The organism is Pseudomonas sp. VA159-2, assembly GCF_024126635.1.
Lineage (GTDB): Bacteria > Pseudomonadota > Gammaproteobacteria > Pseudomonadales > Pseudomonadaceae > Aquipseudomonas > Aquipseudomonas muyukensis.
Genome location: NZ_JAMYBV010000019.1, coordinates 1 through 56,615, shown reverse-complemented (window position 1 = coordinate 56,615; position 56,615 = coordinate 1). Strand labels below are relative to the sequence as shown.

Genomic DNA, 56,615 nt, shown 5'->3' with positions numbered 1-56,615 from the left:
ACACGACCTCACCAACGGTCTGACCGTCGGCTCCAATGGCTTCACCGCGAAAAATGCTGCCATCGGCAAGGGCGAGTATGGCTGGCTTAGTCAAGAAGACCTCCCGTAAATCAAGCCTGAAAGGGCGATCGCAGGTTGCAAAAAAGCGGAATGACGTATGGACACGTCACCCCGCTTTTATGCTGAATTAGTCTGCGCGCTTTTAGTGGACACACTAAAGCTGTAGCTTACAGAAAAACGCGCTTTCGGTCTACCGTGATTGTGTCTCTAAAACGCAGGATTGCGACAGTAGCGACACGAGCCCGCCCTGTAGGAGCGGCCTTGTGTCGCGAAAGGGGCGCGCAGCGGCCCCTGGATCTCTGAACCACTCAGAATTGCCGGGGCTGCTGCGCAGCCCTTTCGCGACACAAGGCCGCTCCTACAGGGACCGCATCAGCGCAGCGCGAGCACGTCCTGCATGTCATACAGCCCAGGCTCGCGCCCGTCCAGCCACAGCGCCGCGCGCACCGCACCCTTGGCAAAGGTCATGCGGCTCGAGGCCTTGTGGGTTATTTCCAGGCGCTCGCCATCGGCGGCGAACAGCACGGTGTGATCACCGACCACATCACCGGCACGCACAGTGGCGAAGCCAATGGTCTTGCGGTCGCGGGCACCCGTCTGGCCCTCACGGCCATATACCGCCACTTCCTGCAGGTCACGCCCCAGCGCACTGGCGACCACTTCACCCATGCGCAGCGCGGTACCCGACGGCGCATCGACCTTGTGCCGATGGTGGGCCTCGATGATCTCGATATCGACATCGTCACCCAGCACGCGCGCCGCCATGTCCAGCAGCTTGAGGCTGAGGTTGACGCCGACGCTGAAATTGGCGGCAAAGACGATCGGAATCTCCTTGCCAGCCTCGGCCAACTGCGCTTTCTCTTCCGGGGTGAAGCCCGTGGTACCGATTACCATGGCCTTGCCCATCTTGCGGCAGAAGGCCAGGTTCTTCAGGGTCACCGACGGATGGGTGAAGTCGATCAGCACGTCGAACTCGTCGACGACCTTGGCCAGGTCGTCGCAAATCGTCACGCCAATGCGCCCCAGGCCCGCCAGTTCACCGGCATCGGCACCGACCAGGGAGCTGTCCGGACGATGGATCGCCGCGGTCAAGCCAGCCTTGGGCGCCTGCTGCTGTACCGCCTCGATCAGCACCTTGCCCATGCGCCCGGCGGCGCCCATCACTGCAATACGTCGCATAGCCTGTTCCTTCTCAGAGATCGCCGAAGAAGCGCTTCACGCCTTCGAACCAACCACTGGCCTTGGGCGAGTGAGAGCTGTCGCCCTCGAGGGAATCGCGCAGCTCTTCGAGCAGCTCACGCTGGCGACGGCTGAGGTTGACCGGGGTTTCCACCGCCACGCGGCACAGCAAGTCGCCCGCCGCACCACCGCGCACCGGCGCCACGCCCTTGCCGCGCAGGCGGAACTGCTTGCCGGTCTGGGTGCCTTCGGGGATTTTCAGCTTCACCCGACCATCGAGGGTCGGCACTTCCAGTTCGCCGCCCAGGGCCGCGTCGGTGTAGCTGATCGGCACTTCGCAGTACAGGTGCTTGCCGTCCCGCTGGAAGATCGGGTGCTCGCGCACGTTGACCACCACGTACAGGTCGCCGGTCGGACCACCGTGGGTACCCGCCTCGCCTTCGCCGGACAGACGGATGCGATCGCCAGTGTCGACGCCGGCCGGAACCTTGACCGACAGGGTCTTGTACTCTTCGACACGACCCTCGCCGTGGCACGAGGTGCACGGATCGGTGATGATCTTGCCCTGGCCATGGCAGCGCGGGCAGGTCTGCTGCACGGCGAAGAAGCCCTGCTGCATGCGCACCTGGCCGATGCCGCCACAGGTCGGGCAGGTCGAGGGGGTCGAGCCCTTCTTGGCGCCGGAGCCATCGCACGGCTTGCAGTTGACCAGCGTGGGCACCCGGATGTTGACCGTGGTGCCGCGTACCGCCTCTTCGAGGTTGAGCTCGAGGGTGTAGCGCAGGTCGCTGCCGCGCTGGGCGCCGCCACGACCACCACCACGGCCGCCGCCGAAGAAGTCACTGAAGACATCGCCGAAGATGTCGGAGAAGTTGGCGCCGCCGAAGCCGGCACCGCCGCCACCCATGCTCGGGTCGACGCCGGCGTGGCCGTACTGGTCGTAGGCCGCGCGCTTGCTGGCATCCGACAGCACTTCGTAGGCCTCGTTGGCCTCCTTGAACAGGTCCTCGGACTCTTTGTCGCCCGGATTGCGGTCCGGGTGGTACTTCATCGCCAGACGGCGGTAGGCCTTCTTGAGATCGCCTTCGCTGGCGCCACGCTCGACACCCAGGACCTCATAAAAATCACGCTTTGCCATAGGTCATTTGCACTCTTTGGGGGCGTTCGGCATACCTTCGCGCATCAGTGCGCCATGCCGTCAGCACCTGCCGCCATACGCGAATGCGCCCAGACAGATGCTGTAAATAATTCTCGTGTTCCAGACACGCCAACGCGGGAGCAAGCCCCCGCGCGGCGACATCCTACCAGTTCACCGGCAAACGGCGATGAACTGGCCGACAACATGCAGGGATTACTGCTTGTTGCTGTCTTTCACTTCCTCGAACTCGGCATCAACCACGTCATCGTGCTTGGCTTCCGGCTCGGCCTGCTGCTGGGCGCCGCCCTGTGGCTGCTCGGCCTGCTGCTCGGCGTACATCTTCTGGGCAACAGGGGCCGATACCTTGGACAGCTCTTCGACCTTGGCGTCGATGGCAGCCTTGTCGTCGCCTTTGACGGCGGCCTCCAGGGCAACCACGGCAGCCTCGATCGCGGTCTTCTCTTCAGCGGTGACCTTGTCACCGGCTTCAGTGACCATCTTGCGGGTCGAGTGGACCAGCGCGTCACCCTGGTTGCGGGCAGCGGCCAGCTCTTCGAACTTGCGGTCTTCCTCGGCGTTGGCCTCGGCGTCGCGGACCATTTTCTCGATTTCGTCGTCGGACAGGCCGGAGTTGGCCTTGATCACGATCGACTGCGCCTTGCCGGTGGCCTTGTCTTTCGCGCCGACGTGCAGGATGCCGTTGGCGTCGATGTCGAAGGTCACTTCGATCTGCGGCACGCCGCGTGGTGCTGGCGGAATATCGGCCAGGTCGAACTTGCCCAGCGACTTGTTCTGCGAAGCTTGCTTGCGCTCGCCCTGCAGCACATGGATGGTCACGGCGCCCTGGTTGTCGTCGGCGGTCGAGAACACCTGCGACTTCTTGGTCGGGATGGTGGTGTTCTTCTCGATCAGCGCGGTCATCACGCCGCCCATGGTTTCGATACCCAGGGTCAGCGGACTGACGTCCAGCAGCAGGACGTCCTTGACGTCACCGGCCAGAACGGCACCCTGGATGGCAGCACCCATGGCGACGGCTTCGTCCGGGTTGACGTCCTTGCGCGCTTCCTTGCCGAAGAAGTCGGCAACGGCCTTCTGCACCATCGGCATACGGGTCTGGCCACCGACCAGGATCACGTCGTCGATCTTGCTGGCATCGATGCCGGCGTCCTTCAGGGCGATGCGGCAAGGCTCGATGGTACGGTTGACCAGGTCTTCGACCAGCGACTCCAGCTTGGCGCGGGAGATTTTCACGTTCAGGTGCTTGGGACCTGTGGCATCTGCAGTGATGTACGGCAGGTTGACGTCGGTCGACTGGGCCGAGGACAGCTCGATCTTGGCCTTTTCAGCAGCTTCCTTCAGGCGCTGCAGGGCCAGCGGATCGTTCTTCAGGTCCATGCCGGACTCTTTCTTGAACTCGTCGACGAGGTAGTCGATCAGGCGCATGTCGAAGTCTTCGCCACCCAGGAAGGTGTCGCCGTTGGTCGCCAGTACTTCGAACTGGTGCTCACCGTCGACTTCGGCGATTTCGATGACCGAAACGTCGAAGGTACCACCACCGAGGTCATAAACGATCACGGTGTGGTCGCCCTTGGCCTTGTCCATGCCATACGCCAGCGCGGCGGCGGTCGGTTCGTTGATGATGCGTTTTACGTCCAGGCCGGCGATGCGGCCGGCGTCCTTGGTCGCCTGGCGCTGGCTGTCGTTGAAGTAGGCCGGCACGGTGATGACCGCTTCGGTGACTGGCTCGCCGAGGTAGTCTTCGGCGGTCTTCTTCATTTTCTTCAGGACTTCGGCGCTGATCTGCGGCGGGGCCATTTCCTTGCCGGAAGCCTCGACCCAGGCGTCACCGTTGCTGGCCTTGACGATCTTGTAAGGCACCAGCTTGATGTCTTTCTGCACGACGTCTTCTTCGAAGCGGCGACCGATCAGGCGCTTTACCGCGAACAGGGTGTTGTGCGGGTTGGTGACCGCCTGGCGCTTGGCCGACTGGCCGACCAGGATTTCGCCGTCGTTGGCGTAGGCAATGATCGAAGGCGTGGTACGCGCGCCTTCGGCGTTCTCGATGACCTTGGCGGTGCCGTTTTCCAGCACGCTGACGCAGGAGTTGGTGGTCCCCAGGTCGATACCGATGATTTTACCCATGTTGATTCTCCCGAAACTTGAATTTGGTGGCAGCGACTACATTGGCCAACTGCGGTAATACTTGAAGGCTTGACACCTAGATGGGGGTGCCCCGACGGATTTCAAGCCTGTTCGTTGATCGACGGCTGCGGCGCGCTCGGGGCCTTGCTGACCACCACCATGGCGGGGCGCAGCAGGCGGCCATTGAGCAGGTAGCCTTTCTGGAACACGTTGAGCACGCTGTTCGGCTCGGCGGTGTCGCTTTCCTGCATGGCCATTGCCTGGTGGTGCTCGGCGTTGAACGGCTGGCCGAGGGGATCGACGGCTTCGAGGTTGTAGCGCTTGAGGGTGTCCTGGAACATTTTCAGGGTCAGCTCGACGCCCTCGCGGATCTTCTTGACGTTCTCGTCTTCGGCGCTGGAGTGCGCCAGGGCCAGTTCCAGGCTGTCGATCACCGGCAGCAGGTCGGTGGAGAACTTCTCCAGGGCGAACTTGTGCGCCTTCTCGACATCCTGTTCGGCACGGCGGCGGATGTTCTGCAGGTCGGCGGCGGCGCGCAGGGATTGGTCCTTGGCGGCGGCCAGCTGCTCCTCGAGCTCCAGAACGCGCGCGTCAGTGGTTGCTGCACCGGCTTCTTCGGAATTCAGGTTCTTCTCATCCAGCTGTTCGTCAGCCATCGGGTTTCTCCTTCGCAATTTCTGTTGTGCGAGCCAGGCTCGCCTTGTCTTGCCAGCTATATGGGGTCGGAAAAACCGGCTTCAAGGGGCAATGTGCTTTTCCACATTCGTCAGGCTGCTATTGGCAGACCAGCAATAAGCACTGTATAAATATCCAGACACGACCCTTCGGGAGCCGCCCCATGCTGGTGCACCTGTCCATTCACAACTACGCCATTGTCGAACACCTCGACCTCGAAATCGCCCGCGGCATGTCCGTCATCACCGGTGAGACCGGGGCTGGCAAGTCGATCATGCTCGACGCCCTGGGCCTGGCCCTGGGCGATCGCGCCGACAGCGGCGTGGTGCGCCCAGGCACCGACAAGGCCGATATCCTCGCCACCTTCGACCTGGTCGACATCCCCGAGGCCCATGCCTGGCTCGCCGAGCGCGACCTGGAAAGCGACGGCCCGTGCATCCTGCGCCGGGTGATCACCGCCGAAGGCCGCAGCCGCGGCTACATCAACGGCACGCCCTGCCCACTTGGCGATCTCAAGGCGCTGGGCGAGCTGCTGATCGACATTCACAGCCAGCATGAACACCAGTCGCTGCTGAAAACCGACACCCACCGCCGCCTGGTGGACGAATACGCCGGCGCCATCGACCTGGCCCGCCAGGTGCAACTGGCCGCCAAGCGCTGGAACCAGACACGCCAGGAGCTGGAGCACCTGCGCAACTCCGGAGACGAGCAGCGCGCACGCCATCAGTTGCTCAGCTACCAGCTGGAAGAGCTGGACAACCTCGGCCTGGGCGAGCATGAACTGGAGCAACTGGAGCAAGAGCACAAGAACCTGACCAATGCCGAAGCCCTTTTCGGCATCTGCCGCCAGGTGATCGACCAATGCAGCGAAAGCGACTCGGGCAATGTACTCAGCGCCCTGACCGTCAGCCTCAACCGCCTGACCGCCGTAACCAATGCACCCAAGGCCCTCGGCGAAGCGGTCAACCTGATCGCCAGCGCGCAGATCCAGGTCGAAGAGGCCGTGGGCGAGCTCAACCGCTTCCTTGACCACTTCGATGCCGACCCCATGCGCCTGCAGGCTCTCGAGGAGCGCCTCGACACCCTCTACACCCTCGCCCGCAAGCACCGCGTGCACCCCACCGAACTGCCGCATCTGCAGCAACGCCTGATGGAGGAGCTGGAAAGCCTGAACGCCAGCGACGAGTCGCTCGAGCGACTGGGCGAAGAGCTGGCGGCCTTCGCCCAGCACTATAAAGAGAAGGCCAGCGAACTCAGCGCCCTGCGCCAGCAGGCAGCCAAGCAGCTAGCCACCGCAGTGGAACAGGAGATCCAGCGCCTGGGCATGCCCGGCGGGCGCTTCTGCATCGAACTGACGCCCTTCGACACTGGCGATCTTTCCCCCCACGGCCTGGAGCAGGTCGAACTGCTGGTCAGCGCCAACCCCGGCCAGCCGCTCAAGGGTTTGGCCAAGGTCGCATCTGGGGGCGAGTTGTCACGTATCAGCCTGGCGATCCAGGTGATCACCGCCCAGACCTCGCGTATTCCGACACTGGTATTCGATGAAGTGGACGTCGGTATCGGCGGCCCCACGGCTGAGATCGTCGGGCAACTGCTGCGCCGCCTTGGCGAGCGCGGCCAGGTACTGACCGTGACCCACCTGCCGCAAGTGGCGGCGCAGGGGCATCATCACCTGTTCGTGCACAAGGTGCGCAACAGCGATACCACCCACACCGCTGTCGCCACCCTGGGCAAGCGCGAGCGCGTGGAGGAAGTCGCGCGGATGCTCGGCGGAATCGACCTGACCAAGGAGTCCCTGGCCCATGCGCGCAAGATGGTGGTCAGCAGCAAGGCGTGAAGCTTGTGCAGGCCGGTGGATTACCAGTAGTTCTCCACCGCCACTTGCCCCGGCCGCTTGCTCAGGCTCAACTGCAGGTCGCGTGCCTTGAGCACCTTGCGTGTCTGGTCGATCATCTCGGGGTTACCACAGAGCATGATTCGCGAATGCTCCGGCGACAGCGCCAACCCCGCCGCCTGTTCCAGTTCGCCGTTCTCGATCAGCGTGGTGATGCGCGCATTCAACGCCCCCGGATGCCCCTCGCGAGTGACCACTGGAATGAACTGCAGCTTGCCCGCGAATTCGGCCAGGTAGTCGCGCTGCTCCAACCCGGCGATTTCGTCGATATACGCCAGCTCCTGGGCCTCGCGCACCGAATACACCAGCTTGATATTGTCGAACCGTTCCCAGGCTTCGAAATCCTGGAGGATCGACATGAAGGGCGCGATGCCGGTGCCGGTGGCCAATAACCATAGGTCGCGGCCGCCGACGAAGCGGTCCAAGGTCAGGTAACCGAAGGCCTGTCGGTCGATCAGTAGGGTGTCACCCGCGCCTAGCCGGCTCAACTCACTGGTGAACTCGCCGCCCGGCACGACGATAGAGAAGAAGTCGAGGAACTCGTCATGGGGGGCGCTAACCATGGAGTACGCCCGCCACACCACGCTGCCATCGGCCTTGGTCACGCCCAACCGGGCGAACTGCCCTGCACGAAAGCGAAAGCCCGGGTCGCGCGTTACGCGCAGGGAAAACAGGTTGGGGGTCAACGGCTGCACGTCGAGCAGGGTCTGGCGGGTAAACTTGTCGGCGCTGGCGGTCATGACGGGCTCCAGAAATCAGATGCGCCCAGTGTCGCGCAAAGCGTCCAGGATAAACACCGTCGGATTGTAGGGCATCGGTAAAAGCCGACATGAAAACACGATGAAAACGCGACACCTATAACAAAAAAAACCAACACAGGGCGGGAAGTTTTCCTACACTCGTCCGGTGTTGCGGAACAATGGATCCAATTGGAGCGTTACCCATGTCGATGCCAGAATGGACACCTGAGCAGTTCGATCTAGCGCTGAAGCAGGGCGGCCCTCGCGCGCTGATCAAACACGCCCAATCACTGATAGCACCGGCAGGTCTGGATTGCCTGAGTGTCACGCTGCGCGTGCGCGCGGCGGGCCACAAAGTATACTTTTATCACCACAGCAGTTTTGCACCTGCCTGGGACCAACGTTACATCGCTGACAAGCTCTTTGATATCGACCCCCTAGTATCAAAAAGCCATCATCATGATAGTCATTGTCATGGAGAGCTTCCACTTGTATGGCACAGCCGTCTGTTCGATGAGGCCATGCCGCTGTGTGAAACAGCGGCCGAGTTTGGTATCTCTTTCTCACATGGTTGGAGCCAATCGATATTTGATGCTCGACAGAACTCGACCGTTGTGAACGTATTCCGCAGCCATGGCCCTATCAGCGCCGAAGAGCTCTATGAGCACGAGGCTCGGGTGCTATTGCTTGGCAACAGGCTCCATGCCGCGCTTTACAACCACCACCTGCCCGATATCTGCTCTCCCGCGCCAGCACCGAGCCTGAGCCCACGTGAGCTTGAGGTGATCAGGACCTATGACGAGCTTTCCAGCGCCAAGCGAGTGGCCAAGGCGCTGTCGATGTCGGTCAGCACGGTGAACTTCCACATGGGCAATGTGCGCAAGAAGACCGGCGCCAAGACCAGCATGGCCGCGGCCAATCGCCTGCGCGACCACGATCTGCTGGAGCATTCCCCTCCCCCCGACAAAGGCCTGTAGAATCCTCCCCCTCGAACCCGTCGCGCACCGTGCCGGGGAGATTCGCAACAGAGCCCCACGTCATGCCCTTGTTCAACAGCCCCTTCGCCGACCTCGACCTGATCCGCCAACCGGAGCAGGCCCACGACCCCCTGCTGGCGTTCGATGCCGCCGACCAGTACCTGCTGGAACACCTCGCGGCCCAGCAGCCTGACGCCAACTGCCGGGTGCTGGTGCTCAACGACAGTTTCGGCGCCCTGGCCGCCAGCCTGGCCGGGCGGATGAAGGTGACCAGCAGCGGTGATTCGCACTTGGCGCGCATGGCCCTGGAAAAGAACCTGGCAGGCAACGGCCAAGCCTACGATGCAGTGCCGTTCGTGCCGGCCAGCGATGCCTGGCACGGCCCGTTCGACCGCGTGCTGGTGCGCGTGCCCAAGACCCTGGCCTTGCTCGAGGAGCAACTGATCCGCCTGCAAGGCCACCTGGCGCCCGGCGCCCAGGTGATCGCCGGGGCCATGATCAAGCATCTGCCCCGCGCCGCGGGCGACCTGATGGAAAAGTACATCGGCCCGGTGCAGGCCTCGCTGGCCCAGAAGAAAGCCCGGCTGCTCACCGCCACTCTCGACGCTCGACCACTCGCCCGCTCCCCGTACCCAACGCGCTACCGCCTGGACACCCCGGCCCTGGAGCTGGTCAACCACGCCAACGTGTTCTGCCGCGAAGGCCTGGACATCGGCACCCGCGCCTTCCTCCCGCACCTGCCGCGCGACCTCGGTCAGGCCCGGGTGGCTGACCTGGGTTGCGGCAACGGCGTGCTGGCGATCGCCAGCGCCCTGGCCAACCCGGATGCCCACTACACCCTGGTGGACGAGTCGTACATGGCGGCGCAATCGGCGCGGGAGAACTGGCAGGCGGCGCTGGACGGGCGGGCAGTCGAGATCCACGCGGCAGACGGCCTGGCCGGGCAAGCCAGGCAATCGCTGGACGTGGTGCTGTGCAATCCGCCGTTCCACCAGCAGCAAGTGGTCGGCGACTTCCTTGCCTGGCGCATGTTCCAGCAAGCCAGGGAGGCGCTGGAAGTGGGTGGCGCGCTGTATATCGTCGGCAACCGGCACCTGGGCTACCACAGCAAGCTGGCGCGGCTGTTCCGGGGCGTCGAGCAGGTAGCGGCGACGCCGAAGTTCGTGGTGTTGAAAGCGCGCAAATGAATGGGGCCGCTTTGCGGCCCCTGACAACTTAGTGGGTGCTCAACCCGGCAGCATTCATGAACATGCGCATGCCGTAGGCGACGATGCCCAGCGCCACCACACTCAACCCCCAGATCAGCACCAACCAGCCCAGGCGTTGCCACAACGGTTTCTTCTGTTCCACAGTCATCGCTCGGCGCTCCTAGTGATAGCCGTCTTCGTGGGTCACCTTGCCGCGGAACACGTAGTAGCTCCAGAAGGTGTAGCCGAGGATGAACGGCAGGATGAACAGCGTGCCCACCAGCATGAAGCCTTGGCTCTGCGCTGGGGCCGCAGCATCCCAGATGCTGATCGACGGCGGGATGATGTTCGGCCACAGGCTAATGCCCAGCCCGCTGTAGCCAAGGAAGATCAGCACCAGGGTCAGCAGGAACGGCGTGTAGTGGGCATTGCGCTGTACCGCCCGGAGCAGGCCGTAGAAGGTCACCAGCACCAGGATCGGCACTGGCATGAACCACACCAGGTTGGGCATGCTGAACCAGCGCTCGGCGATCTGCGGGTAGGCGATAGGCGTCCACAGGCTGACGATGCCAATCACCGCCAGCAACACCAGCGCCAAGGGTCGTGCCACGTCATGCATCTTCTGCTGCAGCGGCCCCTCGGTCTTCATGATCAGCCAGGTACAGCCCAGCAAGGTGTAGGCGACGATCAGCCCCAGGCCGGAGAACAGGGTAAATGGCGTTAGCCAGTCCAGGGTGCCGCCGGCGTACTTGCGGTCGACCACCTTGAAGCCCTCGATGAACGCCCCCAGCGCCACACCCTGGAAGAAGGTCGCCACCAGCGAGCCCCAGATGAATGCCTTGTCCCAGATATGGCGTTTATGCGGCCGCGCCTTGAAGCGGAACTCGAAGGCCACGCCACGGAAGATCAGCCCCACCAGCATCAGGATCAACGGCAGGTACAGCGCTTCGAGCACCACCGAGTAGGCCAGCGGGAAGGCGCCGAACAATGCCGCGCCACCCAGTACCAGCCAGGTTTCGTTGCCGTCCCAAACCGGGGCGACGGTGTTCATCATCACATCGCGGTCACGCTCGTCCTTGACGAAGGGGAAGAGCATGCCGATACCCAGGTCGAAGCCGTCCATCACCACGTACATCATCACGCCGAAGATGATGATCACGGCCCAGATCAGCGGAAGATCGATACCCATCTCAGTTCCCCTTGTTCAGGCTGGCGGAGTCGGCCTCGTGGCCGTCATCGGCGGCGGACAATGGCCGCGCCGGCGTGCGTTGCTGGCCTGGCCCCCCTGGCGGCTGAGCATCGCCCTCGCCGCTATGCGGCCCCTTGCGCACCAGGCGCATCATGTAGCCCAGGCCAGTGCCGAACAGGGCGAAATAAACCACCACGAACATCACCAGGGTGAAGCCGAGCTGGGTGTAGCTATGGTTGGATACGCCATCGGCTGTGCGCATCAAGCCATAGACCACCCATGGCTGACGTCCGATTTCGGTGGTGAACCAGCCGGCAAGGATGGCGATCAGCCCCGAGGGACCCATCCACAAGGTCAGGTAGAGGAACGGTCGCGAGCTGTACAAGGTGCCGCGCTTGCGCAGCCACAGGCTCCACAGGCCGACGAAGATCATCAGCATGCCCAGCCCGACCATGACCCGGAACGACCAGAACACGATGGTCGAGTTAGGCCTATCTTCAGGCGGGAACTCTTTCATCGCCGGAACCTGCTTATCCAGGCTGTGGGTGAGGATAAGGCTACCCAAGGCCGGGATCTCGACCTTGAAACGGGTGGTCTCGGCCTGCATGTCAGGGATACCGAACAGGATCAGCGGGGTCGGCTCGCCGGGTTTGTTCTCCCAGTGGCCTTCGATGGCGGCGATCTTCACCGGCTGGTGCTTCAGGGTGTTGAGGCCATGGAAGTCCCCGATCACGGCCTGGATCGGCGTCACTACCAGCGCCATCCACATGGCCATCGACAGCATCTTGCGCACCGCCGGGTTGTCCCGTCCACGCAGCAGGTGCCAGGCCGCCGAGGCGCCGACGAAGAACGCGGTGGCGACAAAGGCCGCAGTGGCCATGTGCATCAGGCGGTAGGGGAACGACGGGTTGAAAATCACCGCCAGCCAGTCCACCGGCACCACCCGGCCATCGATGATTTCATGGCCTTGCGGTGTCTGCATCCAGCTGTTCGAGGCCAGAATCCAGAAGGTCGATACCAGGGTGCCAAGGGCGACCATGCAGGTAGCGAAGAAGTGCAGGCCACGACCGACCCGATTCCAGCCAAACAGCATCACGCCGAGGAAGCCGGCTTCGAGGAAGAATGCCGTGAGCACCTCATAGGTCAACAGGGGGCCGGTAATCGAACCGGCAAAATCGGAGAACTGGCTCCAGTTGGTACCGAATTGGTAAGCCATCACCAAGCCCGAGACTACACCCATGCCAAAATTCACGGCGAAGATCTTCGACCAGAACTGGTAGAGGTCACGGTAGGTGTTGTTGCCGGTCCTCAGCCAAAGGCCTTCGAGGACAGCCAGGTAGCTCGCCAGGCCAATGGTGATGGCCGGGAACAGGATATGAAAGGACACGGTAAAGGCAAACTGGATTCGGGCGAGCTCTAGGGCTTCCAATCCGAACATGATGCTTCCTCTTCAGGTAATCCGACGACCGGGCTCATGGCCTTGTCGCCCACTGCCCCCACGGGTATCGAGTGTGCTGCGTTGGAATTGTTCTGTTCGATCGCAGGGATTCCGGCCCGAAGGCCAATCGTTGCATCTGGAAGGATTGACCCAGGTCAACGACTGTTTGGAAGCATAGTCCCGAATGCCCCATTCGGATGTGTGGTTGATTGCCGCGTGACCTGTTGCCTCACCCTCTTTACCCAGGAGCGGAACGTTGTCCCACCGCGCTTTCAGCAACCAAATGTTACAAACAGATGTTAAGCTGCTGCCCCCTCTATTTCCGAGGTTGCAGGCCACCGATGTCCGATTCAGCCCCGCAATTACTGCGTCATCACCGCCCGTTCGTCGCGTTCTGGATGGCCCGGGTGTTCACCGCCAGCGGCTTCCAGATGCTCACCGTGGCCATTGGCTGGCACCTCTACCAGTTGACCGGCAACGTGCTCGACCTGGGCCTGGTGGGCCTGGTCGAGTTTACCCCCCGGGTGCTGTTCATGCTGCACACCGGGCATGTCGCCGACCGCTACGACCGGCGCAAGGTCGCCGCCCTGTGCCAGACCCTGCAGGCGTTGATTGCCCTGGCGTTGGCCCTGGGCAGCGGCAGCGGCCATATCACCCGCGAACTGATCTTCGTGCTGGCCTTCCTGCTCGGCAGCGCCCGTTCGTTCGAGATGCCGGCGACCCAGGCACTGTTGCCCAACGTGGTACCCGCAGGCCTGTTCCCACGGGCAGTGGCGGCATCCGCCTCGGCGTCGCAGGCGGCGACCATCGTCGCCCCGGCCATCGGCGGCTTTCTATACGCCTTCGGCAGCACCTGGGTGTACGGACCGACCGTGGCGCTGTACGGCATCGCCTGCCTGCTGACCCTGAGCCTCGACGCCCGCCAGCAACTGGCGCAACGCGGCCGCGCCAATCTCGAGTCGCTGCTGGCCGGCATCCGCTTCATCCGCAGCCGCCCGGACATCTTCGGCGCCATCTCCCTGGACCTGTTCGCCGTGCTGCTGGGCGGCGCCACCGCGCTGCTGCCAGTGTTCGCCAAGGACATCCTGCTCACCGGCGCCTGGGGCCTGGGCCTGCTGCGCTCGGCACCGGCCGTCGGCGCCTTGCTGATGTCGCTGTGGCTGGCGCGCTTCCCGGTGGAGCGCAAGGTCGGGCTGATCATGTTCACCTCGGTGGGGGTGTTCGGCGTGGCGACCATCGCCTTCGGCCTGTCGACCTCGTTCTGGTTTTCCCTGGCGGTGCTGGTGGTGCTGGGCGCGGCCGACATGATCAGCATGGTCATCCGGGGTGCCTTCGTGCAGTTGGAGACCCCCGACGAAATGCGCGGCCGGGTCAGCGCGGTGAACGGGCTGTTCATCGGCGCCTCGAACCAGCTCGGCGAATTCGAGTCGGGGGTCACCGCGCACTGGTTTGGCACCGTGCCGGCGGTGGTGCTCGGCGGGGTCGGCACGCTGGTGGTCACCGGGGTGTGGATGAAACTGTTCCCGACCCTGACCCACCGGGACCGCATGCACAACGGCTGATGGCCCTTGCGCCGGCAAGTCGGCCCCTGCAAGCCCCGTAGGCGCCGGCCTGCCGGCGAACCCGGCCATCCCGGCTGACTCGACCGACTGCCCCAATGGCCATAGGCCCCTGCCATGCATGCTGGTATGATGCGCGGCTTTTTTCCGCCCCACACAAAACCACGGCCCCCGGTACGGTCTGTGCTTTGCTGATGGGGTCGATACATTCACGGCGCGAGGGCGCCCTGGGAGCAGGCATGCTGGAAAGGCTGTTTCAACTAAAGGCACACAACACCAACGTGCGCACCGAGATTCTCGCGGGCGTCACCACCTTCCTGGCCATGGCCTACATCCTGTTCGTCAACCCGAGCATCCTCGGCGAGACCGGCATGGACAAGGGCGCGATCTTCGTCGCCACCTGCCTGGCCGCGGCCATCGGCTCGGTGACCATGGGCATCATCGCCAACTACCCGATCGCCCTGGCACCGGGCATGGGCCTGAACGCATTCTTCACCTACACCGTGGTCCTGCACATGGGCCACACCTGGCAAGTGGCGCTGGGCGCGGTGTTCCTCTCCGCGGTGCTGTTCTTCCTGCTGTCGATCTTCCGTATCCGCGAATGGATCGTGAACAGCATCCCGTTGCCGCTGCGTTCGGCCATCGCTGCCGGCATCGGCCTGTTCCTGGCACTGATCGCCCTGCACAACGCGGGCATCGTCGTCGATAACCCAGCCACCCTGGTGGGCCTGGGCGACCTCAGCCAGCCTGCGCCGATCCTCGCCACCCTGGGCTTCTTCCTGATCGTCGCCCTCGAGTCGCTGAAGGTCCGCGGCGCCGTGCTGATCGGCATCCTGGCGGTCACCGTGGCCTCGATCGCGATGGGCGTCACCCCGTTCGGCGGCGTGGTCTCGATGCCGCCTTCGCTGGCCCCGACCTTCCTCCAGCTGGACATCGCCGGCGCCCTGGACGTGGGCCTGATCAGCGTGATCTTCGCCTTCCTGTTCGTCGACCTGTTCGACAACTCCGGCACCCTGATCGGCGTGGCCAAGCGCGCCGGCCTGATGGGCAAGGACGGCCACATGCCGAAGATGGGCCGCGCCCTGATCGCCGACAGCACCGCCGCCATGGCCGGCTCCCTGCTGGGCACCTCGACCACCACCAGCTACATCGAATCGGCAGCCGGCGTCAGCGCCGGTGGCCGCACCGGCCTGACCGCCATCGTGGTCGCCGCGCTGTTCCTGCTGGCGCTGTTCTTCGCTCCGCTGGCCGGTAGTGTGCCGGCCTTCGCCACCGCCCCGGCGCTGCTGTTCGTCGCCGTGCTGATGGCCTCGGGCCTGGCCGAAATCAACTGGGACGACGTCACCGAAGCCGCGCCTGTGGTGGTGACCGCCCTGGCCATGCCGCTGACCTACTCGATCGCCAACGGCATCGCCTTCGGCTTCATCGCCTGGACCGCCATCAAGCTGATTTCCGGCCGTCGCCACGACCTGAACCCGGCGCTGGTGATCCTGTCCATCCTGTTCGTCGTCAAGTTGGGCTGGTTCCCCGCATGAGTGCCGTCTTCGACCCCACGCAATATGACGCCCAGCTGGCGGCCAAGGTCGCCCGCTTGCGCGAGCTGCTGGCGCCGTTCGGCGCCCCGGAGCCGGCGGTGTTCGACTCGCCGCGCGCGCATTACCGCCTGCGCGCCGAATTCCGCCTGTGGCGCGAGGACGGCCAGCGCCACTACGCGATGTTCGCCCCGGGCGAAAAGCACAAGGCGATCCTGATCGATGATTTCCCCATCGCCAGCGAGCGCATCAACGAGCTGATGCCGCGCCTGAAGGCCGCCTGGCAGGGTAGCGAGGACCTGAACAACCGCCTGTTCCAGGTGGAGTTCCTCACCACCCTGGCGGGCGACGCGATGATCACCCTGTGCTACCACCGCCCACTGGACGACGCCTGGGAAGCCGCCGCGCGGCAGCTGGCCGCCGACCTGAACGTCAGCGTGATCGGCCGTTCCAAGGGCAAGCGCGTGGTGATCGGGCGTGACTACGCGGTGGAAAAACTGACTATCGCCGGGCGCACCTTCAGTTACCGCCAACCCGAGGGCGCCTTCACCCAGCCCAACGGCGCGGTGAACCAGAAGATGCTCGGCTGGGCCGTCGAAGCCATGGGCGAGCGGGCCGACGACCTGCTGGAGCTGTACTGCGGCAACGGCAACTTCACCTTGCCACTGGCCACCCGGGCACGCCAGGTACTGGCGACCGAGATCAGCAAGACCTCGGTCAATGCCGCGTTGCACAACCTGGACGAAAACACTATCGACAACGTGCGCCTGGTGCGCCTGTCGGCCGAGGAGCTGACCCAGGCACTGAACGAGGTACGCCCGTTCCGCCGCCTGGAAGGCATCGACCTCAAGGCCTATGACTTTGGCACCGTGTTCGTCGACCCGCCGCGCGCCGGCATGGACCCGGACACCTGCGAGCTGACCCGGCGCTTCGAGCGCATCCTGTACATCTCGTGCAACCCCGAGACCCTGGCGCAGAATATCGCCCAGTTGCAGGACAGCCACCGTGTCGAGCGCTGCGCACTGTTCGACCAGTTCCCCTATACCCATCACATGGAAAGCGGGGTGTTGCTGGTTCGGCGCTGAAACGCCCGTACGGCTGGCTCCTACCCCTGGGTGCAGGAGCGCACCTTGTGTCGCGAAAGGGGCGCGTAGCGGCCCTGGCGAATGATGCGTAACGCTGAAAACTAGGGGCCGCTTTGCGGCCCTTTCGCGACGCAAGGCCGCTCCTACAGAGATCGCGTAAACGCCCTCAGAAGTCGAAGAACACCGTCTCCCCTTGCCCCTGAATACGGATATCGAACCGATACGCCGTCTTCCCTTCCACCTCGCAGCGCCTGGCGATCAAGGTCTCACGCCGCTGCGGCTGCTCGATCAGGTTGAGCACCGGGCACTTGGCATTGGCCTCGGGCTCGTCATCGAAATACAAGCGCGTGTGCAGGTGGATGTTGATACCCCGGGCGAACAGGCTGAGGTTGATGTGCGGCGCCATCGGCACACCCGCAGCATTGTTCACTACACCCGGCTTGACCGTGTGCACGGTCCACTCACCGGCATCGAAGGTGGTGGCGGTGCGGCCGAAGCTGTTGAAGGCGTTTTCCAGGTTGTAGGCATCCTGGTAATCACCGTTAGCGTCGGCCTGCCACAGTTCCAGGAACGAATCACGCACCAGGTGACCGTTACCGTCATACACCTGGCCGATAAGCAGGATATGCTCGCCCGGCGCCTCGGGCGTGGCCAGGCGATTCCAGATCTCCTGGTCACGGGTCGGGTTGCCGGCAGCCTCCAGGGCCAGGCCGATGTGCACGTAGGGGCCGGCGGTCTGCGAAGGGGTTTCCGGCAGCAGTTCGATAGGCATGGCGGTACTCCTCAGCGGTTTTCGAAGTGGGTCTGGCGCTGGCCGCGCAGCACGATGTCGAAGCGATAGGCCAGGCAATCCATCGGGTTGGCGTGGCCCATGTCGAGCTTGGCGATCAACTGCTGTACGGCTTCGGGATTGGCGATCGACTTGACGATCGGGCACATCGGGATCAGCGGATCACCTTCGAAATACAGCTGGGTGATCAGCTTGGTGGCGATCGACGGGCCGCTGATGGAGACATGGATATGCGCCGGGCGCCAGTCGTTGGGGCCGTTGCGCCAGGGGTATGGACCGGGCTTGATGGTGCGGAAGCTGTAGAAGCCGTCGCGGTCGCTCAGGCAGCGGCCGACCCCGCCGAAGTTCGGGTCCAGCGGCGCCAGGTAGCGGTCGTTCTTGTGTCGGTAGCGGCCACCGGCGTTGGCCTGCCAGATTTCCACCAGGGTGTGCGGCACTGGGTTGCCGTACTGGTCGAGCACCCGCCCGGCGACGATGATGCGCTCGCCGATCGGCAAGCCACCGCGGGCGAAGTTCAGCAGCAGGTCATGGTCGTGCTCACCGAAGCGCAGGTGAGAAAAGTCGGGGCCGGTGGTTTCGCTGATCGACTGCGGGATGCTGACCAGCGCCTGGCGCGGCGAGCGCGCCACCGAGGTCTTGTAGTCGGGGGTCAGGGCCTTGGGGTGCCAGTTGCGATCACGGATCACGAAGCGGCGGGTGTCCTGGACGGGCATGCCGGTTTCCTCTTTTTGGAATTATGAAAGCGCCTGGGCGTGGCAGGCGGACATGCAGTTTCTGGCAGCCGCAGCGGGATGAATATTGAATTCAACGGTCACAGGTATAACCATTTGGTTATGTAATCACGCTGGGCTGACACTGACGTCGGCCCTGAACTAATCTTTGACCTCATGTTTCACACAGTGGAGAACACCCGATGGAATGGCGAAAAGGCCGACGCAGCGACAATGTGGTCGATGCCCGCGGCGAGGGCGGCGGTGGCGGCGGCATGCGCTTCGGTGGCGGCAAGGGCCTGGGCCTGGGTGCCATCCTGTTGATCGTCGGCATTGGCTGGCTGACCGGGCAGGATCCTTTGCAGATTCTCGGCCAGCTCGCCGGGCAGATGGAGCAGCAGCAACAGACGGCGCCGGCCCAGGTGGGCGGCAAGACGCCGCCGGCCAACGACGAGCAGGCCGCGTTCGTCGCCTCGATCCTCGGCGATACCGAAGACACCTGGAAGGCCCTGTTCGCCCAGGCCGGCAAGCAGTACCGCGATCCCAAGCTGGTGCTGTTCAGCGGCCAGGTCAACTCCGCCTGCGGCTTCGCCTCCTCGGCGGTCGGGCCGTTCTATTGCCCGGGCGACCAGCGCGTGTACCTGGACATGACCTTCTTCCGCGAAATGGAAACCCGCTTCAAGGCGGCTGGCGATTTCGCCCAGGCCTACGTGATCGCCCACGAGATCGGCCACCACGTGCAGACCTTGCTGGGTGTCTCGGCCAAGGTCGATGCCGCGCGGCGCGGCGGCCAGCGCATGGAGGGCGACAATGGCTTGCTGGTGCGCCAGGAATTGCAGGCCGACTGCCTGGCCGGGGTCTGGGCCTACCAGGCGCAAAAGCGTTTGAACTGGCTGGAGCCAGGCGATGTGGAAGAGGCGCTGAACGCCGCCAACGCCATTGGCGATGATCGCCTGCAGCAGCAGGGCCAGGGCCGGGTAGTGCCCGACTCGTTCACCCATGGCACCTCGCAGCAGCGGGTACGCTGGTTCAAGGCAGGCTTGAGCAGCGGTGATGTGAACAGCTGCGACACCTTCGCCGCGCGCAACCTCTAACGGCCTGCAACCCGCAGGAGCCAGCCTTGCTGGCGAACCCAGGCCATGCGGTAGCCCTTGCCGGTGTTCGCCGGCAAGCCGGCTCCTACAGCTAAAATTCCAGGCATTTCAGCCAGTTACAAATTTGCTGAAAAAGCGTTTCAGCTTCGCCCTGGCCTGCCGATAAGTCCTACACAAATCTGTGGGCTATCTGACAACAACAACGCCCAGCTATTGAGATCAAGTGAGCGAAATCATTTTCTGGGAGAGCGTGCATGAACAGCTGGTTCGCCAATATCAGCGTCAACCTTAAACTCGGCCTGGGCTTCGGCCTGGTCCTGGTCCTGACCGGCCTGCTGGCCCTGACCGGCTGGAACAGCCTGGGCAGTCTGATCGACCGCAGCAACTGGATGAGCGACATCACCCAGCTCAACAGTGACCTGACCAACCTGCGCGTGGCGCGGCTGCAATGGATGCTGACCAACGGCGACGACGCCTCGGCGGCCAATGTCCAGGCCAAGCTCGACGCCTTCGGCAGCCAGCAACAGCACCTGGTCAACAGCTTCACCAGCCCCGAGAACCTCAAGCTGCTGCGCGAGCAGGGCCAGAGCATCAGCGAATACCGGGTCTCGCTGGAAAAGATGCGCCAGGGCTACAAGACCACCCTCGTCGCCCGTGATGCGATGAACCAGGCCGCCGCCCGCGCCAACGACGCCATCGAGGCGATCAGCAACGCCGTGCTGTCCAGTCCGGAAAGCGACGCCGCCCACCTGGCCCAGTACCTGCTGATCAGCAAGGCCAAGCAACAACTGGTGCAAGTGCGCCTGGACGTGCGCAGCTACATCGCCGACCTCACCCCAGAAGCCGAGCAGGCCGCCCTGCGCCAGCTGGAAAGCGCCCTGAGCGAAATCGACAGCCTCAAGCGCCAACTGCCGGCCGAAGCCTCGCGCATCCAGCAGTTCGAAAGCGCCGTGCTGGCCTACCGCGATGCGGTGCGCCAGTTCCGTGAAGCCACCGCCGCCATCGGTGTGGCCCGTGCCGAGATGACCGTGCAAGGCGCCGATATCGTCAAACGCAGCGACGCGCTGTACCAGATCCAGATCGAACGTCGCGATGCCGAAAGCATCCAGGCCCGCAGCCTGCAAACCACCGCCACCCTGCTGGCGCTGCTGGTCGGCGTGCTCGCCGCGTTCATCATCACCCGCCAGATCACCCGCCCGCTGCGCGAAACCATGGACGCGGTGGAGAAGATCGCCAGCGGCGACCTGACCCAGACCCTGCGCGTCACCCGCCGCGACGAGCTGGGCGCGCTGCAACAGGGCATCGCACGCATGGGCAACACCCTGCGCGACCTGATCACCGGTATTCGCGACGGTGTCACCCAGATCGCCAGCGCGGCCGAGGAGCTGTCGGCGGTGACCGAGCAGACCAGCGCCGGCGCCAACAGCCAGAAGGTCGAGACCGACCAGGTTGCCACTGCCATGCACGAGATGGCCGCCACCGTGCAGGAAGTCGCGCGCAACGCCGAACAGGCCTCCCACGCCGCGACCAATGCCGACGACGAAGCCCGCAGCGGCGACAAGGTGGTCACCGAGGCGATCAGCCAGATCGAGCGCCTGGCCCACGAAGTGCACCGTTCCACCGAAGCCATGACCCTGCTGCAGCAGGAAAGCCAGAAGATCGGCAGCGTCATGGACGTGATCAAGTCGGTGGCCGAGCAGACCAACCTGCTGGCGCTCAACGCCGCCATCGAGGCGGCCCGTGCCGGCGAGGCCGGTCGTGGCTTCGCCGTGGTCGCCGACGAGGTGCGTGGCCTGGCCCAGCGTACCCAGCAGTCCACCGAAGAGATCGAAGGGCTGATCGCCAGCCTGCAGAACGGCACCCAGCAGGTGGCCGAAGTAATGAACGGCAGCCGCAGCCTGACCGACAGCAGTGTCGAACTGGCGCGCAAGGCCGGCGATTCGCTGGATAGCATCACCCGCACGGTGTCGAACATCCAGTCGATGAACCAGCAGATCGCCGCCGCCGCCGAGCAGCAGAGCGCGGTCGCCGAGGAAATCAGCCGCAGCATCCTCAACGTGCGCGACGTGTCGGAACAGACCGCCGCGGCCAGCGACGAGACCGCCGCCTCCAGCGTCGAGCTGGCGCGCCTGGGCGGCCACCTGCAGACGCTGGTCAGCCAGTTCCGCGTCTGACCTGCAAGAAAGGTTCGCCGGCAAGCCGGCTCCTACGGGCAACCCTGTAGGAGCCGGCTTACCGGCGAACGCCTCCTATCACTTGACGATCATCCCCACCCCACGCCCACGCGGGTCCGACGCTGTCTCCAGCGTCTCCCCGGTCACCCGGATCGCCTGGATGTCGCCCATCTCCCAGCCCTGGTCCTCCAGCACGTAGCCCATCTGCTTCAGGTCGTCAGCCACCTGCCCCTTGAGCGGCGCATAGCTGTCGAAGTAGATCGTGTCCTTGGGCAGCAACTGGTGATGCACGCGCTGCGCCGCCACGGCCTTTTCCAGCGGCATGCCGAAGTCGTACAGGTTGTTCATCACCTGGAAGATCGAGGTGAAGATCCGCGAGCCGCCCGGGGTGCCCAGCACCAGCACCACCTTGCCGTCACGCGCCACCAGGCTCGGGCTCATCGACGACAGCATGCGCTTGCCCGGCGCGATGGCATTGGCGTCGCCGCCGACCACGCCAAACACGTTGGCCGCGCCCGGCTTGGCGCTGAAGTCGTCCATCTCGTCGTTGAGCAGGAAGCCCGCGCCCTTGACCACCACGCCGCTGCCGTAGTCGAGGTTGAGGGTGTAGGTGTTGCTCACCGCGTTACCCTGCTTGTCGACGATGGAAAAGTGCGTGGTCTGGTGCGGCTCCAGGCCCGGCTTGACCTGGTCGGTGGCGGAGATCGCGTTCGGGTTGACCTGGCCGGCACGCTTGGCCAGGTAATCCTTGGCCACCAGCTGCTCGACCGGGACCTGGGTGAAAGCCGGATCGCCGAGATAGTCGGCGCGGTCGGCGAACACGCGCTTCTCGATCTCGGCCAGCAGGTGGATGTATTTCGCCGAGTTGTGTTCGACGCCCTTGAAGTCCGCCGCGCGGTCTTCCTTGATGCCCAGCAGCTGGGCCAGGGCGACGCCGCCGGAGCTTGGCGGTGGCGCGGTGTAGACCACGTTGCCGCGCCAGTCGATGGCGATCGGGTCGCGCCACACGGCCTTGTAGTCCTTGAGGTCGTCCTTGCTGATCAGGCCCTTGTCGGCTTGCATCTGCGCCACCAGCAGGTCGGCGGTCTTGCCCTGGTAGAACTCGCTGACGCCCTTGTCGGCGATGCGCTCCAGGGTCTGCGCCAGCTCCGGCTGCTTGAACAGCTCGCCGACTTTCATGTTGCCAAAGTAGTCGTTGAAGTTGGTGGCGGTCTTGAACAGGCCCTGGGCATCGTCGCGGTACTGGTATTGCTTCTGGGCGATCTTGAAGCCGTTGCGGGCATAGCCGATGGCCGGGGTCAGCAGTTCGCTCCACTTGAGCTTGCCGAACTTCTGGTGCGCCTCCCACAGCCCCATCACCGTGCCCGGCACCCCGGCGGCGCGCGCGCCGACCAGGCTGAGGTTCTCGATCACCTCGCCCTTGTCGTTCAGGTACATGGTCTTGGTCGCGGCCTTGGGCGCCACTTCGCGGTAGTCGAGGAAGTACGGCTTGCCATCGACGAACAGGGTCATGAAGCCACCACCACCGATGTTGCCCGCTTCGGGGTAGGTCACCGCCAAGGTGAAGGCCGTGGCGACTGCGGCGTCCACCGCGTTGCCGCCTTGCTTGAGAATATCGGCGGCTACCTGTGCGCCATATTGATCGGGCGCGGCCACCGCGCCGCCTTCGAGGGTCACGGCAAAGGCGGAGGAACAGCTCAGGATCGCGGCGCCGAGGGCCAGCGACGGGAACATGACGATACGCATGCGCACTTCCTTGGTGTTGTTTTTGTTGATCAGTCATTAAGGCCGAAGCCATTGGACTAAGCAAACACCGCAGCCAGGGCGCGCCGCCAACAGGCAGCCGCTGTCGCGTTCAGGCAACTCAGCTGGCGTAGATCGCCAGTTTTTTCTGGATGAAGTCCAGGAAGCACTGGATGCGCAGGGCCAGCTGGGTGTTGCGGTAGTACACCGCGTGGATCGGCTGGCGGTAGCCGTTGCTGTGCTCGCCGAGCACCACCTGCAGGCGGCCGGCGCGGATGTCCTCGTGGGTCATGAAGTGCGACAGGCTGACGATGCCCTCGCCGGCGATGGCCAGCTGGCGCAGGGTTTCGCCGCTGGAGGCGATCAATTGCGGGCGGATCGGCCAGCGGTCGCCCTGGGCATGGCGCAACGGCCACTGGTTGAGCGACTCGGGCGAGCTGAAGCCCAGCAGGCTGTGGCCATTGAGGTCCTCGACCTTTTCCGGCGTGCCATGGCGGGCGAGGTACTCGGGGCTGGCCAGGACCTGCACCGGGCTGCAGCCCAGCGAGCGGGCGTGCAGGCTGGAGTCGGCCAGTTCGCCGATGCGGATGGCCACGTCGGTGCTCTGCTCCAGCAGGTCGATGATCAAATCGTCGGTGTTCAGCTCCAGCTCGATGCCAGGGTATTGCTGGCGAAACTCGCCGATCCACGGCAGGATCGCATGCAGCATGAACGGCGCGGCAGCGTTGATGCGCAGACGCCCGGACGGGGTCTGGCGGTTCATCGACAGGCGCTCTTCCATGTCGTTCATCTGCTCGAGAATCAGCCGGGCGCGCTCGAGGAAGAAGCGCCCCTCCTCGGTCAGGTCCATGCGCCGGGTGGTGCGGTTGACCAGGGTAGTGCCGAGCTTGCCTTCCAGGCGCGACAAGGTACGGCTGACCGCCGACGGGGTCTGGCCCATTTGCTCGGCAGCGGCGGAGATCGAGCCGCAGTCGATGACGGCGACGAATACCTGGAGCTCTTCGGATCGGGTTTTCACACGGTTGGCCTTGGCAAGAGAATGCCGTGATTGATAGCGGTTGATCGGAATCCGTGCAAGGGTAGCGTTCGCCGCAGGAGGGCGCGGTCGCGGTAGGAGCCGGCGCAGCCGGTGCGCTCCAAATCACCTCCCGCAGCGCACAGCCTAGCGGCCCTTGCCGAACACCTCGGTCAAATGTTGCTCATACGCCGCCAACGCCGCCGGCACATCCGGACACTTCATCACATCCACCGCCAGGTAGGTCGGCAAGGCGCTCATGCCGAGGAATTGGTTGGCCTTGTGGAACGGGAAGTACACTGCATCCACGCCCTTGCCCTCGAAGAAGTCGTCAGGGGCATCGAACGCCGCATGTGGCGCGTTCCAGGTCAGCGACAGCATGTACTGCTTGCCATGCACCAGGCCACCGCTGCCGTATTTCTGCGAGTTGTCCGAGCGGGTGCGGCCATCGTTGGCGTAGAGGCTGCCGTGACCGGCGGTAAACACCTCGTCGATGTACCGCTTCACGGTCCACGGCGCGCCCATCCACCAGCCGGGCATCTGGTAGATCACCACATCGGCCCACAGGTACTTCTGCACCTCGGCCTCGGCGTCGTAGCCTGCGTCGATGAAGGTTTCCTGCACGTCGAAGCCGGCACGGTCCAGATGGGCCAGTGCGGCATCATGCAGGGTCTGGTTGAGGCGACCCTCGGAATAACCGAAACGCTTGCCGCCGTTGAGCAGGAGGATTTTTTTCATGGCCATGCGCAGGCTCTGGTAAAGGATTTGCTGGCAGGCTAGGCACTCGCGGGCGAAGAAAACAGCCGCTGCCAGGCAAAATACAATTGCTCCTTGCTCACGAATTTCAAATGCATTGTTGCTTTAGAATTGGCATACCCCACCCGCCAGCGAGCACAGTTCCATGACCCAGCAGCACGCCTTCATCCTCAAAGCCAAGACCCGTCCGGAACAGGCCGAAGCCTTCGAGCAATTGTTCCGCCCCTATGTCGAGCCGAGCCGCCAGGAGCCGGGCTGCCTCGAGTACCACATGCTGCGCGATCAGCAAGACCCGAGCCTGTTCGTGTTCTTCGAGGTATGGGCAAGCAAGGCCGACCTGGACGTGCACTCGGCCCTGCCGCACATGCGGGCGTTCTTCGAAAAACGCATGGACTACCTGGAGCGTGATTTCGAGATCCAGAGCCTCGACATGCTCAGCGCCTCGTCGGCTAACCGTTGATCAGCAAATGACCACCCAACAGCGCCAGGCCGATGAAAAAGCAGCGCTTGAACAGCACGGCGCTGATCCGGCCGCGCAGCCACTGCCCGGCGAACATGCCGAGCAAGGCCGGGGCCAGCATTAGCAGTGAGGCCCCCAGCGCCTGGCCGTCCAGCACATCCTGACCGGCCAGGCCGATGGCCAGCGCCAGGGTCGAAACGCTGAACGACAGGCCCAGGGCCTGGACCAACCCCTCGCGGCCCAGCCCCAGGCCGTGCAAGTAAGGCACCGCCGGCATCACGAACACGCCAGTGGCTGCCGTCACCCCCCCTGTCAGCAGCCCACACAACGGCCCCAGCCAGTGCTCATGCGCAGCAGCGACCCGCCAGCCGCGGCCACTCAGCCCATACAGGGCATAGAGCAGCAGCGCGCCCCCCAAGGCATGGGCAGCCCACGGGCCGCTGTCGATACCCAGCCAGGCGCTGCCCAGCAAAGTGCCAACGAAGATCGCCAGCAGCATCCCGCCCAACCGCCGCAGCAAGGCCGACAGCTGGCCTCCGCTCGCCAGTTGCCACAGGTTGGTCAAGGTCGAGGGCACGATCAACAACGCCGCAGCCTGCGCCGGGGGCATAGCCAGGCCAAGCAGCCCCATGGCAATGGTCGGCAGGCCCAGGCCGATCACGCCCTTGACCGCACCGGCCAGCAGGAATGTGAAAATCACCAGCGCCGTCAGGGCTGGACCAAGGTGCTGGTAAAACGCCAAGGAGATATTCATGGCGCCATCGTCGCCTGGCGACGGCCGCCTGAAAATCTGTCATACCTGTACCCAGACTCTTGCCAGGACAGAGGCAGATGCATTTCGACCTGATCGACCTCAAGCTGTTCCAGCACACCCTGGAGTGCGGCAACATCACCGCCGGCGCCCGCCGCAGCCACTTGTCCCTGCCGGCGGCCAGCGCGCGCATCCGCGCCCTGGAAGCGTCGCTCGGCATCCCCTTGCTCGAGCGCAACCGCCGTGGCGTGCAGGCCACCGCCGCAGGACAGGCCCTGCTGCAACATGCGCGGTTGATCGCCCAGCAGGTCGAACGCCTGCAATACGACCTCGGGCAATACGCCCAGGGCCAGCAGGGCCAGATACGCCTGCTGTGCAACACTGCCGCCTTGACCGAATACCTGCCGGAACTGCTGGCCAGCCACCTGGCCCGTTACCCGGGGGTGAGCATCGATGTCCAGGAGCTGCCCAGCCTGCGCATCGTCCAGTCGATCACCCAGGGCCTGGCCGACCTGGGCATCGTGTCCGACGCCGCGCCCTGCGAACACCTGGAGACCCTGGCCTTTCGCGACGACCCGCTGGTGCTGCTGACGCCGCCCGGGCATCCCCTGGCCGGGCAACCGGCGCCAAGGTTCGCCGATTGCCTCGAGCACGGGCACGTCTGCCTTGGCGCCCACAGCGCCTTGGCCCTGCACCTGGAAGAACAAGCCCTGCACCTGGGCCGGCGGTTGCAACTCCGGGTTCGCGCCGATGGCTTCGACGGGGTGATCCGCATGGTTGCCGGCGGTGCCGGGGTGGGCATCGTGCCACGGGCGGCGGTGTTGCGCTGGCACGGCCGGGCCGCACTGCACTGGGTCGCCCTGCAGGATCGCTGGGCCAACCGCCGCCTGCAATTGTGCGCGCGCAACTTCGCTGCCCTGCCCGGTTTCACCCGCGAACTGGTGGCGCATTTGCACGGCACCTGAACGAACCGGCGCCCTGCCCCACGGCCAATGCACGCACCGGCAATACCCCCATTTATGGCTGGTGGCTTTGCATTTTTGGCGATAACCAATCCACCACCGCGGACTTAGACTGGCGCGCAACGTCCTGATTATCTTGCGATAAGGTAAAGTCCCTGTGTCTTTAGAAATCAACTGGGCGCTATGGCTGACCACCATGGTGCCGCTGGCCCTGAGCGCCGGTCCCGGCAACCTCATGGTCGCCACCTCCGGCGCGCAAAGCGGCGTGCGCCGCTCGGTCAAGTTCATCGTCGGCCTCGATGCCACCTACTTCCTGATCGCCGTGCTGGTGGGCCTGGGGCTGTACCACACGATCATGGCCAGCCCCAACCTGATGTGGGTGCTGCGCGTGGCCGGCAGCCTGTACATCCTCTGGCTGGGGATCAAGCTGATCATCCGGCCGATGCGCAAGGCCGGCGACCGCCAGCTGGACCTGCAGTTTCGCGACGGCATCATCGTCCAGCTGGGCAATGTCCAGGGGCTGGTGATGCTGCTGGTGATGTTCTCAACCTTCATCCCCGCCGGCACCAGCAACAGCAGCGCGGTACTGGCCCTGAGCCTGGCGCTGATCCTGGTGAACTTCACCGCGCATATCATCTGGGTGTCCATGGGTGCCACCATCCAGCGCCTGCTGGCGGTCCGCCCCGGCCTGCTCAAGGCGCAGAACGTGGTGTTCGGCCTGATGCTGATCGCCGTGGCGGCGTGGATCTTCGTACGCACCAGCAACCTCTGAGGACAGACAGATGACCCGCGCCAAAGCAGTAGTCTTCAATGAGCCCGGCAGCCCGGATGTCCTGTACCTGCGCCAACATGAACTGCCCCTGCTGAGCAGCGGGCAGGTCCTTGTCGCCATCGAGGCCGCCGGGGTCAACTTCATCGACACCTACCGCCGCTCGGGGGCGCTGGACGATGGCTCGGCGTACCCACGCGGCCTCGGCACCGAGGGCGCCGGGCGGGTCATCGAATGTGCCGCGGATGTCAGCGAAGTGCAAGTCGGTGACCGCGTCGCCTTCATCGACGGCTCGTCCGGCAGCTACGCCAGCCATGCCATCGTGGCGGCCGCACGGGTGATCCGCCTGGACCCGCAGATCAGTTTCGAAACCGCGGCAGCCGTGATGTTCAAAGGCATCACCGCCGAATACCTGGCCCACCGTTGCGTGCCGCTGATGACCGGCGACTGGGTGCTGTGGCACGCCGCCGCCGGTGGCGTCGGCAGCCTGGCCACCAGTTGGCTGGCCGCGCGCGGCATGAAGGTCATCGGCCTGGCCTCGACCGCGCAAAAGCGCCAGGCAGCGCTCAACGCCGGCTGCATCGCCGCCCTGGACAGTAGCGACGCCGCCACGCCCCAGGCCATCCGCGAGCTGACCGAGGAGCGCGGGGTCGACGTGGTCTTCGACTCCATCGGCAAGGACACGGTCGAGTTCTCCCTGGCCAGCCTGCGCCGACGCGGCCAGCTGGTGCTGTTCGGCAATGCGTCGGGGGACGTGACCGGCTTCAACCTGTCGCGCCTGGGCGCGCTGGGTTCGCTGCATGTGACCCGGCCCACGCTCAAGCACTATGTGGCAGAGCGCGATGAGCTGCGCATGGCCGCTCGCCGGGTGATGGACGCGTTGAAGGCCGAGCAGATCAAGCTGCCGCGGATCACCGCCCACGACCTGGCGGATGCCGGCCAGGTGCACCAACTGCTCCAGGACCGCCAGACCTTGGGCACGTTGATCCTGCGGCCCTGATCCGCGTCCCTTTCAAGGCAGGTCGGTGCGGGTCCGGGCGAAATAGCCGATCAGGTGCTCGGTGACCACGCTGACCCGCTTGAGGTCCTGGCTGGCCAGGTTGCGCAGCAGCCAGATGTCCGCGCCGTGGGCGGGCCCTGCGGGGAGCACGCGGGTGAAGCCGTTGCGCATGCCCACATAGATCGGCAACGCGGCAATGCCCAGGCCGGTGGCCACGGCGTTGATCTGGGCGTTGAGGTTCTGCAGGCGCAACCAGGGTTTATGGCCATTACCCAGTTCGTGCAACCAGCGGGCGAGCGGCATGTGCGCCATCTCTTCGGTCCAGCCGATCAACTGGTGGCGCTGCAGGTCCGCCGGCTGCCGTGGCAAGCCGTGCCGCGCGGCGTAGGTGTCGGAGCAGAACAGCCCCTGGGTCAGCCGCCCCAGGCAGCGCATGGTGAAATTGCCATTCTCCGGGCGATGCAGGCGAATGATGATATCGCTGTGGCTGTGGGTCAGCTTCGAGGACAACGCCGAATTGACCAGGTCGAACTGAATGTCAGGGTACTGCTCATGCAGTTGCTCGAGCGCCGGGATGATCAGGTGCGTGCCCATGACTTCGGGGCAATCGATGCGCACGCAGCCACCGGCGTGCTCACGGGGGTGGGCAATCTGCCGCTCGATCAGCTTGAAGCGTTCTTCGGCTTCCAGCGCCAGCGGCAGCAATGCCTTGCCGGCCTCGGTGAGGAAGTAGCCATTGGTTCGTTTCAGAAAGAGCGCCGAACCCAGCGCCTCTTCGAGCGCGGTAATCTTGCGCGACACGGTAGAGGCCGAAACCCGCAGGGCGGCACCCGCATCGGTGACGTTGCAGGTCTTGGCGACCGATATGAAAGTCTTCAGGTCATCCCAGTTCATCGGCTTGTTTGGTTCCATCGGCTGACACGCGCGGGGCAGCGTAACACAGCGGCCTGGCGTGACCATGGATGACGCGCCGCAGGCAGCTTGCGGCGCGCCCGAGTCCGCCCGATGCAATACCTAAAAATGCAATATCGATCTCCATAATTTGGAATTCAAATAGCCATTACAGGCGGTTAAGGTCCACCCCCAATACAAGTTTGCGGAGTGGAAAGTGTGCACAAGCAAAATGAAATAACACCCCGGGAAACAATGAGGCCGCTACCCGGTTTTCTCCAACCCTTCCTGAGTTGGTTGAGCGCCAAGCCACTGCCCGAGGAACTTGAAACACCCGGCAAAAGAACCCCGCTGTTCCATGTCGGCGTCGCGGCAAGTTTTATAACCCTTGGCGTGTTATTGACCAGCCTCGGTTATTACCAGCATAGCCTGCTGTGGTGGTTGCCGGGTTTTGTCCTGGCCGCCGGCGGTATCAAACAAATGCAAGTCATGATCTGCCACAACTGCGCCCATGACATGGCGTTTGCCAGCCGCCGCACCAATACCGTTGTCGGCCATGTCATTTCCGCCCTGTTCATGCTCAAGCCTTATAGCCTCTACAAGCACGAGCACATGCTGCACCACAGCTCCAGGACCCTGTTGACCGACCAGGACGACACCCTCACCTACCTGCAGGGCGTGGTCGGCCTCAAGCCCACCGACAGCATCGCCATGATGTGGGCCAAGCTGCTGTTCGCCGCCTTCTCGCCACTGGCCATCCTGCGCACCTCGTTCAACCGAATCAAGGCCAACGCCACCGCCACCGACCGTGGCGTGGCCGCGCTGACCATGGCGCTGTGGGCCGGCCTCACCCTGGGTGCCTGGGCGCTTGGCCAACTGCAGGGGTTCATCGCGGCCTGGGTACTGCCGGTGTTCATGGGCTATCACATCAGCACCACGTTCCGCCTGGCCGCCGAACACACCTGGCCCAGCGTCGAAGTGCTGGAGAAACGCGGTGTCGACTTCATCTGCGACAGCACCACCTCGGTGTTCATCGGCGAGCCGCTGAACCTAACCGACAACGCCCACCCGTTGGCGCGCGTTGTCTGTATATCCAGCTGGTTGTTGAAGACCTTCACTTACCATCTATTTGTGCGCCTGTTCATCATGGTCGGCGATACCCCGTGTCATGACTTTCATCATCGCCGTCCGCGCTCCAGCGACTGGCCAAATTATGTCACCGCCCGGGAACGTGACAAGTTGCAGGGCGCCAAGCCTTTCCCCAGGAACTATATCGACAAATGGGGCTATGTCTCGACAGTCACGGACAACTTCCGAAACTTCCAGAAGGCCCTTCCTTACTACCAAGGTGCAACATTCAACGAATTAACGGGTGACCGATGAAAGCACAACAGCCTGCACTGCTGGTAACTATCCCTTCCGATTCCCATAGCTGGAACATGGTATTCATGGAGTTCCTGTTGAGCGAAGGTAACTACCAGGTCAACAACCTGGGGCCGAACACGCCGATGAGCGATGTCGTCGACTGGCTCAAGCAGCACCCCTGCGATCTGGTCGTGGTCAGCACCGTCAACGGCCACGGCTACCTGGAAGGCGTCGAGCTGGCCCAGCGCATCCGCGACGAAAGCCGCTACGCCGGCGCCTTGTGCATTGGCGGCAAGATCTGCACCGAGAACGACGCGGCCACCCTCGAACGCTACAGCCACACCCTGGTGCAGGCGGGCTTCGACGCGGTCTTCGACGACAGCGACAAGAACAACTTCGATCGTTTCCAGGCGTTGCTCGACAGCACCGCGCCCAGCCAGGACCTGGCTCGCAGCGGCTCGTGACCCTCGCCAGGCCGGCGTCCGACACGCCGGCCTTCCTCGCACCCAGAGAACCCATTCATGCAGGATTTCAATGCCTATGTGCTCGGGCACTTCGACGCCCGCGGCCCAGTGCTGCAACCACGCCTGGGCTTCAGCTCGCTGGAGCGCATGCAACGCGGCCTGGAGGCCACCGCCGCGAGCCGTGCCCACACTGTCTGCACCATCACCCTCGACGCCTTCACCCGGGTCAACGACCTCAAGTCGGCGCAAAAAGCCATCGACAGCGGCGCGATGCTCAACGGCTATCCCATCGTCAATCACCCGGTCGCCGCTACCAGGACGATGCTGGAAACGATCGAGACCCGCTATGCGACCCCGGTGCAGGTGCGCCATGGTTCGCCCGACCCTGTGCATATCTTCCAGCGCATGACCGAAGTCGGCCTGTCGGCCACCGAAGGCGGGCCGGTGTCCTATTGCCTGCCCTACAGCCGCACCCCTTTGCGTGCGGCCTTCGGCCATTGGCAGAAGGCCTGCCGGATACTCGCCGCGGGCGTGCCCAATAGCCATATCGAAAGCTTCGCCGGCTGCATGATGGGCCAGATGTGCGACCCGGCGATCCTGGTGGCGCTGAATGTGCTCGAGGGCTTGTTCCTGCGCCAGCACGGCATCGCCACCCTGGCGTTCTCCTACGCCCAAGGCACTTCGCCGCTGCAGGACCTGGCTGCCTTGAGCGCCTTGAAGACCCTGGTGGGCGAGCGTTTTGTCCCTGGCAGCTACCACTTCGTCGCCTACGTCTTCATGGGCTTCTTCCCACGCACCCTCGGCGGTTTCTGCCGCATCACCCAGGACGCGCTGTCGGTGGTGCGCGCCGCCGGCGTGCAGCGGGTGATCGTCAAGACCCCGGTGGAGTCCCGGCGCATCCCGCGGGTGGAGGAGAACATCGCGGCGCTGGAGTATGCCGACTACTGCCTGCGCGCCGAGCATACCCTCAAGCCGATTCCCTTCGACCAGCAGGAGTACCGGCGCATCCTCGACAAGGCGGGTGCGCTGATCAACGGGACCCTGGCCCTGGACAGCGACATCTGCGAAGCCATCCTCGCCGCGTTCGACAGCGGGCTGTTGTCGATCCCCTACTGCCTGCACCCGGACAACAAGCGTGGCGCGGGAACCGTGCTGGATGCCAACAACTACTACAGGGGCTTCGAAGGGGCGCGGGTGGAAAACGCCTTTTCGTTTCTCTCGGCATTGCGCCAGAACATCATGACCTACGACGCCTTTCACTGAACACAGCGTCAGCCGCGCTGGCCGTTGTTCACTGGACGACGGCCAGTTCGCGCAACGCCGCCGAGGCCAGAAAACCGGAGCGCGAGGCATAACGGTGATCGCGCTTCACTTTCTCGTCGATACGCTGCAGCAGGTTCTCGGGCAATGTCGCGTTGAAGCGTACAGCCTTGCCCAGGTAGGGCGTCACATCGAACGCCACCACCGCCCAGATACCACCGGCGTAATCCGGGTTGTCGATGTGCACGTCCACCTCAAGGGCTTGCGGCAGTGGCTCGCCGTCCGCCACCAGCCCTTCGAAATGCAGCGCCAATGCCTCCAGTACATTGTCGAGCGCATGCGACACACTACGCCCTGCAGAAAAGCAACCCGGCACATCGGGCACCGTCACGCCGTAGTCCGAATCGTCGTCCTTGTGCAGCACAACTGCAAATTTCATCGATTGTCTCCATTGGATTGCAATCCCGGCAAATGCCCCTTGCCCGGCAGCCACCCGATTCCCCACAATCCGGCCCATGCCGCGCCAAGACAGGGAATTCGCCGTGCCATCGATCTACCAGCTCAAACCCCGCTTCCAGGCGCTGCTGCGCCCCACCGTGCAACGCTTGTATGAACGCGGCATCAGCGCCAACCAGGTCACCGTGGCCGCTGCCGTGGTCTCCCTGCTGCTGGGCCTGCTACTGGCCTGGCTGCCCCAGGTCACCTGGCTGTTCATCCTGATCCCGGTGTGGATGCTGCTGCGCATGGCCCTCAACGCCGTGGACGGCATGCTCGCCCGCGAGTTCGGCCAGCAATCGAAGCTCGGCGCCTACCTCAACGAACTGTGCGACCTGGTCGCCGACGCGGCGCTGTACCTGCCCTTCGCCCTGCTGCCCGGTGTTTCGCCGACGCTGGTGGTGCTGGTGGTGCTGGCCGCGGTGATCAGTGAATACGCCGGCGTCATGGGGCCGCTGGCCGGTGCCTCGCGCCGCTATGACGGGCCCATGGGCAAAAGCGACCGGGCCTTCGCCTTCGGCGTGTTGGGCACCGGGGTGGCGCTGGGCCTGCTGGCCGCGAGCTGGATCAACGGCCTGCTGCTGGTCATCCTGCTGCTCTCGCTCTATACCCTGTACAACCGGGTTCGCCACGGCCTGGCCGAAACCCGCTGAGCCTCTCGCTGCCGGACAAGGATATTCGCCATGCGCCAAGCGCAATCGCTGCATTTCCCAACCCATGACGGGGTCGAGCTGCACTACCGTCACTGGCCCGCCACGCGCAACGAGCACCCGCCGCGCCGCGCGCTGGTGATGTTCCACCGCGGCCACGAGCACGGCGGGCGCCTGGCGCACCTGGCCGACGAGCTGGACATGCCCGGCTACGACCTGTTCGCCTGGGACGCCCGTGGCCATGGCCAGTCACCCGGGGCCCGCGGCGACAGCCCGAGCTTCGCCACCAGCGTGCGCGATGTGCAGACCTTCATCGAGCATATCCAGGCCCGGCACGGTATCGCCGAGGCCGACATGGTGGTGCTGGCGCAAAGCGTCGGCGCGGTGCTGGTGGCCACCTGGGCCCACGACTACGCGCCCAAGGTGCGCTGCCTGGTGCTTGCCTCGCCGGCGTTCAAGGTCAAGCTCTACGTGCCGTTCGCCCGTCCCGGGCTGAAGCTGCTCAAGGCCCTGCGCGGCAACTTCTTCGTCAACAGCTACGTCAAACCAGGCCTGCTCACCCACGACCCGGAACGGGTCATGTCCTATGTCGCCGACCCGCTGATCAGCCGGCCGATCTCGGTGACCATGCTGCTGGGCTTGTACGAGGCCGCCGAACGCGTGGTCGCCGATGCCCAGGCGATCCAGGTGCCGACCCAACTGCTGGTCTCCGGCGCCGACTTCGTCGTCGAGCGCGGCCCGCAGCTGCGCTTCTTCGAACGCCTGGGCAGCGCCCGCAAGGAAATGCATCTGCTGCCCGGCTTCTTCCACGACACCTTGGGCGAACGTGACCGGGCCCATGCCCTGGCGCGGATCGAGCGCTTCGTCGCTCATTGCTTCGACGCACCCGCACCGCTGCCCTCGCTGCTCGCTGCCGACAAGGCCGGCGCCAGCTGCGCCGAGGCCGAAAGCCTGGCCGCACCGTTGCCGCGCAACTCGCCGCGCGACCTCTACTGGCGCGCCATCCGCGCCAGCCTGCGCCTGGGCAAGGGGCTGTCCACGGGGATCAAGCTGGGCTTCGACACCGGCTTCGACTCCGGCTCGACCCTCGACTATGTCTACCGCAATACGGCCACGGGCAAGGGCCGCCTGGGCGCGCTGATCGACCAGAACTACCTCAACGCCATCGGCTGGCGCGGCATTCGCCAGCGCAAGCTGCATGTCGAGGAACTGCTGCGCCTGGCCATCACCCAACTGCGCGCGCAACAACGCCCGGTGCATATCGTCGATATCGCCGCCGGTCACGGCCGCTACATCCTCGAGGCCCTGCAAGGGCTGGAGCAGTTGCCAGACTCGATCCTGCTGCGCGACTACAGCGAGCTGAACGTCCAGCAAGGTAGCGCGCTGATCGAAGCCAAGGGGCTGGGCCAGGTCGCCCGTTTCGTCCAGGGCGACGCCTTCGACCGCCACAGCCTGGCCAGCCTCGCACCGCACCCCAGCCTGGCCGTGGTCTCCGGCTTGTACGAACTGTTCGCCAGTAATGAGCAGGTGGGCAACTCCCTGGCCGGGCTGGCCGACGCGATCGAGGACGGTGGCTACCTGGTCTACACCGGCCAGCCCTGGCACCCGCAGCTGGAGATGATCGCCCGCGCCCTGACCAGCCACCGTGGCGGGCAGGCCTGGGTCATGCGGCGACGCAGCCAGGTGGAGATGGACCAACTGGTGGCGGCTGCAGGTTTTCGCAAGCTGACCCAGCGCATCGACGAATGGGGCATCTTCAGCGTCAGCCTGGCGCAGCGGGTGCGTTGATGGCCCGTGAAACCGGGCTGATTCGCCGCGGCGTACTGTGGCTGTTGCTGCTGGGGCCGTTGTTTTTCCTCAGCTACGGGCTGGCCAACACCTATACCGCCGGGCGCGCGGATATCGCCAGCCTGGTGTTCGATTGGGAGCGACAGATACCGCTGTGGCCCTGGACGATCATCCCGTACTGGTCGATCGACCTGCTGTATGGCTTGTCGTTCCTGCTGCCGCGCTCGCGTGCGGAGATGGACCGCCATGCCCTGGCACTGCTGAGCGCGCAACTGATCTGCGTGGCCTGCTTCCTGCTCTGGCCGCTGCGCTTCACCTTTGAGCGCCCCGAACTGGCGGGCCTGTTCGGCTGGCTGTTCGATGTGCTGATGGGCTTCGACAAACCCTACAACCAGGCGCCGTCGTTGCACATTGCCTTGCTGGTGATCATCTGGACGATGTTTGCCCGGCATACGCGCCGTCCGGCCTGGCGTTGGATGGTGCATGGCTGGATGGGGCTGATCGGTGTGTCGGTGCTGACTACCTGGCAGCACCACTTCGTCGATGTGCCGACCGGGGCGCTGGCGGGTTTCGTCTGCCTGTGGCTGTGGCCGCGCAGCAGCCCGTTGCCCTGGCAGCAGGCAGGTTGGGCGCAGGATCGGCAACGTTGGCGCCTGGCGCTGCGCTATGGCCTGGGCGCGGCCGTGCTGGCGCTGCTGGCGATGGCGCTCGGCGGTGGCGGATTATGGTTGCTGTGGCCGGCGCTGTCGTTACTGCTGGTGGCGCTGAACTATGCCCTGTTCGGCGCCGCAGGGTTCCAGAAAGGCGCCGACGGGCGGCTGTCGGTGGCCGCCAGCTGGCTGCTGGCGCCTTACCTGCTGGGCGCCTGGATCAATTCGCGGCTATGGACCCGGCGCCACCCGCAGGCGGACGAGGTGGCTGACGGCGTGTATCTGGGCAGGGTACCTGGGTGCAGGCAAGCATCGCCGTTCGCCGCGATTGTCGACCTGAGCGCGGAGCTGCCCTGTCTTGCCGTCAGTCGCTCCGCGCGGAAAACACCACAGCACTACCAGAGCCTGCCAACCCTGGACCTGATCGCCCCAGACCGGGAAACCCTGCAACAGGCCGCCAAGGCCATCGAACACTGCCAGCGACAAGGCCCGGTGCTGGTCTGCTGCGCCCTGGGTTACTCGCGCAGCGCCAGTGCCGTCGCCGCCTGGCTGCTGCTCAGCGGCCGCTGTGCCACTGCCGAACAGGCCCAAGCGCTGATTCGCCAGGCGCGCCCAGGCGTGGTCCTGCACACGGCCCACCAGCTCGCCCTGCAACAACTGGAAGCCTATTCATGAACCTGCCTGTGGTCGCCAGCCTGCTCGCTCGCGGGCGCCAGCTGGAGCGCCTGTCAGATGGCATCACCCTGCTGGCCCTGGCTTATAGCCTCGCACCGCTGCTGGGCATTGCCCTGCCTGCGCTCACCCGCTTGCTCTGCGCAGCGGTGCTGGTGATCGGCCTGGCGCACAAATACTGGGCCATCCGCGTCGCCCTGGATGCCGAGCTGTTCGCCCAGCTCGGCACCAGCACTGACCTGCCCGCCGACACCGAGGCACTGGACCGCGCACTGTTCGAACTGCGCCTGAAACCGAACCGCCACGATCCACGCGACTGGCCGAGCCGCAGCCAGGCCGCGCTGGCCCTGCTACGCCGCCAGGCCTTGTGCCTGGCCGTGCAGGTGCTGCTGATCGCCACCCTTCCCTTCACCGGATAAACCCGATGCTCGCCAGCCTGACCGCCTTCGTCATCACCTCCGCCGCCCGCCTGATCACCGGCGCCCGTGCCTTGTGGCTGGGCTGCACGCCGCAACCGGTGCAACGCCTGTACTTCGCCAACCACAGCAGCCATGGCGACTTCGTGCTGCTGTGGGCCGCGCTGCCCGAACCGTTGCGGCGGCGCACACGTCCCGTGGCGGGTGCCGACTACTGGTGCCAGCCAGGCATGCGCCATTTCCTGATCCGCCAGGTGTTCAACGCCGTGCTGATCGACCGCCAGCACGGCGCAAGCGAGGGCAACCCGCTGCAACCGGTGCTCGATGCCTTGGCCCAGGGCGATTCGCTGATCTTCTTCCCCGAGGGCACGCGCAACCTGACCGACGACCCGCTGCTGCCATTCAAGAGCGGCCTGTTCCACCTGGCCACGGCCAACCCGCAGGTCGAACTGATACCGGTATGGATCGCCAACCTCAACCGGGTCATGCCCAAGGGCCGCGCCCTGCCGCTGCCGCTGCTGTGCACCCTGAGCTTCGGCGAGCCGCTGCACCTGGAGCCGGACGAAAGCAAGCATGCCTTTCTCGAGCGGGCCCGCCAGGCCCTGCTGAACCTGGCCCCGAAGGAAGCCTGAGATGGATCACAACACCCTGTCCCTGTTCGCCGGCATCGGCGCCCTGCTGCTGCTCGCCAGCCTGGTCGGCCGCCTGCTCAAGTGGCGCGCCGGCCCGGCGCCGCACGCGGTAATCGACAACCTCAACGCGCGCATCAATGCCTGGTGGGTGATGGTGCTGGTGATCGGCATCGCCTTCCTGTTCGGCAAGTACGGCGTGATCGTGCTGTTCTACGGCGTGTCGTTCTACGCCCTGCGCGAATTCATGACCCTCACCCCGACCCGGCGCAGCGACTACCCGGCGCTGGCGGCGGCGTTCTATGTCGCGCTGCCGGTGCAGTACCTGCTGATCGCCATGGACTGGTACGGGCTGTTCAGCATCTTCATCCCGGTCTACCTGTTCCTGCTGCTGCCGATCCTGGCCAGCTTCGGCGGCGATACCACACGCTTTCTCGAGCGCGCCTCGAAGGTGCAGTGGGGCTTGATGATCGCGGTGTACTGCGTGTCCTCGGTGCCGGCGCTGATGACCCTGGACATCCCCGGCTACGAAGGCCGCAACCTGCTGCTGATCGCCTGGCTGATCCTCGTGGTGCAGATCAGCGACGTGTTGCAGTACGTGTGCGGCAAGCTGTTCGGCAAGCGCAAGGTGGCGCCCAACCTGTCGCCGTCCAAGACCCTCGAAGGCCTGCTGGGCGGCGTGGCCCTGGCCACCCTGATCGGCGCGCTGCTGTGCTGGATCACCCCGTTCACCTTCTGGCAGGCGGCGCTGATGGCGTTGACGGTCAACGCCATGGGCTTCTTTGGCGGGCTGGTGATGTCGGCGATCAAGCGCGACCGCGGGGTGAAGGACTGGGGCCACATGATCGAAGGCCACGGCGGCATGCTCGACCGCATGGACTCGGTGTGCTTCGCCGCGCCGGTGTTCTTCCACTTCGTGCGCTACTGGTGGGTGTGAGGGAATGCACATGCGTGCCGACTACATCGTCCACGAAAGTGAACACTGGATCATCAACCATCACCTGGCCTCGCGCCTGCCAGGCTACCTGGTGTTCGGTTCACGAGCGCAAGTCGATAGCCTGGCGGACCTCCCCGCCGAGGCTTTGGCGGAAATGGGGCTACTGATGAGCAAGGTGCAGCAGGCGATGGACCAGGAACTGGCACCCAAGTGGCTATACATTGGGCGATTCGGTCATGCACCGGGACTGCCCCTGCATTTTCACTTCATCCCGGTGTACGACTGGGTCGAGGCGCTGTTCTGGCGCGATGAACGGTACCGGGCGCTGCAACAGTTCGGCTCGATGGAGCAGGCGTTGTCGCAGACCGACGGTGCAGAGCTGACGCTGTTCGTCTGGCGCGAGTTCGGTGAAAGCCAGACCCCGCCGCAGATATCGGGCAGAAGTGTTGCCGAGGTCATTGCGGCGCTGCGTGCCAGTATCAAGCAAGCCATTGTGGGGGAGGCCTGCGTCGACTGCCTCGTGTGAGCGGGCAGGATGGGAGCGGCCTTGCTATGGTGTGTCCCCAGGAGGCTTTCACCAATGATCGAGCGACAACTGCATGCAGCCAAGCAATTGCTCCATCGGCACCTCGGCGATCAGTTGCTGGCCATCCATCTATACGGCTCGGCGGTAACCGGCGGCCTGAAGCCAGAGAGCGACCTCGACTTGCTGGTGACCGTGACCCAGCCGCTGAACGATGTCACTCGACGGTCGCTGCTGCTCGATCTTCTGGATGTCTCCGCCCCTCCCGGGTGCCACGCCAACTGGCGCGCGCTCGAAGTGACGTTGCTGGTTCACGCCGATATCCAGCCCTGGCGCTATCCCGCACGTCGAGAACTGCAATTTGGCGAATGGCTGCGCGAGGCTTTGCTCGCCGGCGAAATCGAAGCTGCGGTGCTCGACCCGGACTTGGCCATCCTGCTGACCAAGGCACGTCAGCATAGTGTGTGCCTCTTAGGCCAACCTGCCGCGGATTGGTTCGCCCCGGTGCCAACGGCTGATCTGGCGCAGGCCTTCTGTGACACCCTCGCCCAATGGAACACGGCAGATGATTGGCGTGGTGACGAACGCACCGTGATCCTGGCCCTGGCGCGCATCTGGTACAGCCGCACAACCGGCGCGATCGTGGCCAAGGATGTGGCCGCCGAATGGCTGCTGCCACGCCTGCCCGAGCCCCATCGCCAGGTACTGGCCAACGCTCGCGCCGCCTACCTGGGCGAAGCCGAAGAGCGTCTGGGCGAATGGCCGGCACAAGTGTCCGCCTTCATCCACTTCTGCAAGGCGCAGATGCCAGCATAGCGCAGGCAGGCAGCTGGACGTCGAGCCCAGGCAACTGCCCGTACGTCGATGGCCCTATGGTGATGCGTCTTTTCACCTGTTACCTGGAGCCACGCCATGTCCGATTTCATCACCGTCCTGCGCGAAACCTGCCCGACCCCGGTGGTCGACGCCACCAAGTGGAAGCGCATCGGCGGCGACCCGCACACCGTCAACCTCAATGCCTACCTGTCCGCCGACGGCAGCAAGATCATGGGCACCTGGATCTGCACGCCGGGCAAGTTCGAGGTCAACTATGAGAAGTGGGAGTACTGCCATTTCCTCGAGGGCTATTGCATCGTCACCCCTGAGGGTGAAGAGCCGAAGCATCTGAAGGCTGGGGATGTGTTCGTGATCGAACCGGGGATGAAGGGAACCTGGGAAGTGGTCGAGACCGTGCGCAAGTACTTCGTCTTCGCCTGATACCGTAGGGGCCGCCCTGCGCCCCCTGTGGGAGCGGCCTTGTGTCGCGATCGAGGACGCAGCCGCAGCCCAAGGCAGATCAAAAAAGACAGATCAAAAAAAATCGCGGATCGGGCACCCTCCCCTCTGGTGCGCAGTTACAGAGGCAAGGGCCACCCGGCCCGCGATCAAGTCCACTCGCTCGTCAATCCTTCTTGCGGTACCCCTCGACAATCGCCGAGAAATCCTTGCCGCCTTCGCCGCGCAGGCTCATGGCCTGGTACAGCTGCTGGGCCACGGCGCCGAGGATCACCGGCTGGTGCGCCTGGCGCGCGGCCTCGGTGGCCAGCCCCAGGTCCTTGAGCATCAGCTCGGCGCCGAAGCCGCCGGTATAGCCACGGGACGCCGGGGCAGTGTCGATGATGCCCGGCCACGGGTTGTAGGTGTCGGAGCTCCAGCAACGCCCGGTCGAACTGTTGATGATGCCGGCCAGCACCTTGGTATCGATGCCCAGCGCATTGCCCAGGGCCATGGCCTCGGACACGCCGATCATCGAGATCCCCAGCAGCAGGTTGTTGCAGATCTTGGCGATCTGCCCGGTGCCCACTTCACCGCAGTGCACGATATTGCGGCCCATCTGCTCGAGCACCGGCTTGAGGCTGGCGAACAGCTCGGCGCTGGCGCCGACCATGAAGGTCAGGGTGCCGGCCGCCGCGCCACCGGTACCGCCGGAAACCGGCGCATCGCCCATGTCGATGCCCTTGGCGGCCGCGGCCTTGGAGACGTCGCGGGCGGTCTGCGGGTCAATGGTGCTGCAGTCCACGGTCGGGGTGCCGGGGCGGATGCCGGCCAGCACGCCGTCCTCGTTCAAGTACACGCCGCGCACATGGGCCGCGGCCGGCAGCATGGTGATCACCAGCTCGCTGTTGGCGGCGGCGTCCTTCGGCGAGCTGCTGACCTGCCCGCCCAGCTCGGCGAGTTCGGCCAGCACGGTCTTGTTGAGGTCGAACAGGTTCAGCTGGTGCCCGGCCTTGATCAGGTTGCGGGCCATGGGCGCGCCCATGTTGCCCAGGCCGATGAATGCGATACGCATGACGAGCTCCTTAGCGCAGGCTGATGGTGGTGTTCACACCGTCATTGACGCTGTCGTCATCGAACCAACGGGCAGTGACGGTCTTGGTCTGAGTGTAGAACTGCACCACCTGCTTGCCGTACGGGCCAAGGTCGCCAAGCTTGGAGCCGCGCGAACCTGTGAAGCTGAAGAACGGCACCGGCACCGGGATCGGGATGTTGATGCCCACCTGGCCGATGTCGATCTCGCTCTGGAACTTGCGCGCCGCCGCGCCGCTCTGGGTGAACAGGCCAGTGCCGTTGCCGAACGGGTTGGCGTTGACCAGGGCGATGGCCTCGTCGAGGGTGTCGACCTCCAGGGTCACCAGCACCGGGCCGAAGATTTCCTGGGTGTAGACCTGCATGTCGGTGGTCACCCCGGAGAACAGGGTCGGGCCGACGAAGTTGCCTTGCTCGTAGCCCGGCACCTTGACGCCGCGGCCATCGAGCTCGAGCTTGGCGCCCTCCTTGATACCGCTTTCGATCAGGCCCAGCACACGCTCCTTGGCGCGCTTGGAGACCACCGGGCCGACATCGGTGCCCGGTTCGCTGCCGGCGTTGACCTTGAGCTTGCTGGCGGCCTCCTTGATGTCCGGCAGCCACTCGCGGGCCTTGCCCACCAGCACCGCCACCGAGGTGGCCATGCAGCGCTGGCCGGCCGCGCCAAAGGCGGCGCCGACCAGGGCGTTGATGGTCTGGGTGCGGTTGGCGTCGGGCAGGATCACCGCATGGTTCTTGGCGCCCATCATCGATTGCACGCGCTTGCCGTGCTGGCTGCCGAGGTTGTAGACGTGGGTGCCGACTTCGGTCGAGCCGACGAAGGAGATCGCCTTGATGTCCGGGTGGGTGCAAATGCCATCGACCACCTGCTTGCCGCCGTGCACCACGTTGAGCACGCCGGCCGGAATGCCCGCCTGCAGCGCCAGCTCGACCAGCATCATGGTCGACAGCGGGTCCTGCTCGGACGGCTTGAGCACGAAAGTGTTACCGCAGACGATGGCCATCGGGAACATCCACAGCGGGATCATCGCCGGGAAGTTGAACGGGGTGATGCCGGCGCACACGCCGATCGGCTGGCGCAGGGTGTAGGTGTCGACACCGCCGGCGACGTTCTCGGCGAACTCGCCCATCTGCAGGGTGCCGATGGACGCTGCGTGCTCGACCACTTCCAGGCCGCGGAAGATATCGCCTTCGGCATCGGCAATGGTCTTGCCCTGCTCGGCGCTGAGGGTCAAGGCGATGCGTTTGCTGTGCTCACGGATCAACGCCTGCAACTTGAGCATGATGCGCATGCGCGCGCCGATCGGGGTGTCACGCCAGGTCTTGAAAGCACGCTCGGCGGCGGCCACGGCGGCGTTCACCTCCTCCTCGGTGGCGAACGGCACTCGCGCCAGCACTTGCTGGGTGGCCGGGTTGACGATATCGCGCCACTCGGTGGTCTTCGACTCGACCCACTGGCCGTCGATCAGCAGCTTGACCTGCTCGACCTTGGTCTGGTCGGGGGTTTGCGGTGCGTTCATCTGCGCTCTCCTTGGAATTATTGTCGGAACGAGATCGCCTACGCCGGGGTGAACACGGGGTGGCGTCTAGGGGCTGAGATCGAGTATAGATGTGCAAACATCCAACAAGAATGCACAAAAAAACCGGATCATCATGCAAAAAGACCTCACCTCCCTCAGCGCGCTCAACTGGGACGACCTCAAGTTCTTTCTTGAGGTAGCGCGCACCCGCAAGGCCAGCAGTGCGGCCAAGCGCCTGAGCGTGGACTACACCACGGTCTCGCGGCGCATCGGCTCACTGGAAGGGGCGCTGGGCACATTGCTGTTCGAGAAGTCGCGCACCAACGGCTTCGTCCTCACCGCCGAGGGCCAACGCCTGCTGGGCTATGCCGAATCGATCGAAAGCACCCTGCACATGGCCTGCGAGCAAGTCTCAGGCTCGGGCGTGGCGTTGTCGGGGCATGTGCGCATGGGCTGCACAGAAGGCTTCGGCAGCTTTTTCGTCACCCCGCAGCTGAGCCATTTCGTCGACGCCTGGCCGGCGATATCGGTGGATATCCTGCCGCTGCCGCACTTCATCAGCCTGTCCAAGCGCGAGGCCGACATCGTCATCGCCCTGGAGCGGCCGGAACATGGGCCTTACGTGTGCTGCAAGCTGTGCGACTACCGCCTGCGCCTGTACGCCACCCAGGACTACCTGGCGCGCCACCCGCCGATCCAGCAGCTTGCCGACCTGGCGCAGCATCCGTTCATCAGCTACGTCGACGACCTGGCATTCAGTTCGGAGTTGCTGTACCTGGCCAACCTGATCCCCAACGCCCAGGCGCACCTGCGCAGCACCAGCGTGATCGCCCAGTACACGGCGGCGTTGCAGGGGCGCGGGCTGGCGATCCTGCCGTGTTTCCTGGCGGCGCAGGACCCACGGCTGGTGACGGTGCTGCCGGAGCAGGTCGAGGTGACGCGGCAGTTCTGGATGTACTGCCGGGAGGATCTGCGCAAGTTGAAGCGGATCACCCTGCTGTGGGACTACATCCGCGAGGTGACCGAGGCCAATGCGCCGTTGCTGATGGGGCAGACGCGGGACATGAAGTTCGCCCGACACTGACGAGGACCGCCATGTGGCCCGTTGGCCGGCAAGCCGGCTCCTACCAAACAATACGTGATTGCTTGCCGGCGAAGGGAACGCGCAGCGGCTCCAATAGCCTCAGTCGGAGCCCACCACGATCGACACCCGGCGGTTCTCCATGCGCCCTACCGCGGTGCGGTTGTCGGCCACCGGCTGGCTGCTGCCCATGCCGCGGGTCTGGATGTTCTGCGGCTGCATGCCGATGCCGATCAGCGCCTTGGCCACGCTCTGCGCGCGACGCTCGGACAACTGCTGGTTGTAGGCGGCCTTGCCCGAGGCATCGGCATGGCCGTCGATGCGCACCCGCTGGATGTTCACCGACAGCAAGGCCTTGCCGATGCGCTCGACGATCGACTCACTCTGGCTGTTGAGGCTGTCCAGGTCGCTGCCGAACAGCACCTTGCCCGACAGGTCGAACGCCCAGCCTTCGTCGGTCGGGGCGAAGCCCTCGCGCTTGAGCACCGCCACCTGCTCGGGGGTCAGGCCCTTGGGCGGCACGCTCTGGCAGCCGGCAAGCGCCAGCAGAGCCAGCAGCAGGGCAAAAATCGGGAAACGCAGCATGGGAAAACGGTTGGTCACGGTTCAGCTCCTGTTCTTTACGTCAGTGACACGGCGCTCCGGCTGGGCCACTTGCCAATGGCCACGGCGCTTGCGCTTGGCCTGGTACATCGCCGCATCGGCGGCATTGAGCAGACTGGCCGGGTCGCGGCCGTCGTCGGGGTAATAGGCGATGCCGACACTCAGCGAGGTAGTGATGCTGTTGCCATCCTCCAGCGGCACCGGCACCTTCATGCTGGCGATGATCTTCTCGGCGATGCGCTGGGCGTCCTCGCGCGAGTGCAGCGGCGTCAGCAGAATGGCGAACTCGTCGCCGCCCAGCCGCGCCACCAGGTCATGCTCGCGCAGTTGCGCGCGCACCCGGCTGGCGACGCTCACCAGCACCTCGTCGCCCACCGCGTGGCCGAGGCTGTCGTTGATCTGCTTGAAATGGTCACTGTCGAGGAACAGCAGCGCCAGGTGCTCCTCGTTGCGCGCAGCGCTGCGCAGGCTGCGGCTCAGGCGGCCCTCGAAGAACGCGCGGTTGGGCAGGCCGGTGAGGCTGTCGTGGCTGGCCTGGTGGGCAAGGCTCTCGTTCTCGCTCTGCAAGTGGCTGTGCCAGGCTTCCAGTTCATCGAGCAGGGCATTGAAGTCGTTGCCCAGCTCATTGAGCTCGGCGATCTGCGTCTCGGGCACGCGTCGGTCGAAACTGCGCTCGCGGCGCGCGGCGTGGGCGACGCTGGCCAGGTGGCGCAGCGGCCGGATGATATCGCCGAACACCCGGCGCGACAGGTACAGCGCCAGCACCGCGCTGAGCACGGTACACACCAGGATGCCAACCAGGCCGCTGAGCAGGAAGCGCACCAGGCTGCCGCCCTGACCGGTCAGCTCGATATGGCCGACCCGCTGGCCCATGTGCTGCACCGGCATGCTGATCGGCTCTTCCAGCAGGCTGCGCGCCACTTGGGTCTGCAACTGCGCCATCACCCCCTGCTCATCGCGTTGCCAATGGGCCAGCAGGTCGCCGTCGTTGTCGTACACCTTGGCATCGGCCACCTCCTCGGTGGCGGCGATCAGCGCCAGCGCCTCGTTGGCCGCGGCGCTGTCGTCGAATACCACGGCGGCCTCGACGGTGTAGTTGATGGAGCGGGCGATCAGGTGCAGGTTGTGGTTGGCGTACACCCGCAGCGCCGCGACCCCGAGCAGGGTCACCAGCACCCCGGCAAGGCCGGCGGCGAGCAAGGCCACGCCCAGGTGGCCGCGGCCCAGTACCGCACGCAAGGTTGGCCGGCTGACGCGCTTGGCTGGACGTTTCATGGCTGCCCTGCCCGGCGTCGCGACAATTGCAGCACGCTGGGGTGGATGCGCACGCCACTGCGCGCCACCGAGTCGAGGTTGACGTCGAAGGCCACCTGCGGGTCGCCAATGCGCAGGCAGAACAGGCTGCCGACCGTGCATGGGTCGCCGGCCTCGCTGATGCTCAGTATTGGGTGGCCGTTGAGCGCCTGGAACAGCCGCTCGCGGTGGGCCTGGTCGAGCTTGCCGATGTACACCGCATCGCAGGCGCTGGCCAGGCTCGGGTCGTTGGCCAGCAGGCGCCGCACCTGCAGCGGCTGCCCGGAGCTCTGCACGTTGCCCTTGATCAGGTCATCGGCGTACTCGGTGGGGCCGACCAGGCACAGGCGCAAGGGGTTGGGCTCGGCCGGCCAGCGTGCGTAGCTGAGGATGCCCAGCACCACCTGGGTCACGGCCCGGGCGCGCTGCTGCACTTGCGCGTCCGGCACGCTACCGGCCGCCCAGGCGGACGCGCCGTTCGACAACAGCAGGGCCATCAGCAGCGAGAACGCACAGCCCGTCACTCGTCTCAAGGCCGAGACAGCCACTGTCATGGAGGGAAATCTCACAAAAGTATTTGCAGATAATGCCGCAACGATAGCATATCGGCGGCGAACTCCAGCGTCAGACTTGCTCCAGCATCAGCCCCGACACCCGCCTGACCTTGCGTTCCACGGCCTCCTCGAACACCCCGGCGCGCGGCTCGATCAGGCTGAAGCAGTGCTTGGCGCGGGTGATGCCGGTGTACACCAGCTCCTTGGTCAGCACCGGGTTCAGTGCGTCGGGCAGCACCAGCGCGGTATGGCTGAACTCCGAGCCCTGGGACTTGTGCACGGTCATGGCGAACACGGTTTCCACTTCGCTGAGCCGGCTGGGCAGGACGAAACGCACGCCACCACTGCCGTCGTTGCGCGGGAAGGCCACCCGCAGCAGCGCCTGGCCCTGCTCGTCCGGCAGGCGCAGGGCAATGCCGATATCGCCGTTCATCAGGCCAAGGCCGTAGTCGTTGCGGGTCACCAACACCGGGCGGCCTTCGTACCAGGCTTGCTGGTTGTCGATCAGCCCAGCGTTGTGCAGCACCCGGGCCACCCGTTCGTTCAGCCCCTCCACGCCCCAGGCGCCCTTGCGCACCGCGCACAGCAACTGGAAGCCCTCGAAACTGCGCAGCACCTCGCCGGCCCAGTGCTCCCAGCGCGGATCGTCGGCGGCGGTACCCGGCGCCGGGCGCAGGCGGCCGATGGTTCGCAGGTAGCTGCGGTAACCTTGCGGGCCCTGCGCGCCCTGGTTGAGGCCATCGAGCAGCAGGCGGTCGAAGCGCTTGTCGTGCTCGCCACCGAGCGTCAGGCAGAACACATCGTCGAGCCGGGTGGCCAACAGCGCCCGCGCCTCCTGCGCCTGCTGGCGGTTGACCAGCCGCGCCAGCTGGCCGATGCCGCTGCCCTCACCAAAGCGTCGGGAATGGCGCAGCATGACAATCTGCTGGGCCAGTGGCTTGCGCGGCTCATCGCCCGCCTGCAAGCCGATGCCGGCCAGTGACTGCCCTCCCATCTGCTCCAGCCAGGCCAGGGTCTGCGGCCAATAGCAGCCATCCTCGGCATCCCGGCACAGGTCACCCAGCACCGCGCCGGCTTCCACCGAGGCCAACTGGTCCTTGTCGCCCAGCAGCACCAGGCGCGCGCTGGCCGGCAGGGCATCGAGCAGGTTGGCCATCATTTCCAGGTCGATCATCGACGCCTCGTCGACCACCAGCACGTCCAGCGGCAAGGGATTGCCCGCGTGATGGCGGAAGTGCCGCGACCCAGGGCGGCTGCCCAGCAGGCGGTGCACGGTGCTGACCTCGGTGGGGATCTGCTCGCGCACCTCGGCCGCCACTTGCAGGCGCGCCACCTGTTGGCCAATGGATTCGGTCAGGCGTGCCGCGGCCTTGCCGGTCGGCGCCGCCAGGCGGATACGCAGCGGCCGCCCCTGCTCGACCGCCGGCGCCTGCAACAGCGCCAGCAGGCGCACCACCGTGGTGGTCTTGCCGGTACCCGGGCCACCGGTGATCACGCTGAAACCGGCGCGGGTCGCCAGGGCACAGGCAAGCTTTTGCCAGTCCACCTCGCCTGCGGGGGCGCCGCCGTCGAACAGCTGCGCCAGGCGCTGCGGCAAGTCGGCCTGCACCGGCAGCTGCCGGGCCAGGCGCTGGTGCAGCGTGGCGTCGATGCGCCGCTCGTAGGCCCAGTAGCGCCGCAGGTACAGGCGTTCGCCACTGCGCACCAAGGGCCGCGGGCGTTGCGCAGGGGCATCGCCATCGGCCACCAGGGTGCTCTGGCCGATGCGCTGCAACCACAGCCCCAGGTCGAGGCCGCCCAGCAACTGCGAGGGCAGCAGCAGGGGGCCGGTCAGGGCATCCCCTTCCGGCGGCAACGACAGGGCGAAATCCGGCTCGGCAAGGGTCTGGCGCAGGTCGAGGCAGACATGGCCATGGCCCAGCTGGTGGCTGGCCAACGCCGCCGCCAGCAGCACCAGCGGATCGCTGCCGGGCGCGCGCTCCTCGAGGAAGCTGACGAACGCCCGGTCGAGGGCGCGCAACCAGCCGCGCTCGACCCAGCGATCGAGCAGGGCCAGCAGGTCATGGCTGTCGCCCAGTGGCGCCAGGGCGCTGAGGTGTTCGGCCTGCAACGGGGTGGGCAGCAGGTCGTCGAGGCGTCGGCTCATGGCGCGGCTCCGGCAAACAGGTCCTGTTGTTCGGGGGCGTGCTCGCCGCGAAACAGCGCGTCGAGCTGCTCGATCAGCGCCCGTGGCGGCCGGGCGTGGTACAGCCCATGGCCCGCCGTGGTGACGCCACGCAGGAAGATGAACAAGGCACCGCCGACATGGCGGTCGTAGTCGTAGTCGGGCAGGCGCGCGCGCAGCTGGCGATGCAGGGCCAGCAGGTAGAGCACGTACTGCAGGTCGTAGCGGTGCTCGAGGATCGCCTGCTCCATGGCCTGGGCCTCGTAGGCGCCGGCATCGGGGCCGAGCCAGTTGGACTTGTAGTCGGCCACGTAGTAGCGCCCATCGAGTTCGAAGGCCAGGTCGATGAAGCCCTTGAACATGCCGTTGAGCACGGTCGGCAAGGCCGCCGGGCGCGCGGCGCCGGCATGGGTATGGCGCACCACCAGATGATCGAGCTGCTGCGCATCGACCCGGTGGCTGGCGAACCAGAACTCCATTTCGATCTGGTACTGGCGCAACCCCGCCAGGCTCACGCTAATGCCCTGCAGCGGCAAGGGCTGTACCAGCAGCTGTTGCAGCCATTGCGTGAGCGTCGGGATCCAGCCCTTCCAGTCACGCCGGTTGCAACGCCGGCCAACGGTGCGCTCGATCTCGTCGGGCAGGGCACTGACCTCGGCGAACCCTTCGCGCCCGGCCCACTCGAGCAGGCCGTGGAGGAAGGTGCCGGGGTTCGGGCCGCGGGGGAAACGATGAATATCGCCGGCCTCGGCCGGCACCTCGCGCAGCAACTGGCTGTCCAGGGTTTCGTCGTCCAGCAGTTGCTGGGCCTGGGAACTGTCGGCGACCAGGGTCTGGTCACCCAGGCGCAGGGCGCTGTACGAGGCGATCCACCAATGCTCGGCGGCGGCGCGCCGTGGCTTGCGCGGGGGCAGCAGCTCGCGCTGGTTGTCCGGTATGCGGTAGCGCTGTTCGTCGGCCGGCGGCAACGGCAGCCTGGCGATGCTCGGGCTACTGGCCGCCAGGGTGTCGAGCCACCCGGCCAATTGGTTGCTCGCCGCCAGCGGCACGCCGCCGCCGAGCAGGTAGCCCAGGGCCGAACGGTGCAACTGCGAACTGCGCTGGGTACCGCGCTTGAGGTCGGCCACCCCCAGCCAGCAGGCGTGCTGGGCCCGGGTCAGGGCCACGTAGAGCAGGCGCAGGTCCTCGGCCAGGCGTTCATCGTCGGCGCGCTCGATCTGCCGTGCATCGGGGGTCAGCGTAAGGTGCGCGACCCCCTCGTCGTCATGCCAGCCCAGCGGCAGGCGCTGGCCGTCCACCGGCTTGCTGGTGCAGATGAACGGCAGGTAGACCAAGGGGTACTCCAGGCCCTTGGACTTGTGGATGGTCACCACCTTGACCAGCTGTTCGTCGCTCTCCAGACGCAGGATCTGCTCTTCGCCGGCCTGCCCGGCGCTGGCCAGGTGCTCGGAGAGGTGGCGAATCAGTGCCTGCTCGCCATCCAGTTCGCCCGCTGCCTGTTGCAGCAGCTCGGCCAGGTGCAGCAGGTTGGTCAGCACCCGTTCGCCGTCGCTGCGGCCCATGAGCGTGCGCGGCAGCTGGAAGTCATGCAGCAGGCGGCGCAGCATCGGCAGCACGCCCTGGCGTTGCCAGGTGTCGCGGTAGCGCCGAAAACGCATCACCCAGTCTTCCCAGACGCGCTCGTCCTGGTTCAGCCGCTCCAGCTCGATCAACGGCAGGTCGAGGGTCAGGCTGGCCAGCGCGGCCTTGAGCAGGCGCTCGGCATCCGGCTCGGCGCAGGCCTTGAGCCAGGCCAGCAGGTCGTGGGCCTCCTGGGCGGCGAACACCGAGTCCTTGTCCGACAGATACACGCTGCGCACGTCGCGGGCAGCCAGCTCGGCGCGGACCATCTGCGCCTCGCGGCCATCGCGCACCAGGATGGCGATATCCGCAGGCAGGCAGGGCCGCAACTTACCGGCCGCATCGGCAAAACCGGTGACACCCTGCTGGCCGCCATCGAGCAAGGCGACGATATGGCTGGCGCAACTGGCCGCCAGGCGTTGGCGATACAGCGTGCCGGATACCGGCTCGTCACTCTCCAGCTGCCAGCATTGCAACGCGGCAGTGGCCTGGCCGTCGATCAGTAACTGCTCGCTGCGGCCCTTGGCATGGACTTCGACGAAGGGCAGCGGGTTGTCGCCCTGGGTGCGGAACAAGAACGCGCCGCGCCCTTCGCGCCGCGCCTCGGCCTCGAGGAACACCCGGTTGACCGCCGCGACCATGGCCTGGCTGGAGCGGTAGTTGGTGTCCAGGCTGTGCAAGCGCCCGGCAGTGGCACGCCGGGCGGCCAGGTAGGTAAAGATGTCGGCGCCGCGGAAGGCGTAGATCGCCTGCTTGGGGTCGCCGATCATGAACAGGCCGGTGTCCGGGTTGTTTTCGCCGATCCGGTAGATGCACTCGAAGATGCCGTACTGCACCGGGTCGGTGTCCTGGAATTCGTCGATCAAGGCCACCGGGAACTGCTCGCGGATCAACCCGGCCAGGCGCTCGCCAGCGTCGCTGCCCAGGGCATGCTGCAACCGCAGGAGCATGTCGTCGAAGCCCATTTCGGCCCGCCGGCGCTTTTCCACCTCGAAGCGCGCCGAGACCCAGGCCGCGGCATGCTCCAGCAGGCGTGCATCGGGGCTGGCGAGCCCCTGCAATTGCTCGCGCAGGGTTTCCATGGCACGCAGCGCCGGATGCTCGGGGGGCTCGCCGGCCTTCCAGGCTTCAGCCATGCCGGCCGGGGTCAGGCGGGTGAAACCGGTGCCCAGGTCCAGCTCCATGGCCTGCTCGTCACCAGCCCAGGCGCGCAGTTTGTCGAACCAGGGCTCGAAGTAGCGCGCTTGCAACTTGCGTCCGTCCGCCTGCTTGGCGGCCACGGCATCGCGGCAGATCTGCTGCAGCTCGTCGGCCCAGGCGCCCCATGGCGCCTTGAGTTGGCCCAGTTGCTCGGTGCGCTGGCGCAGGGTCGCTTCGATCAGCGCCTGCGGGTCGCCTTCGTCGGCCTGGCCACGCACCCGCCCGAACAACGGCCTGATGCGTGGCAGCAAGGCATCCGGGCTGCCCCAGTTGCCACGCACCCAGGCCAGCGACTCGCCGCGCATGCCGTAGCAGAAGCGCCGCCAGTAATCGCGCATGACCTGCCCAAGCAGTTCGCTGTGGTCGGTTTCCAGGCTCTGGGTGAACAGGCTGCCGCTGTCGAAGGCGTGTTCGCGCAACATGCGCTGGCACCAGCCGTGGATGGTCGACACCGCCGCTTCGTCCATCCACTGCACGGCGATCTCCAGGCGGCTGGCGCAACGTGCCCAGTGCGCCTGTGGATAATCGTCGCGCAGTTGATGCAACAGCGGGTCGGCGTCTTGCAGCTCGCCACGGAAGAACCGCGCCGCCTCGGCCAGGCGCGCGCGGATACGCTCGCGCAGCTCCTTGGTGGCGGCATCGGTGAAGGTCACCACGAGGATCTGCGGCGGCAGCAGTTCGCGGCTGAACGCCTGGGCGCCACCATGCCCGAGGATCAGGCGCAGGTACAGCGCGGAAATGGTGAAGGTCTTGCCGGTACCGGCGCTGGCCTCGATCAGTTGGCTGCCGTGCAGGGGAAAACTCAACGCCAGGGGGCGGGCTTGGCTCATTGGTCGCTCTCCGGGTTACCCAGGGTCTGCCAGGGCGCGGCGAACAGCGGGCGATACAGGGTTTCGCACCAACCTTCGAACGTCTCGTCCAGGGCCAGCGCGGCAAAGTCACGGAATTGCCGGGCCAGGGCCAGGCTCTCGCTGCGCTCGCCAAAGCTGTTCTGGCCATCGCCTTCGTAGGCGCGGGTCGCGGCAGCCAGGGCCTTGTCCGGGTCTTCCTGGGCGAGCCAGGCGAAGGCGGTCTTGGTCGCCACCGGCAACGGCGTGTTCATGCCGGCCTGGCGCGCCACCAGCAAGTCGCCCAGGCGCTCGGCGGCCTCATGTTGAGGCAGCGGGCCCAGCAACAGGGTGATGTCGCTGGCCACCAGGGCGCTGTGCTGTGGATAACCGCAGGCGCAGGCGGCCAGGTGCATGACCCAGGTCGGTACCAGGCGGTGCCACTTCAGGCTGTTGCGCCCGGCGCTGATGGCGTTGGGCACCGTGGCAATGCTCAGCAGGCTCTGGTCCTCGGCCTGGTAGACCCGGCCGAGCCAGCCTTCCAGGCGGTGCGGCCCGTGTTCGAAGTGAATCGGCAAAGCGCCTTCGACCACGCTCGGCCAACGCTGCAACAACTGCCGGTGGCGTTGCAGCAGGTCCGGCAGCGGCTGGATCAGCTCAACCTGCAGGGCCTCGCCGAAACCGGCCAGGGGCAGCAGGCCGCAGGCCTGGAGGCGGCGCGCCTGGGTGTGCAGCGCTTGCTCGGCGTTGTCCGGGTCGGCCAACGCCGCGCCCAACAGGCTTTCACTCAGGCCATAGCGTTGCAGCGCATCGAGGCTGAAGGGCTCTTCGTCCGGGGTCGGTGCTTCCAGGGCTTCGAAGAACACTTTCAGGCGCTGGCTGAAGAAGTGGCGTACCGGGTGGCGCAAAAAGTCCTGCAACTGCGTCAGGCTCAGCGGTTCATCGCTGCTGTACGGCGGCAGCTCGACATGCTCGGCCTGCCCCTCGGCCTCGGCCTGATGCAGCACCAGCCACTCATTGGCAAAGCTGAACAGCGGGCTGCCTTTCTGGAAGTAGCGCTGGCTGAAAGGCTGCAACGGGTGCTCCTGGGTCAGCGCGTGGAGCAACTGTTGCCCCGGGTCGTCCCGTTGCCCGGCCTTGGCGCCGGCCAACTGCCAACCGGCGGCCAGATGGTCGCGCAACTGGCCCACCAGCACCGATGCCGGGCGCTCGCTGTTGTCGCGAATGCTGCGGCCCACCCAGCTGACATACAACTGGTCGCGCGCCGAAAGCAGGGCCTCGAGCAACAGGTAGCGGTCATCTTCGCGGCGCGAACGATCGCCGGGGCGGTAGTCGCTGGCCATCAGGTCGAAATCCAGTGGCGGCTGCGCCCGCGGGTAGTCGCCGTCGTTCATGCCCAGCAGGCAAACCACGCGGAACGGGATGGCCCGCATCGGCATCAACGTGCAGAAATTCACCGAACCGGCGAGGAAACGCTGGGACAGCTTGCCCTGATCCAGGCCCGACAACCAGGCCTCGCGTACCACCGTGAGCGGCAGCAGGTCCTGCAGGCCGACCGCTTCGCAGGTTTCCAGCCAGGTGTCGCGCAGGTCCTGGAGCTGCACCAGCAGCAGTTCGTCATGTTCGTCCTCGGCCAGGAAGAACACCTGCAACAGGGCATGCAGCCGCTCGCCCCACTCAGTGGCGGTGGCAGGCTGCGACAGGGCCTGGCAGGCCACGTCCAGGGCATCGAGCAGCGCCACCAACGGGCCGATCAACGCCGCGTCAAGGCCACCGATCTCGTCGTAGGGCTCGATACCGTCGCAGCCCTCGCCCACCCCCACCGCATAGCCGAGCAGCATGCGCCGCAGGCCGAATCGCCAGCTGTTCTGCTCCAACCCTTCGGGCAGGCCCAAGGTGGCTCGCTGCTGGGCGCTGAGCCCCCAGCGAATGCCGGCGCCTTCGATCCAGCGGTGCAAGGTGGCCAGGTCGCTCTGCTGGATGGCAAAGCGGGCGCGCACGGCCGGGACATCCAGCAGGTCGAGCACTTCGCTCACGGCGAAGCGGCTGTCGGGCAACTTGAGCAGGTGCTCCAGCGCGATCAGCAACGGGTCGCGGCCGCGCTGGCCCTGGTCGGTGAGGGTGAAGGGGATGTAGCGCGGGTCGTTGCGCTCCAGCTGGCCGAATACCGCGCGGATGTGCGGCGCGTAGGTATCGATCGCCGGGAGCATGACGATGATGTCCCGCGGGCGCAGGCTCGGGTCGGCGCTGAACCGGGCGAGCAACTGGTCGTGGAGGATCTCCACCTCACGTTGCGGGCTGTGGGCGACATGAAAGCGTACCGAGCGGTCCTTCGCAGGCTCCACCGCAGGCCATTGCTCGCGGGTTTCCGCCAACGGGCGCAGCTCGAGGATATCGTCCTGCAACTGGTTGAGCAGGGTCTTCGGCTCGCCGTCGCTGAACAGGTCGATGCGTCCGTCGCTGAACACGCTCTGGTAGCTGCCGGGGTCGTCGTAACTGTCGAGCAGGTTGATGTAGTCGCGACCCTGCTTGCCCCAGGCGGCCAGCAGCGGGTGGGCGTGCTGGTGCAGCAGTTCGTCGTCCAGTTGCAGCGGCATGCCCTGCTTGCGCTGCTGGCGTTTGTACTGGTGACGCAGCAGGTCCTTGTCGGCGACGATGTCGCCCCAGTGGTGGCGGCAGGGGTTGTGCACGCACAGCAGTACCTGGCTGAAACGGGCAAGCCCGGCCAGCGCCTCGAGAATCTGCGCCGGCAACGACGAGATACCGAAGACGATCAGCCGCGCAGGCAGGCCGGCGGGGGCTTGCTCCAGGCTGTTGATCCTCTCGATGAAGCGTTGATGCACACCCGCCCGGCTTTGTGCCATGCCGGCTTCCCCCACGTCCTCGAGCAGGATCCGCCACAACTCGGCCTGCCAACGATTAGCTGGGGCCAGGGGCTTGCGCTCACCGCGCGCGGTGTGGAGTACATGGGCGCCGTTGGCCCAGTCCTTGAGCCAGTCGGCCCGGTAGACCTGGTACTGGTCGAACAGATCGGCCAGGCGCTCGGCCAACTGGTAGCGCTTGCGCAAGTCGCTGTCATCGGTCAGGAAGCGGCGCAGCGGCTCGAAGTGCGGTAGCTCGATCACCTCCGGCAGCAGGCGCATCAGGCGCCAGGTCAGCGGGGCCTTGTCGAGCAGCGATACCTCGGGGATTTCGTCGCGGCCCAGGACCCGGCGATACAGCTGCCACATGAAACTGCCCGGCAATTGCACCTCGATGGCCGCGGCAATGCCACACCCCCCCTGGTCGTCCTCCTGGGGATCCTCGGCCAGGGCCAGCTTCAGCCACTGGGCGATACCGTTGCTCTGCACCAGGGCGATTTCGTTTTCCAGCGGCGCCAAGGGATAGCGACGCATCACGCTCACCACCAGGTTGCGCAAGTCATCCAGGCGGTTGCCCTGGACGATCATGAAGCCTGGGTGCAGTGAGGTGGTCTGGGGCATTGGTTGTTCTCGGGTGGCAGTCGGTTCCAAGGGGGAACCTTAACATGGCGCAGATGGCGGGAGCGTCGCTTGCCTGCGACGCCTGGCCCCGGCCCTGCAACGGCCCCTGTAGGAGCGGCCTTGTGTCGCGAAAGGGCTGCGCAGCAGACCCAGGATCGCAGCCTTC

General features: G+C 65.4%; 50 protein-coding genes (1 of these 50 running past the window's edge). 25 read left to right on the top strand and 25 right to left on the bottom strand.

Features of this window, described 5'->3' with window-relative positions:
* The 5 genes from carA to grpE form a co-directional block, all read right to left on the bottom strand.
* Positions 1–94, bottom strand: the 5' portion of a protein-coding gene (gene carA, locus NJG22_RS18165; protein ID WP_217852644.1) for a glutamine-hydrolyzing carbamoyl-phosphate synthase small subunit. Its footprint begins 1,043 nt before the window's first position; 94 of the gene's 1,137 nt are visible here — the first part of the coding sequence; it begins with the start codon at positions 92–94; its stop codon lies off the left edge, out of view.
* 338 nt (positions 95–432) lie between these two features.
* Complete coding sequence (dapB, locus tag NJG22_RS18160) at positions 433–1,239, bottom strand: 4-hydroxy-tetrahydrodipicolinate reductase (RefSeq protein WP_253096470.1); 807 nt, start codon at positions 1,237–1,239, stop codon at positions 433–435.
* Positions 1,240–1,252: 13 nt separating this feature from the next.
* On the bottom strand, positions 1,253–2,377 hold the full coding sequence (dnaJ, locus tag NJG22_RS18155; RefSeq protein WP_253096469.1) for a molecular chaperone DnaJ: 1,125 nt from the start codon (positions 2,375–2,377) through the stop codon (positions 1,253–1,255).
* Positions 2,378–2,590: 213 nt separating this feature from the next.
* Complete coding sequence (gene dnaK, locus NJG22_RS18150; protein ID WP_253096468.1) at positions 2,591–4,519, bottom strand: molecular chaperone DnaK; 1,929 nt, start codon at positions 4,517–4,519, stop codon at positions 2,591–2,593.
* A gap of 101 nt (positions 4,520–4,620) precedes the next feature.
* Positions 4,621–5,193: a nucleotide exchange factor GrpE gene (gene grpE / locus NJG22_RS18145; protein WP_290445162.1), complete on the bottom strand. Its 573-nt coding sequence runs from the start codon at positions 5,191–5,193 to the stop codon at positions 4,621–4,623.
* A gap of 164 nt (positions 5,194–5,357) precedes the next feature.
* Here grpE and recN point away from each other — a divergent pair, with 164 nt between their 5' ends.
* Positions 5,358–7,031, top strand: a complete 1,674-nt coding sequence (recN, locus tag NJG22_RS18140; protein WP_253096466.1) for a DNA repair protein RecN — start codon at positions 5,358–5,360, stop codon at positions 7,029–7,031.
* Between the two features lie 20 nt (positions 7,032–7,051).
* Here the strand turns inward: recN and NJG22_RS18135 are convergent, their stop codons facing one another.
* Positions 7,052–7,828, bottom strand: coding sequence for a ferredoxin--NADP reductase (locus tag NJG22_RS18135; protein WP_253096465.1), 777 nt, complete (start codon positions 7,826–7,828; stop codon positions 7,052–7,054).
* A 203-nt stretch (positions 7,829–8,031) separates the two neighbouring features.
* Here NJG22_RS18135 and NJG22_RS18130 point away from each other — a divergent pair, with 203 nt between their 5' ends.
* Positions 8,032–8,805 (top strand): autoinducer binding domain-containing protein, encoded by a 774-nt coding sequence (locus NJG22_RS18130; RefSeq protein ID WP_253096464.1) that lies wholly within the window; start codon positions 8,032–8,034, stop codon positions 8,803–8,805.
* Positions 8,806–8,867: 62 nt separating this feature from the next.
* Positions 8,868–9,992 (top strand): methyltransferase, encoded by a 1,125-nt coding sequence (locus tag NJG22_RS18125; RefSeq protein WP_253096463.1) that lies wholly within the window; start codon positions 8,868–8,870, stop codon positions 9,990–9,992.
* Between the two features lie 28 nt (positions 9,993–10,020).
* Here the strand turns inward: NJG22_RS18125 and NJG22_RS18120 are convergent, their stop codons facing one another.
* The 3 genes from NJG22_RS18120 to NJG22_RS18110 are packed head-to-tail and all read right to left on the bottom strand — an operon-like array spanning position 10,021 to position 12,619.
* On the bottom strand, positions 10,021–10,161 hold the full coding sequence (locus tag NJG22_RS18120; RefSeq protein ID WP_253096462.1) for a DUF2474 domain-containing protein: 141 nt from the start codon (positions 10,159–10,161) through the stop codon (positions 10,021–10,023).
* Between the two features lie 12 nt (positions 10,162–10,173).
* On the bottom strand, positions 10,174–11,181 hold the full coding sequence (gene cydB / locus NJG22_RS18115) for a cytochrome d ubiquinol oxidase subunit II (RefSeq protein ID WP_253096461.1): 1,008 nt from the start codon (positions 11,179–11,181) through the stop codon (positions 10,174–10,176).
* Between the two features lies 1 nt (position 11,182).
* Positions 11,183–12,619, bottom strand: a complete 1,437-nt coding sequence (locus tag NJG22_RS18110; protein WP_253096460.1) for a cytochrome ubiquinol oxidase subunit I — start codon at positions 12,617–12,619, stop codon at positions 11,183–11,185.
* A gap of 341 nt (positions 12,620–12,960) precedes the next feature.
* Here NJG22_RS18110 and NJG22_RS18105 point away from each other — a divergent pair, with 341 nt between their 5' ends.
* The 3 genes from NJG22_RS18105 (at position 12,961) to trmA (ending at position 16,795) form a co-directional block, all read left to right on the top strand.
* Positions 12,961–14,181 carry an MFS transporter gene (locus NJG22_RS18105; protein WP_253096459.1) on the top strand — a complete coding sequence of 407 codons (1,221 nt, stop codon included), beginning with the start codon at positions 12,961–12,963 and terminating at the stop codon, positions 14,179–14,181.
* Positions 14,182–14,417: 236 nt separating this feature from the next.
* The gene (locus NJG22_RS18100; RefSeq protein WP_253096458.1) at positions 14,418–15,713 is read left to right on the top strand and encodes an NCS2 family permease; all 1,296 of its coding nucleotides are present in this window, start codon (positions 14,418–14,420) and stop codon (positions 15,711–15,713) included.
* Complete coding sequence (trmA, locus tag NJG22_RS18095; protein WP_253096457.1) at positions 15,710–16,795, top strand: tRNA (uridine(54)-C5)-methyltransferase TrmA; 1,086 nt, start codon at positions 15,710–15,712, stop codon at positions 16,793–16,795. The genes NJG22_RS18100 and trmA overlap by 4 nt, the downstream gene beginning before the upstream one ends.
* 166 nt (positions 16,796–16,961) lie before the next feature.
* On the opposite strand, the gene pcaG is transcribed toward trmA, so the two are convergent.
* Positions 16,962–17,567, bottom strand: a complete 606-nt coding sequence (gene pcaG / locus NJG22_RS18090) for a protocatechuate 3,4-dioxygenase subunit alpha (RefSeq protein WP_253096456.1) — start codon at positions 17,565–17,567, stop codon at positions 16,962–16,964.
* Between the two features lie 11 nt (positions 17,568–17,578).
* Complete coding sequence (gene pcaH, locus NJG22_RS18085) at positions 17,579–18,298, bottom strand: protocatechuate 3,4-dioxygenase subunit beta (protein ID WP_253096455.1); 720 nt, start codon at positions 18,296–18,298, stop codon at positions 17,579–17,581.
* Positions 18,299–18,498: 200 nt separating this feature from the next.
* On the opposite strand from pcaH, the gene NJG22_RS18080 reads away from it, so the two are divergent.
* Positions 18,499–19,389, top strand: coding sequence for a neutral zinc metallopeptidase (locus tag NJG22_RS18080; RefSeq protein ID WP_253096454.1), 891 nt, complete (start codon positions 18,499–18,501; stop codon positions 19,387–19,389).
* A gap of 254 nt (positions 19,390–19,643) precedes the next feature.
* A complete protein-coding gene (locus NJG22_RS18075; protein ID WP_253096453.1) occupies positions 19,644–21,563 on the top strand; it encodes a methyl-accepting chemotaxis protein in 1,920 nt (639 codons plus the stop codon).
* A 78-nt stretch (positions 21,564–21,641) separates the two neighbouring features.
* On the opposite strand, the gene ggt is transcribed toward NJG22_RS18075, so the two are convergent.
* The 3 genes from ggt to NJG22_RS18060 all read right to left on the bottom strand — a co-directional run bounded on the left by ggt (position 21,642) and on the right by NJG22_RS18060 (position 25,059).
* Entirely contained in the window at positions 21,642–23,309 is a 1,668-nt protein-coding gene (gene ggt / locus NJG22_RS18070) for a gamma-glutamyltransferase (protein WP_253096452.1), read from the bottom strand.
* A 118-nt stretch (positions 23,310–23,427) separates the two neighbouring features.
* Positions 23,428–24,324, bottom strand: a complete 897-nt coding sequence (locus NJG22_RS18065; RefSeq protein ID WP_253096451.1) for a LysR family transcriptional regulator — start codon at positions 24,322–24,324, stop codon at positions 23,428–23,430.
* A gap of 144 nt (positions 24,325–24,468) precedes the next feature.
* Positions 24,469–25,059, bottom strand: a complete 591-nt coding sequence (locus tag NJG22_RS18060) for an NAD(P)H-dependent oxidoreductase (protein ID WP_253096488.1) — start codon at positions 25,057–25,059, stop codon at positions 24,469–24,471.
* A gap of 163 nt (positions 25,060–25,222) precedes the next feature.
* Between NJG22_RS18060 and NJG22_RS18055 the strand changes: the two genes are divergently transcribed.
* A complete protein-coding gene (locus NJG22_RS18055; RefSeq protein ID WP_253096450.1) occupies positions 25,223–25,537 on the top strand; it encodes a putative quinol monooxygenase in 315 nt (104 codons plus the stop codon).
* Here NJG22_RS18055 and NJG22_RS18050 read toward each other — a convergent pair.
* Positions 25,527–26,291 carry a sulfite exporter TauE/SafE family protein gene (locus NJG22_RS18050; protein ID WP_253096449.1) on the bottom strand — a complete coding sequence of 255 codons (765 nt, stop codon included), beginning with the start codon at positions 26,289–26,291 and terminating at the stop codon, positions 25,527–25,529. The two genes, NJG22_RS18055 and NJG22_RS18050, sit on opposite strands and share 11 nt — an antisense overlap.
* A 77-nt stretch (positions 26,292–26,368) precedes the next feature.
* Between NJG22_RS18050 and NJG22_RS18045 the strand changes: the two genes are divergently transcribed.
* The 3 genes from NJG22_RS18045 to NJG22_RS18035 all read left to right on the top strand — a co-directional run bounded on the left by NJG22_RS18045 (position 26,369) and on the right by NJG22_RS18035 (position 29,019).
* Positions 26,369–27,253, top strand: coding sequence for a LysR substrate-binding domain-containing protein (locus tag NJG22_RS18045; RefSeq protein WP_253096448.1), 885 nt, complete (start codon positions 26,369–26,371; stop codon positions 27,251–27,253).
* A 193-nt stretch (positions 27,254–27,446) separates the two neighbouring features.
* Positions 27,447–28,022 carry a LysE family translocator gene (locus NJG22_RS18040; protein ID WP_217853940.1) on the top strand — a complete coding sequence of 192 codons (576 nt, stop codon included), beginning with the start codon at positions 27,447–27,449 and terminating at the stop codon, positions 28,020–28,022.
* 10 nt (positions 28,023–28,032) lie between these two features.
* Positions 28,033–29,019: a quinone oxidoreductase gene (locus NJG22_RS18035; protein ID WP_253096447.1), complete on the top strand. Its 987-nt coding sequence runs from the start codon at positions 28,033–28,035 to the stop codon at positions 29,017–29,019.
* A 12-nt stretch (positions 29,020–29,031) separates the two neighbouring features.
* Here NJG22_RS18035 and NJG22_RS18030 read toward each other — a convergent pair whose 3' ends face one another.
* On the bottom strand, positions 29,032–29,913 hold the full coding sequence (locus tag NJG22_RS18030) for a LysR family transcriptional regulator (protein ID WP_217852593.1): 882 nt from the start codon (positions 29,911–29,913) through the stop codon (positions 29,032–29,034).
* A 252-nt stretch (positions 29,914–30,165) separates the two neighbouring features.
* Between NJG22_RS18030 and NJG22_RS18025 the strand changes: the two genes are divergently transcribed.
* From NJG22_RS18025 to NJG22_RS18015, 3 genes are all read left to right on the top strand, one after another.
* A complete protein-coding gene (locus tag NJG22_RS18025; protein WP_290445161.1) occupies positions 30,166–31,293 on the top strand; it encodes a fatty acid desaturase in 1,128 nt (375 codons plus the stop codon).
* Positions 31,294–31,358: 65 nt separating this feature from the next.
* Positions 31,359–31,739, top strand: a complete 381-nt coding sequence (locus tag NJG22_RS18020) for a hypothetical protein (protein WP_253096445.1) — start codon at positions 31,359–31,361, stop codon at positions 31,737–31,739.
* A gap of 57 nt (positions 31,740–31,796) precedes the next feature.
* Positions 31,797–33,002 carry a methylaspartate mutase gene (locus NJG22_RS18015; protein ID WP_253096444.1) on the top strand — a complete coding sequence of 402 codons (1,206 nt, stop codon included), beginning with the start codon at positions 31,797–31,799 and terminating at the stop codon, positions 33,000–33,002.
* A 28-nt stretch (positions 33,003–33,030) separates the two neighbouring features.
* Here NJG22_RS18015 and NJG22_RS18010 read toward each other — a convergent pair whose 3' ends face one another.
* A complete protein-coding gene (locus tag NJG22_RS18010) occupies positions 33,031–33,438 on the bottom strand; it encodes a type II toxin-antitoxin system HicB family antitoxin (protein ID WP_253096443.1) in 408 nt (135 codons plus the stop codon).
* A 103-nt stretch (positions 33,439–33,541) separates the two neighbouring features.
* Between NJG22_RS18010 and NJG22_RS18005 the strand changes: the two genes are divergently transcribed.
* The 9 genes from NJG22_RS18005 (at position 33,542) to NJG22_RS17965 (ending at position 41,016) form a co-directional block, all read left to right on the top strand.
* A complete protein-coding gene (locus NJG22_RS18005) occupies positions 33,542–34,147 on the top strand; it encodes a CDP-alcohol phosphatidyltransferase family protein (RefSeq protein WP_217852582.1) in 606 nt (201 codons plus the stop codon).
* A gap of 30 nt (positions 34,148–34,177) precedes the next feature.
* Positions 34,178–35,932: a bifunctional alpha/beta hydrolase/class I SAM-dependent methyltransferase gene (locus NJG22_RS18000; protein WP_253096442.1), complete on the top strand. Its 1,755-nt coding sequence runs from the start codon at positions 34,178–34,180 to the stop codon at positions 35,930–35,932.
* Positions 35,932–37,257 carry a phosphatase PAP2/dual specificity phosphatase family protein gene (locus tag NJG22_RS17995; protein WP_253096441.1) on the top strand — a complete coding sequence of 442 codons (1,326 nt, stop codon included), beginning with the start codon at positions 35,932–35,934 and terminating at the stop codon, positions 37,255–37,257. The genes NJG22_RS18000 and NJG22_RS17995 overlap by 1 nt, the downstream gene beginning before the upstream one ends.
* Entirely contained in the window at positions 37,254–37,673 is a 420-nt protein-coding gene (locus NJG22_RS17990; protein ID WP_253096440.1) for a hypothetical protein, read from the top strand. The genes NJG22_RS17995 and NJG22_RS17990 overlap by 4 nt, the downstream gene beginning before the upstream one ends.
* A gap of 5 nt (positions 37,674–37,678) precedes the next feature.
* On the top strand, positions 37,679–38,302 hold the full coding sequence (locus tag NJG22_RS17985; protein ID WP_253096439.1) for a lysophospholipid acyltransferase family protein: 624 nt from the start codon (positions 37,679–37,681) through the stop codon (positions 38,300–38,302).
* Between the two features lies 1 nt (position 38,303).
* Positions 38,304–39,236 carry a phosphatidate cytidylyltransferase gene (locus tag NJG22_RS17980; RefSeq protein ID WP_253096438.1) on the top strand — a complete coding sequence of 311 codons (933 nt, stop codon included), beginning with the start codon at positions 38,304–38,306 and terminating at the stop codon, positions 39,234–39,236.
* Between the two features lie 4 nt (positions 39,237–39,240).
* Positions 39,241–39,762 carry an HIT family protein gene (locus NJG22_RS17975; protein ID WP_253096437.1) on the top strand — a complete coding sequence of 174 codons (522 nt, stop codon included), beginning with the start codon at positions 39,241–39,243 and terminating at the stop codon, positions 39,760–39,762.
* A gap of 54 nt (positions 39,763–39,816) precedes the next feature.
* Positions 39,817–40,575, top strand: a complete 759-nt coding sequence (locus NJG22_RS17970; protein WP_253096436.1) for an aminoglycoside adenylyltransferase family protein — start codon at positions 39,817–39,819, stop codon at positions 40,573–40,575.
* A 96-nt stretch (positions 40,576–40,671) separates the two neighbouring features.
* Positions 40,672–41,016, top strand: coding sequence for a cupin domain-containing protein (locus NJG22_RS17965; RefSeq protein WP_217852570.1), 345 nt, complete (start codon positions 40,672–40,674; stop codon positions 41,014–41,016).
* Between the two features lie 184 nt (positions 41,017–41,200).
* Here NJG22_RS17965 and mmsB read toward each other — a convergent pair whose 3' ends face one another.
* Together mmsB and NJG22_RS17955 are read right to left on the bottom strand one after the other, a co-directional pair.
* Positions 41,201–42,088, bottom strand: coding sequence for a 3-hydroxyisobutyrate dehydrogenase (mmsB, locus tag NJG22_RS17960; RefSeq protein ID WP_253096435.1), 888 nt, complete (start codon positions 42,086–42,088; stop codon positions 41,201–41,203).
* Positions 42,089–42,098: 10 nt separating this feature from the next.
* On the bottom strand, positions 42,099–43,625 hold the full coding sequence (locus tag NJG22_RS17955) for a CoA-acylating methylmalonate-semialdehyde dehydrogenase (RefSeq protein WP_253096434.1): 1,527 nt from the start codon (positions 43,623–43,625) through the stop codon (positions 42,099–42,101).
* Between the two features lie 133 nt (positions 43,626–43,758).
* Here NJG22_RS17955 and NJG22_RS17950 point away from each other — a divergent pair, with 133 nt between their 5' ends.
* Positions 43,759–44,709 (top strand): LysR family transcriptional regulator, encoded by a 951-nt coding sequence (locus tag NJG22_RS17950; RefSeq protein WP_253096433.1) that lies wholly within the window; start codon positions 43,759–43,761, stop codon positions 44,707–44,709.
* Between the two features lie 99 nt (positions 44,710–44,808).
* On the opposite strand, the gene NJG22_RS17945 is transcribed toward NJG22_RS17950, so the two are convergent.
* From NJG22_RS17945 to recC, 6 genes are all read right to left on the bottom strand, one after another.
* A complete protein-coding gene (locus NJG22_RS17945; protein WP_253096487.1) occupies positions 44,809–45,291 on the bottom strand; it encodes an OmpA family protein in 483 nt (160 codons plus the stop codon).
* A gap of 21 nt (positions 45,292–45,312) precedes the next feature.
* On the bottom strand, positions 45,313–46,584 hold the full coding sequence (locus NJG22_RS17940) for a diguanylate cyclase (protein WP_253096432.1): 1,272 nt from the start codon (positions 46,582–46,584) through the stop codon (positions 45,313–45,315).
* The gene (locus NJG22_RS17935) at positions 46,581–47,156 is read right to left on the bottom strand and encodes a YfiR family protein (protein ID WP_253096431.1); all 576 of its coding nucleotides are present in this window, start codon (positions 47,154–47,156) and stop codon (positions 46,581–46,583) included. The genes NJG22_RS17940 and NJG22_RS17935 overlap by 4 nt, the downstream gene beginning before the upstream one ends.
* A 70-nt stretch (positions 47,157–47,226) precedes the next feature.
* Positions 47,227–49,302: an exodeoxyribonuclease V subunit alpha gene (recD, locus tag NJG22_RS17930; protein ID WP_253096430.1), complete on the bottom strand. Its 2,076-nt coding sequence runs from the start codon at positions 49,300–49,302 to the stop codon at positions 47,227–47,229.
* On the bottom strand, positions 49,299–52,970 hold the full coding sequence (gene recB, locus NJG22_RS17925; RefSeq protein ID WP_253096429.1) for an exodeoxyribonuclease V subunit beta: 3,672 nt from the start codon (positions 52,968–52,970) through the stop codon (positions 49,299–49,301). The genes recD and recB overlap by 4 nt, the downstream gene beginning before the upstream one ends.
* On the bottom strand, positions 52,967–56,449 hold the full coding sequence (gene recC, locus NJG22_RS17920; RefSeq protein ID WP_253096428.1) for an exodeoxyribonuclease V subunit gamma: 3,483 nt from the start codon (positions 56,447–56,449) through the stop codon (positions 52,967–52,969). Before recC ends, recB begins: the two co-directional genes overlap by 4 nt.
* Positions 56,450–56,615: the final 166 nt, after the last annotated feature.

Excerpts from the sequence above, each read along its gene's own strand:
- dapB (WP_253096470.1), bottom strand. The coding sequence starts at position 1,239 with ATGCGACGTATTGCAGTGATGGGCGCCGCCGGGCGCATGGGCAAGGTG.
- dnaJ (WP_253096469.1), bottom strand. The coding sequence starts at position 2,377 with ATGGCAAAGCGTGATTTTTATGAGGTCCTGGGTGTCGAGCGTGGCGCC.
- dnaK (WP_253096468.1), bottom strand. The coding sequence starts at position 4,519 with ATGGGTAAAATCATCGGTATCGACCTGGGGACCACCAACTCCTGCGTC.
- recN (WP_253096466.1), top strand. The coding sequence starts at position 5,358 with ATGCTGGTGCACCTGTCCATTCACAACTACGCCATTGTCGAACACCTC.
- NJG22_RS18135 (WP_253096465.1), bottom strand. The coding sequence starts at position 7,828 with ATGACCGCCAGCGCCGACAAGTTTACCCGCCAGACCCTGCTCGACGTG.
- NJG22_RS18130 (WP_253096464.1), top strand. The coding sequence starts at position 8,032 with ATGTCGATGCCAGAATGGACACCTGAGCAGTTCGATCTAGCGCTGAAG.
- NJG22_RS18125 (WP_253096463.1), top strand. The coding sequence starts at position 8,868 with ATGCCCTTGTTCAACAGCCCCTTCGCCGACCTCGACCTGATCCGCCAA.
- NJG22_RS18120 (WP_253096462.1), bottom strand. The coding sequence starts at position 10,161 with ATGACTGTGGAACAGAAGAAACCGTTGTGGCAACGCCTGGGCTGGTTG.
- cydB (WP_253096461.1), bottom strand. The coding sequence starts at position 11,181 with ATGGGTATCGATCTTCCGCTGATCTGGGCCGTGATCATCATCTTCGGC.
- NJG22_RS18110 (WP_253096460.1), bottom strand. The coding sequence starts at position 12,619 with ATGTTCGGATTGGAAGCCCTAGAGCTCGCCCGAATCCAGTTTGCCTTT.
- NJG22_RS18105 (WP_253096459.1), top strand. The coding sequence starts at position 12,961 with ATGTCCGATTCAGCCCCGCAATTACTGCGTCATCACCGCCCGTTCGTC.
- NJG22_RS18100 (WP_253096458.1), top strand. The coding sequence starts at position 14,418 with ATGCTGGAAAGGCTGTTTCAACTAAAGGCACACAACACCAACGTGCGC.
- trmA (WP_253096457.1), top strand. The coding sequence starts at position 15,710 with ATGAGTGCCGTCTTCGACCCCACGCAATATGACGCCCAGCTGGCGGCC.
- pcaG (WP_253096456.1), bottom strand. The coding sequence starts at position 17,567 with ATGCCTATCGAACTGCTGCCGGAAACCCCTTCGCAGACCGCCGGCCCC.
- pcaH (WP_253096455.1), bottom strand. The coding sequence starts at position 18,298 with ATGCCCGTCCAGGACACCCGCCGCTTCGTGATCCGTGATCGCAACTGG.
- NJG22_RS18080 (WP_253096454.1), top strand. The coding sequence starts at position 18,499 with ATGGAATGGCGAAAAGGCCGACGCAGCGACAATGTGGTCGATGCCCGC.
- NJG22_RS18075 (WP_253096453.1), top strand. The coding sequence starts at position 19,644 with ATGAACAGCTGGTTCGCCAATATCAGCGTCAACCTTAAACTCGGCCTG.
- ggt (WP_253096452.1), bottom strand. The coding sequence starts at position 23,309 with ATGCGTATCGTCATGTTCCCGTCGCTGGCCCTCGGCGCCGCGATCCTG.
- NJG22_RS18060 (WP_253096488.1), bottom strand. The coding sequence starts at position 25,059 with ATGAAAAAAATCCTCCTGCTCAACGGCGGCAAGCGTTTCGGTTATTCC.
- NJG22_RS18055 (WP_253096450.1), top strand. The coding sequence starts at position 25,223 with ATGACCCAGCAGCACGCCTTCATCCTCAAAGCCAAGACCCGTCCGGAA.
- NJG22_RS18050 (WP_253096449.1), bottom strand. The coding sequence starts at position 26,291 with ATGAATATCTCCTTGGCGTTTTACCAGCACCTTGGTCCAGCCCTGACG.
- NJG22_RS18045 (WP_253096448.1), top strand. The coding sequence starts at position 26,369 with ATGCATTTCGACCTGATCGACCTCAAGCTGTTCCAGCACACCCTGGAG.
- NJG22_RS18040 (WP_217853940.1), top strand. The coding sequence starts at position 27,447 with ATGGTGCCGCTGGCCCTGAGCGCCGGTCCCGGCAACCTCATGGTCGCC.
- NJG22_RS18035 (WP_253096447.1), top strand. The coding sequence starts at position 28,033 with ATGACCCGCGCCAAAGCAGTAGTCTTCAATGAGCCCGGCAGCCCGGAT.
- NJG22_RS18030 (WP_217852593.1), bottom strand. The coding sequence starts at position 29,913 with ATGAACTGGGATGACCTGAAGACTTTCATATCGGTCGCCAAGACCTGC.
- NJG22_RS18025 (WP_290445161.1), top strand. The coding sequence starts at position 30,166 with ATGAGGCCGCTACCCGGTTTTCTCCAACCCTTCCTGAGTTGGTTGAGC.
- NJG22_RS18020 (WP_253096445.1), top strand. The coding sequence starts at position 31,359 with ATGGAGTTCCTGTTGAGCGAAGGTAACTACCAGGTCAACAACCTGGGG.
- NJG22_RS18015 (WP_253096444.1), top strand. The coding sequence starts at position 31,797 with ATGCAGGATTTCAATGCCTATGTGCTCGGGCACTTCGACGCCCGCGGC.
- NJG22_RS18010 (WP_253096443.1), bottom strand. The coding sequence starts at position 33,438 with ATGAAATTTGCAGTTGTGCTGCACAAGGACGACGATTCGGACTACGGC.
- NJG22_RS18000 (WP_253096442.1), top strand. The coding sequence starts at position 34,178 with ATGCGCCAAGCGCAATCGCTGCATTTCCCAACCCATGACGGGGTCGAG.
- NJG22_RS17995 (WP_253096441.1), top strand. The coding sequence starts at position 35,932 with ATGGCCCGTGAAACCGGGCTGATTCGCCGCGGCGTACTGTGGCTGTTG.
- NJG22_RS17990 (WP_253096440.1), top strand. The coding sequence starts at position 37,254 with ATGAACCTGCCTGTGGTCGCCAGCCTGCTCGCTCGCGGGCGCCAGCTG.
- NJG22_RS17985 (WP_253096439.1), top strand. The coding sequence starts at position 37,679 with ATGCTCGCCAGCCTGACCGCCTTCGTCATCACCTCCGCCGCCCGCCTG.
- NJG22_RS17980 (WP_253096438.1), top strand. The coding sequence starts at position 38,304 with ATGGATCACAACACCCTGTCCCTGTTCGCCGGCATCGGCGCCCTGCTG.
- NJG22_RS17975 (WP_253096437.1), top strand. The coding sequence starts at position 39,241 with ATGCACATGCGTGCCGACTACATCGTCCACGAAAGTGAACACTGGATC.
- NJG22_RS17970 (WP_253096436.1), top strand. The coding sequence starts at position 39,817 with ATGATCGAGCGACAACTGCATGCAGCCAAGCAATTGCTCCATCGGCAC.
- NJG22_RS17965 (WP_217852570.1), top strand. The coding sequence starts at position 40,672 with ATGTCCGATTTCATCACCGTCCTGCGCGAAACCTGCCCGACCCCGGTG.
- mmsB (WP_253096435.1), bottom strand. The coding sequence starts at position 42,088 with ATGCGTATCGCATTCATCGGCCTGGGCAACATGGGCGCGCCCATGGCC.
- NJG22_RS17955 (WP_253096434.1), bottom strand. The coding sequence starts at position 43,625 with ATGAACGCACCGCAAACCCCCGACCAGACCAAGGTCGAGCAGGTCAAG.
- NJG22_RS17950 (WP_253096433.1), top strand. The coding sequence starts at position 43,759 with ATGCAAAAAGACCTCACCTCCCTCAGCGCGCTCAACTGGGACGACCTC.
- NJG22_RS17945 (WP_253096487.1), bottom strand. The coding sequence starts at position 45,291 with ATGCTGCGTTTCCCGATTTTTGCCCTGCTGCTGGCTCTGCTGGCGCTT.
- NJG22_RS17940 (WP_253096432.1), bottom strand. The coding sequence starts at position 46,584 with ATGAAACGTCCAGCCAAGCGCGTCAGCCGGCCAACCTTGCGTGCGGTA.
- NJG22_RS17935 (WP_253096431.1), bottom strand. The coding sequence starts at position 47,156 with ATGACAGTGGCTGTCTCGGCCTTGAGACGAGTGACGGGCTGTGCGTTC.
- recD (WP_253096430.1), bottom strand. The coding sequence starts at position 49,302 with ATGAGCCGACGCCTCGACGACCTGCTGCCCACCCCGTTGCAGGCCGAA.
- recB (WP_253096429.1), bottom strand. The coding sequence starts at position 52,970 with ATGAGCCAAGCCCGCCCCCTGGCGTTGAGTTTTCCCCTGCACGGCAGC.
- recC (WP_253096428.1), bottom strand. The coding sequence starts at position 56,449 with ATGCCCCAGACCACCTCACTGCACCCAGGCTTCATGATCGTCCAGGGC.